Source organism: Cyanobium sp. ATX-6F1, from assembly GCF_047395825.1.
Lineage (GTDB): Bacteria > Cyanobacteriota > Cyanobacteriia > PCC-6307 > Cyanobiaceae > ATX-6F1.
The window spans coordinates 661,354-716,464 of sequence record NZ_JBCEBF010000001.1 but is presented as its reverse complement, the minus strand read 5'-3'; the positions used below and the strand labels follow the sequence as shown (position 1 = coordinate 716,464).

The window sequence follows — 55,111 nt, the reverse complement described above, 5'->3', positions numbered from 1 at the left end:
TGGAGCGCCTCGGCGACGGGCTGCTGCACCTGCTGGGGCTACCGCGCAACTGGGACCAGCTGGTGCCGGTGCTCTCAGCGGGCGAGCTGGAGACGCTGATCGAATCGAACAGCGTCACCGGCTTGATGCCGGATGAGCGCAACATCCTCGAAGGACTTTTCTCCCTGCGGGACACCCCGGTGCGTGAAGTGATGGTGCCCCGCTCCGGCATGGTCACCCTGCCGATCGGGGTGCGCTTTGCCCAGATGATGGAGGTAGTCCATGCCACCCACCACGCCCGCTTTCCGGTGATCGGCCAGTCCCTCGACGATGTGCGTGGCCTGCTGGATCTGCGCCGCCTGGCGGAACCGATGGCCCGGGGCGAACTCCAGGGCGACACCCCCTGGCCCCCTACGTCACACCGGTGCTGCGGGTGCAGGAGATCACCCCCTGGCGGAGCTGCTGCCGGTGATCCGCGGCGGCCAGCCCCTGCTGGTGGTGGTTGATGAGCATGGCGGCACGGAGGGTCTTGTGACCGTGGCCGACCTCACCAGCGAGATCGTGGGGGAGGAGGAAGACCCACAAGCGGACCAGAACGATCTGCAGCAACTCCAGGACGACACCTGGCTGGTGGCGGGTGACCTGGAGATCTTCGAACTCAACCGTCAGCTGGGGCTGCACCTGCCCGAGGCCGATGGCCACCACACCCTGGCGGGCTTCCTGCTCGAGTGCCTGCAGCACATTCCCGCCGCCGGCGAAAGCCTGCGCTGGCAGGGCCACGGTTTTGAGATCATGGCCATGGATGGCCCCCGCATCGACCGGGTGCAGATCGTCCGGCGCCCCAGCAACGACGGCCCCGATGAGCGCCCTCAGGACCGCTCCAGTGAACGATCGGTACGGGAGGGAAGCTGATCGTTGATAATTCCCCCAATGGGTGTCCGGTGGACAGTGACGCAATGACCGATGCCATGACCCCGGTGAAAGTGGGCGTCATCGGTATCGGCAACATGGGCTGGCACCATGCCCGGGTGCTCAGCCTGCTGCGCGACGCCGAGCTGGTGGCGGTGGCCGACCCCGACGCCGAACGGGGTCAGCTGGCGGTGGAGCAGTTCGATTGCCGCTGGGTGGCCGATTACCATGAGCTGCTCGGCCAGGTGGAGGCGGTCTGCATCGCCGTGCCGACCCTCCTGCACCACGGGGTGGGCATGGCTTGCCTCAAGGCTGGAGTGCATGTGCTGATCGAAAAGCCGATCGCCGCCAGCCAGGAGGAGGCCGCCGAGTTGATCCAAGCCGCCGAATCCGCTGGCCGGCTGCTGCAGGTGGGCCACATCGAGCGCTTCAACCCCGCCTTCCGCGAGTTGCTCAAGGTGGTGGCCAATGAGGATGTGGTGGTGCTGGAGGCCCGCCGCCACAGCCCCAACCCCGACCGGGCGAACGATGTGTCGGTGGTGCTCGACCTGATGATCCACGACATCGATCTGGTGTTGGAGCTGGCCGGGGCCCCTGTGGTGCGCCTGGCGGCCGCCGGCGGCTGCAGCGCCGAGGGGCCGATCGATTACGTCAACGCCACCCTGGGTTTCGCCAACGGAGTGGTGGCGAGCCTCACCGCCAGCAAGATGGCCCACCGCAAGATCCGCAGCCTCAGCGCGCACTGCCGCGACAGCCTGGTGGAAACGGATTTCCTCAACCGCAGCCTGCGCATCCACCGCCGGGCCCGCCAGTCGATCTCCGCCGACCACGGCGAGCTCCTCTACCGCAATGATGGCTTCATCGAAGAGGTGATCACCACCTCGATCGAGCCCCTCTACGCCGAACTCGAGCACTTCCTCCAGTGCGTCCGTGGCCGCGAAACCCCGGCGGTGGACGGGCTGCAGGCCTCGAGAGCCCTGCAGCTGGCCGACCTGATCGAGCAGGCGGTGGAGCACCCCGCCCAGTGCATGGCCCTGAAGCACCCGATCTGAGGCCGCCGGGCTGGGGGCGCCTCCAGACCAGCCTTCAGCTGAGCTGGGTGAGTTCCTTCAGGGCCAGGATCTGCCAACGCCGGCAATCCGCCGGTGAGGCTCCATAGAAGTGCTCCCAGGCTTCCGCCTTGTGCAGCGGATAGCTGGAGGCGTTCTGGTAGGTGTGCTTCTGTTGCCAGCCCACGCGAACGGCGTGGCCGATCACCACATCCAGCGCCAGGTAATCGGCGAACTCCACCCGGGGGTTGGCCTCGATGAAGGCGATCAGGGAGAGCAGCGTTTCGGTGCAGAGCTGCCGGTACTCGGGGGCCTCGATCTTGCTGAGCAGGTGCTCCACAAGGGAGGCGAAGTTGCGTTCCCCGGCCGTCATCTCCGCAACCAGATCGCCATCCAGGCGGTTGCGCCGCTCCAGCTTGTCGCCGATCACCACCCCCTGGCAGTGGTGCAGCAGGTTCCAGATGCCGGCGTAGAACTCGCCCGGGACCCGCTGCAACGCCCCCAGCCGCTGCCGGTGCTGCAGCCAGTTGCCGCCGCTGGGGAGATCCTCCAGGGGGTCAGGCACCTCCCAGCGCACGCGCCCGCTGACGTGCAGCTGCTCCTTGCGTTGCAGGGCCGCCTTGGCGTGGTCGGCGTCGGCCAGCACCGCCCGCAGCCGGCGCCGGATCGCGTGGGGGCAGGTCGCAGAGGGCCTCGAAGGCGTCATCGGCGGGCAGGTCGCGCTCGCTGGCCAGTTCGCCGGTGAGCAGCAGCAGCAGCTGACCCAGCTGCAGGGTGAGGCTGCCGCTGAGCAGGGCCGGCTCCAACCGGGCCAGGCCATCGAGGGCCAGCAGCAGTTCCTGCTGGAGCATGCATTCGCGGCCGTCCTCGCCGCTGAAGCGCTCGATCATCGCCGCGATCGCCAGGCTGCCCTGGGGTTGGCTGATCAAAGAGTCGTGGGTGTAGTTGCGCCCCACCACCACCTGCTTCTGGCGCACGAGCAGATCGGTGAGCGCATCCTCCAACTGGGGATGAACCAACCCCATCACGCCGGCGCAGCGCCGCACCACGCTCCACTCGGCCTCGGCCAGGGCCCGGTGGTAGATCGTCTCCACGAGGGCCAGCAGCTTCACCGGCCCCCTGCTGGAAGGGCTCTGCAGGATCGCATGGGGCCCCAGCCGGCGCACCAGTTGCTCGAGCAGCTCCGCCTGCTCAGGCAGTGAGGTGCTCTGCCACAACCGCTGGGCCAGGTCGGCCACAGCGACGGCCTCCAGTTCAAGCTCCAGTTCCTGCCGGGCGGTGAGCGGCTGCCGGCTGGTGCTGGCCCGCAGCAGCGGATCGACGTCTTCGATCGGTGCCGACTTCGGAAGCGCCTCGGGCGGCAAGGCCACACAGCCCAACTGATCGAGCACCGCATCGAGGCTGGTCAGCTGTACGGGAACCGATTCGAGCAGGCCACTGCGGAGGTTCTCCCCAAGACGCAGGAAGGCTTCGGGGTTGCGCTGGAAGGGCCCTTCGGCCACCGGGATCAAGAGCAGTGGCACGCCGCCGCCGCGCCAGTGCCGTTGCAAGTGGCGCAGCTCGCTGCCGACGGTGTCGGCGAGCTGTTCCGGATCATCGGCCAGGTAGAAGGTGCCTTCCTCCAGCACCGCCGGCAGGAAGGCCAGGGTGCGGCCGCCATGGGTGTACAGCCTCCCCGTGGCCATGGCCTCCATGCGTACCGGCGGGTGGCCGCTCAACCCCAGGCGGGGATTGCGGCCCACGTTGGCCATGCGCTCGGAGAGCTCCTTCGAGCTGGCCACCCGCGGGCGGCCAGAGCCTGTTGCGGCCGTGGGCTCCGTGACCGGCAGGCCAGCCTCGCTGAGGCTTGCGGCGATCGACGCGTTGGCGGGCACCAGGCCCACGAGCACCTTTTCAGCGCCGAGGGCCCGGCCATGGCGGCGGCCGCAGGGGTCGAGATCGGCGGGAAGCAGCAGCCCGTTGAGCATCAGATCGCCGAGCCAGGTGAGGCTCTGGGTCCAGAGCAGGGGCACATTGGGGTTGGCCACCCGGTGCTGGCTGCCCGGCATGGCCCGCTCGATCTCGATCGCCGCTTCGGGCACCAGGTAGAGCTCCGGCAGCAGCGGCACCCCTCCACCACCACGCTCACGGCCTCGAGGCGCTGGCGCCACTGCCAGGCCTCCTGCCAGCGCTCCTCGCAGCAGGCCGTCACCAGCTCATAGGCGAAGAACAGGGGCCATTCGCATTCGATCGCGGTGAAGGCCGCCAGCTCCTCCCGTTCGTAGTGGAGCCTGGCGTGGTCTTCCACCACCGTCTGGTGGCCGTCGCGGGGAAGCGCTTGTAGCCGTAGGTGCCGCCGAGAACCTCGCGGATCTTGGTGCGCGTGCGCTGGATCAGGCGCGGATCCTCCACCGCCCAGGCGGGGTAGCCGATCACCGACAGGCAGGCGCTGTCCACCTCCTTGCTGGCCGATTCGCGCGGCAGCAACCCCTGGAGGGCGCGGCGCAAGCGCACGATCGCGTCGTGGGGAATGTGCAGGCGGCTGCGGCCGTCCCCGTGGGGCCCGTAGAGATCGAGCCCGTCGAGCGACTCGAGGGCCGCCTTGACCAGGCCGATCGAGCTGGCGTTGCGCTCGGGCAGGCCGTGGTTGCCCTTGTCGCCCCGCTCCCAGATGCCGTAATCCGCCACCCGGTAGGCCCGGGCCACGTAGTAGACGAGGTTCTGGAGAAAGTCACGCTCATGGCTGGTCTGCACCACCACCAGGCCGGCGCGGGTCAGCTGGGCGATCTGCAGCAGAAACAGTCCGGTGGCGTCCAGCTGCAGATGGCCCCAGCCGTCGTCAGCCACCACCGGATTGCCCGTGGCGGTGTCGAACTTGGCGTGGATGGCATCGAGGGGCGCCAGGCTGTGCTTGAAGCGCTCCAGCTTCGGGGCCTGGCGCAGCATCGCGTTCAGCAGCCCGCGCATCAGCTGCAGCACCCGCTGCTCCAGCTCGAACACCCGGGTGGGATCCTGCCCCAGGCGGCGGTGCGCCAGGGCCAGCCCCCAGACGCACTGGATCGAGTAGACGCAGTCACGCACCCAGGCATCGCCGTAGTTGCCGTGAACCGTGTGGGCCGTGCTGGCGGGCAGCAGGCCGGTGATCGGGTGCTGACGCCTCAGCACCACAGCCTCGATCTGCTCGTCCAGCTGGCCCAGGATGCGGCGCGCCTCGGCGTCACTGAGCCGCATCGGGGCGTTGGGCGGCTCGGCCGCGGCGCAGGCCTGGGGGAGGGCGCCGGCGCTGTGGTCGCTGGCGAGGTCGGTGCTGGAGAGGGTCATCCGAAGGGGCGGGTGCGGCGTCGGCGGCGGGGACGAACGCTGATCCAGCCATAGATTCTCACCTGCAGCCCTGGCCCTGATGGCATCGATGACGACCGAGCGGTTGCCTGAGCTGGGGGAGCGGGCCCACGTGCTGGGCGTGCCCGTGGATGTCTGCCCGGATGTGCGGGCGGCGGCGATCGCCCTGCACGCCCACGGTGGCGGTCAGCTCGTGACCCTGAACGCGGAGATGACCATGGCCGCCCGGGCGGATCGCCCCCTGGGGCAGGCGATCGCGGCGGCCCAGCTGGTGATTCCCGATGGGGCGGGGGTGGTCTGGGCCCTGGGGCGTCAGGGCCTCAGGGTGCGGCGCAGCCCGGGCATCGAGCTGGCCCACGCCCTGCTCGTCCATGCCGCTGAGGTGGGCTGGTCCGTGGCCCTGGTGGGGGCCAGTCCCGAGGTGATGGCGGCCTTGAAACGGCAGCTGCTGGAGCGCTGGCCGTCGTTGCGACTGACCGCTGCGCTCCATGGCTACCAGCCCGAGGAAGCCTGGCCCGCCCTGGAGCGGGAGCTGTTGGCAGCCCGGCCCGACCTGGTGCTGGCGGCCCTTGGGGTGCCCCGTCAGGAACTCTGGGTCCAGAGGCTGCATCAGGGTCAGCCCGGCCTGTGGATGGGGGTCGGCGGCAGCTTTGATGTCTGGTCTGGTCATAAAAAAGAGCCCCCGCCTGGATGGGAGCTCTGCACATCGAATGGCTCTACCGGTTGCTGAAGGAACCCACCCGCTGGCGACGGATGCTTTCGCTGCCAGCCTTCGCCTGGGCCGTGCTCAGAGGAGGTTGAGGGTCGAGGCTGAAGCCACCGACGCCTCCCAATAGCTGGCTCAGCGGAAGCCCACCGAGGCCTGCCACACGAAGGCGAGCAGCAGGAAGAACAGGGGGATGATCGGCAGGATGTCGACCAGGGGACCGAAGGCCTGATAGGCCTCAGGTAGCTGGGCCAGCAGATGCAGATTGAAAGCGACCATCCCGGAAGGTGAACAAGGTCTGAAATCGGACGCTACCACGTGTGTGCGGCCGTAGAGGCCGGTTCCCAGGGAGCGAAATCCTCCGAAAAGATCCCCTCGGCGATCGCCCGGGCCATGGCGTCGGTGAAGCGGATCAGCTGGGTGAGGTTGTGCAGGCTGAGCAGGGTGCGCCCCAGCATTTCCTCGCTGCGCACCAGGTGGTGCAGGTAGGCACGGCTGTGGCCGCGGCAGGCCACGCACGGGCAGCTCGGATCAAGGGGCGTGTGGTCGTGGCGGAAACGGGCGTTGCGCAGGTTGAAGCGCTCGCCCCCCACCAGGGCCGTGCCGTGGCGCCCGAGGCGGGTGGGCAGTACGCAGTCGAACAGGTCGATGCCCTGGGCGACGGCGATCGCCATCTCCCGCAGGCTGCCCACCCCCATCAGGTAATGGGGCTTGCGCTCCGGCAGCAGGGGCCCCAGTTGGCGCACGATGCGGTGCATCTCCTCCACCGGTTCGCCCACGCTCACCCCACCGACGGCCAGGCCCGGCAGGTCGAAAGACGCCACCTCCCGCAGGGAGCGCTCGCGCAGATGGGGGAAGACGCCCCCCTGCACGATGCCGAACAGGGCCTGGTCGCCGCGGCTGTGGACGGCGCAGCAGCGCTCCAGCCAGCGCTGGGTGCGCGTGCAGGCTTCGGCCACGTCGTTTTCGCTGGCTGGATAGGGGGCACTGGTCGAAGGCCATCGCCACATCGGCGCCCAGGGCCATCTGGATCTCCATCGAGCGCTCTGGTGTGAGCGTGATCCGGGCCCCGTCCCGGGGGAGCGAAACACCACGCCGTGGTCGTCGATGCGATTGATCGCCCCGAGGCTGAACACCTGGAAGCCGCCTGAATCGGTGAGCAAAGGGCCCTCCCAGCCCATGAAGCGGTGCAGCCCGCCGGCCTCTTCCACCACCTGCTCGCCCGGCTGCAGGTGCAGGTGGTAAGTGTTCGCCAGCACCATCTGGGCGCCGGTGGCGCCGAGCTGGGAGGCGGTCACGCCCTTCACCGTGGCGGCGGTGCCGACGGGCATGAACCGAGGGGTTCCCACCACGCCATGGGGGTGTGGAAGCGGCCGGTGCGGGCCCGGGTGCGGGGGCAACGGGCCGTGATCTCGAAGGCGAAGGCGGCCCCGTCAGCCGGGCGGGTCAAGGCAGGCAGGCGGGGGCAGCTTTCGAACCTAGGCCGCGCCGCGGCAGGATCAGAGCCTTCCGTGTGGCAGGCCATGCCCCCGCAGCGGCCATGGCCTGCCCCCCGCTGGCTGGAGGATCTGGCCGGCGCCTGGGTCTTTTACAGCGTTCTGCCCCTGGGCCCCTGGCCGCGGCCGCGCTTCGAGCGCATCGCCCGCTTCGCCCCCTGGATCGGCCTGGCGATCGGCGCCGTTCAAGGGTTGCTGTGGTGGGCGAGTGACGGCCGGATTCCCGTGGCCGCCCAGGTGGCCCTGGTGATCGCCCTGGAGCTCTGGCTCACCGGGGGCTGCACATGGATGGGGCCATGGACACCGCCGATGGCCTCGGGGCGGGGGAGCGCTGCCTGGAGGCGATGGCGGACAGCCGGGTGGGGGCCGCAGGCGTGCAGGCCCTGGTGCAGGCGCTGTTGCTCCGCAGCGCGGCCCTGGTCACCCTGGCGGCCCTGGCGCCACCGGCCGTGCCGGCGGCCCTGGTGGCGGCGTCGGTGTGGGGGCGGATCGCCCCCTGGTGGCGATCGAGTGGTTCCCTTACCTGCGCCCGGAAGCAGAGGGGACGGCGGGGTTCCATCGCCGCCACTGGCGGGGGCTGGGGCGAGAGCTGAGGCCCACCTTGGTGCTGTGGGGCTTCTGGGCCGGGTTGGGGGCCATGGGCGCCTGGCCCTGGGTGCTCTGGAGCGGCGTAATCCCCGCGCTGCTGGTGCCCCTGGGTCTCGGGCGCCGGCTGGGGGGCCACAGCGGCGACAGCTATGGCGCCTGCGTGGAATGGAGTGCCTCCCTGGCCCTGCTCCTCACGGCCCTGCTGGTGGTGCTGGGCTGGGCGTGAGCGCCCCCGTGGCCGCCGGCAGCTCCAGGGTGAAGGCATTGCCCTCAGCCGGCAGGGCCGGATCCAGCGCCGCCGGCGGAACCACCAGTTGCAGGTCGCCGCCGAGGGAACGGGCCAGATCCCGTGCCAGGGCCAGCCCCAGTCCGGTGCCGCTGCTGCCGTTGCCGCGGGCGCCCCGCACGCCTCGGCCGAAGATCGCCTCCCGTTCACCCGCTTCGATCGCCGCGCCGCCATCCCAGACCGTGAGTCGAAGGCCCGCCCCAAGGGGTTGGGCCAGCAGGCCGACCTCCGCCCCCGGGGGCTGTAGCGGAAGGCGTTCTCCAGCAGGTTGGCCAGGATTTCGGCCACGGCCCCGGCATCTCCGCGCCAGGGGGGAGTGGATCGCTGGAACGCCAGCGGCGCCCCTGGAGCGACGCGGTGGCCGCGGCCCGTTGCAGCAGCGGGCTCAGCAGATCCTGCAGGTCGCGCGCGCCCGCGTTGGTGAGCGAGGGGGAGCAGCAGCGGTTGGGGTTCCGCCGGCCCTGGAGCCAGCTGCAGCGGGCCCGCCAGTCGATCGATCGCGTCCACGTAGCGGTTCAGCTGCTGTTCTTCGGCCAAGAGGCCCTCCACCAGCAGGCGGTTGGCCTGATCACCGTCAAGCCGGCGCAGCAGCAACTGACCGAAGGTGCGCAGGGCCGCCAGGGGATTGCGCAGCTGGTGCACCAGCAGGCGGAGCTGCTGGTCCTGGCGCAGGAGTTGATCACGCAGGCGCTGCTGCTCCAGGTCGAGGCAGAGGGCCAGGGTGAGGCCGTTGGCGGTGGCCTGCAGGCGCTGGGTCAGGGGTTCGGACCAGGGCAGCTGGTTGGTCTCCACCCGCAGGGCCCCCAGCAGCACCTGTTCATGGCGCAGGGCCAGCCAGCGGCGCTGGGCATCCGGCAGGCGCAGCTCGGTGTCGTTTTCAACTGGTGGCAGAGGGGTTCCATCGAGGGGCCAGGAGCCCACCGGCACCAGCGCGGGCTTGCCCTCGGGAGTGGGCAGGGCCAGGTAGACCACCAGCGAACGGAGGTCCAGGCGGTCCGTGAACTGGGCCAGCTGCTGCTGGAGCAGGGCAAGAAACCTTTCGGAGACCTGCATTCAGGGACTCGGCCGCGGAAGGGCGAATGAATTTCCCGATCGGATGTTGGAAATCCAGGAAAAAGTCTTAGGGTGGCAGTATCGACCAATACTTCGCAGCCCGGAAGCGGACCGCGGATTCCTGTCGTGACCGCCTTGTTGCGATTCGCTTGCGCCAAGGTTACAGCAGAGGCGGACGCCCCTCTCTGTCGCCACTGACCTCTCCCCAGGTCAGTGGGTCACGGCTCGGATTCTCCGGACCCCCTCGGACTGACTGAATGTATGGGCGTGCCGGACCTCCCCCATCGGGGGGCCTCTGCCGTGGTGGTGCGCCCAGCGTCCACCCACCCTGTCCCTTTTAAGCCTCCCTTGAACGGGAGTGGTTGTATGTCCAAGAAGCGCAAGCGGATCAGTCGTCGTCGTCTCGCCGGCCAACGGGTCCTGGCCCATGTGCCGACCCACAACCTCGAGACCGGCGAGCACAAGCCCGTCACGGCAGCTCGTCGTTACATCGCCGAGTCCACTCTGGCGGCACCCGCCATTCTCAACGTGCGTCGCAACGAGCACACCACCGATCGCTTCTTCTGGGGCGAAAAGGGGCTGTTCAGCGCTCAGTACGCCGAGGAGAACCATTTCCTGTTCCCCTCTCTGCGGGTGATCGTCGATCGCATCGGTGAGGAAACTCTCTTTGCTGGCCTGGAGTCCATGGGCTCCGACGACTGGGAGGAGATGGAGGAGTACGAGTACGCCTTCGTCTGAACGCGCTCGATTCCGCCAGGGATCATTCCTGGGGTTGTGTCGCTGAGCGGCTCTGCCTCAGGAACCTTTTCAGTAGAGGGAACAGCGCTGGATCGATCGTGTGGCCGCCGTCGAAGCCGTGCAGCACCACGTCGCCGTTGGCTTCCTCCAGTCGACGGGCCACTTCCTCACTGGCCCCATAGGGAACCACCGGATCGTCGGTGCCGTGGGTGAGCAGCACCCGCGTCAGGGGCGTCTGTGGTTGCCAGTCCGGATGGGGGTAGCCGCTGCAGGCGATCAGTCCAGCGATGGGAAGGCCACTGGCCACATCCAGACCCATGGCAGCTCCCTGGGAAAACCCAGCACGGTGGTGCGCCCCAGGGGCACGCTCTCCCCCAGGGTGTTGAGTCGCTCCCTCAGGTTCACCCGCGCCGCCGGCAGTTTCGTCCAGTCGATCGGCTGCAGGTCGTACCACTGGCGGCCCACCCCCAGCGGATGGGGCTCCGGCGCCTGCAGGGCCACCACTTCGGTGTCGCCATCGACGAGCAGCTCCCCCAGCTCCAGCAGGTCGTCGGCATCAGCCCCCAGCCATGCAGCAGCACCAGGCGGTGGCTGGCCCCGACGGGGCCGGCTCTGAGTTGGTCGTCGGCCATGGTCGCTTGAGCTTCGCTGCGTAGGTTGGGGCGGCAGCCTCAGCGATTGAGATGGCGCCCACTGCCCTTCTGAGTGTGTCGGAAAAGCAGGGTCTGGTGCCGCTGGCTCAAGCGCTCCATCACACCCACGGCTTCCGGCTGCTCTCCAGCGGTGGCACGGCGGCGGCCCTGGAGGCCGCGGGCCTGCCGGTCACCCGCGTGGCCGAGCACACCGGGGCACCGGAAATCCTCGGTGGGCGGGTCAAGACCCTGCACCCGCGCATCCACGGCGGCATCCTGGCCAAGCGCCAGGACCCCTCCCACCAGGCGGATCTGGTCGCCCAGGGGATCGAGGCCATCGACGTGGTGGTGGTGAATCTGTATCCGTTTCGGGAAACGGTGGCCGATCCAGCCGTGAGTTGGGAGATGGCGATCGAAAACATCGACATCGGTGGGCCGGCGATGGTGAGGGCGGCGGCCAAGAACCACACCGATGTGGCCGTGCTCACCAGCCCAGACCAATACGACAGTTTTTGGCCGCCCTGGCGGCCGGAGCCGTGGATGGGGCCTACCGGGCGCAACTGGCCCTGGAGGCCTTCCGCCACACCGCCAGCTACGACACCGCCATCAGTGCCTGGATGGGGGAGCGGTTGGCCGCCTCCCCATCGGACCGCTCGGAGCTTGAGGACACCACCAGCGGCGCTGTCTTCAAGCTCGCCCTGCCCCTGCGCCAGAGCCTGCGTTACGGCGAAAACCCCCACCAGAGCGCCCAGTGGTTCTCGGCCCCTGGGGCCGGTTGGGGTGGCGCCGAGCAGCTCCAGGGCAAAGAGCTCAGTTACAACAACCTGATCGATCTGGAGGCCGCCCTCGCCACCGTGCGCGAGTTCGGCTACGGCGACGCCCTCTCGGGTGCCCCCGGGGCCGAGCGGCCGGCGGCGGTGGTGGTCAAGCACACCAACCCCTGTGGCGTGGCCACCGGCGCCAGCACCGCCGAGGCCCTGGAGCGGGCCCTGGAGGCTGATCGGGTCTCGGCGTTCGGGGGGATCGTGGCCTTGAACACGCCGGTGGACGGGGCGGCGGCGGCCCATCTGGCCAGCCTGTTCCTGGAGTGCGTGGTGGCGCCCTCCTTCTCCCAGGAGGCCCGGCAGCGGCTGGCGGCCAAGGGCAACCTGCGCCTGCTGGAACTGAGCCCGGCGGCGATCGGCCGGGCCGCCGATCAGCAACTGCGCAGCGTGCTCGGGGGCGTGCTGGTGCAACAACCCGATGACAGGCCTGTCGATGAACGGCTCTGGCAGGTGGTGAGCCGCCGGGCGCCCACGGCCGAGGAGTTCGACGATCTCCGTTTCGCCTGGCGCTTGGTGCGCCATGTGCGCTCCAATGCCATTGCCGTGGCCCGAGCGAACCGCAGCCTGGGCATCGGCGCCGGTCAGATGAACCGCGTGGGCTCGGCCCGCCTCGCCCTGGAGGCGGCCGGCGGCGCGGCCCAAGGGGCGGTGCTCGCCAGCGATGGCTTCTTCCCTTTCGATGACACGGTGCGCCTGGCGGCGGAGCACGGCATCGCGGCGGTGATTCAGCCCGGGGGCAGTGTGCGCGACGGCGATTCGATCGCCGCCTGCGATGAGCTGGGCCTGGCGATGGTCACCACCGGGCGGCGCCACTTTCTCCATTGAGCACGCTTCCGTGGAGGCAGGGGATCGTCGTTCGCGCTTGCCCCGGGACGGGCCTGCCGGTTTAGCTTCGGCTGGATTGCGCCACCACCCATGCCGGACGCCCTCGCCTTTGCCCTGAATTTCGTCCATCCGCTCTTGATGGCCGTGCTGGGGGCCCTCTCGCTCTATGCGTTGTATCTGGGCATCAAGGCCAAGCGCACCCGGCTGGCGGAGCCCGAACAGCGCAAGGAACTGATCAAGGGCAAGTTCGCCCAGCGTCATTTCAAGGTGGGCAGCCTGGTGCTGGTGCTGACGGTGCTGGGCAGCTTCGGGGGCATGGCCGTCACCTACCTCAACAATGGCAAGCTGTTCGTCGCCCCGCACCTGATCGCAGGCCTCGGGATCGCTGCGCTGATCACCGTGGCGGTGGCGCTGGTGCCACAGATCCAGCAGGGCAACCTGATCGCCCGAAAGGTGCATGTGGGGCTGAACATGACAGCCCTGACCCTGTTCCTCTGGCAGACCTTCACCGGGCTTCAGATCGTCGGGAAAATCCTGAGCCCACCGGCCTAGGGCCCCTGCCCTAGAACTGCGCCCGGCGCCTGGGGGGCATTCCAGGTCGTGGGCGGCGTGGAAATCTTCCTGCACCTTCCAGGTGAGCTTGCGGGAGATCTGACGCACGATCTGACGGAGCAGGTGGTCACCGCTGCTCTGCACCAGAGGCTCCGGCAGCAGCCCGATCAGGCTGGGAAGCTTGATCCAGACGCTCAGATCAAGCTCCCAGCGCACCTGGGTGAGGGGGCCCGGCGGAGCATCGCCGAGGGCGTCGATCGAGTCCACCAGCCTCAGGGAGGCGTTGAACTCCACGTCGTAGAGCGAGCTGGGCTCGCTTTCTCCGGCCGCCCCCAGGGGCACCGTGACGATTCGGTACACCCCGGCGCTCTGGGGCAGCAGTTCCAGGCCGATGCTCGGCTCAACCTCGAAGCCGAAGTTGCCGAAGCGCCCCAGGGTGAGGGCATAGCCGTTGGCACCGATCGGCGCCACCTTCATCGGCGCCGCGCAGCGACGAAACCAGCCCTCGTGGCGATCGAGATAGTGGGTGACCAGCTCGGATGGGGCGCACATCTCCATCAGATCGGCGAACGCGCTCCGGTAGCAGCGCACCCGTTCGTCAGAGCTGAGGCGAAGCCCAGGGGCGGAGGCCGTGGGCGGTTCCGTGCGTGTGGGAGACGAGGTCAAAGGGCTCCGGTCTCCCAAGGGTTCTGATGGAGCTGAGAGAGGCAATCTAGGGGCTTGACCCAGGGGAAACCGTGGCGGTTGTGCCAGCGAATCAGGTTTCGCTGAGGGCCATCAGCTGGCGGATCACATCCTCCACCACCCGGTCAGGGGTGGAGGCGCCGGAGGTGATGCCGACCCGCAGGGGGCCAGCGGGAAGGAAGGGCTCGACGGTTTCCAGTTCGCCCCCCAGGGGCTTGTGCTCGATGCGGTTCCCCGGACCGATGCGCTCGGGGGTGTCGATGTGGAAGGAGCGGATGCCGCGGCTGACGGCGATTTCCTGCAGATGGGTGGTGTTGGAAGAGTTGTAGCCACCGATGACCACGATCAGATCCAGCGGTTCGTCCACCAGGGCGAAGATCGCGTCCTGACGTTCCTGGGTGGCATCGCAGATGGTGTTGAAGGCCAGGAAGTGGTCGTTGAGCGCGGTCGGGCCGTAGTGCTCAAGCATCGTGCGCTCGAACATTCGACCGATCTCCTCGGTTTCGCTCTTGAGCATGGTGGTCTGGTTGGCCACCCCCACCCGCGCCAGGTCGCGGTCAGGGTCGAAGCCGGGGGAGCAGGCATTGGCGAAACGGGCCATGAAAGCGGAGCGGTCGCCGTGGCCGCGGATGTAGTCGCAGACCATGCGGGCTTCGGTCAGGTCGAGCACCACCAGGTAGGTGCCGGCGAAGGAGCTGGTGGCGAGCGTTTCCTCGTGCTTGACCTTGCCGTGAATGACCGACGTGAAGGCGTGTTTCTTGTGCTTCTCCACGGTGTTCCACACCTTGGAAACCCAGGGGCAGGTGGTGTCGACGATGTGGCAGCCGCGCTCATTGAGGAGCTGCATCTCCTGCACCGTGGCCCCGAAGGCCGGCAGGATCACCACATCGCCGGTGCCCACCTCGGAGAAATCCTTGACCCCTTCCTCCACGGCGATGAACTGCACGTTCATCTCGCGCAGGTGATCGTTCACCGAGGGGTTGTGGATGATCTCGTTGGTGATCCAGATCCGCTCGCTGGGGTAGTGGCGGCGGGTTTCATAGGCCATCGCCACGGCCCGCTCCACCCCCCAGCAGAAGCCGAAGGCCTCGGCCAGGCGGACGCTCAGGCGACCGTGCTGAAGCTGATAACCGTTGTCCCGGAGGCTGGCGATCAGATCGCTCTGGTAGGCCTGCTCCAGGCTGCCCGCCACCTCCTCGGCCCGACCGAATCCCCGGCGGTTGTAGCGCTCTGAATGGTGAAGCGAGCGCTTGAAAGCACGGGTATCCACGTGGTTCAGGCAAGGCTGCTGACGACTCTATGGGGACCGCCGGCCGGGCGGACGAAAAACCCGCGGCGGAGGCCGCGGGTCCACAGGGAAACAGGCTGGACCGAGTGGCTCAGCTGGAGGAGGAGACGAAGTCGGGGTCAGCCTCCATGCCGTGCTCGCTGATATCGAGACCCTCGCTCGCTTCCTGCTTGGTTACAGGGATGCCGCCGGAGCGGGCTGCGAGCACCAAACTCCCTTGCCGCGGCATCACCTACCACCATCACGCCTGACCATCCAGGCTCGCCAGGCCCAGCCAGTGCACGGCTTCGGCGCTGAAGCGGTAGCGGCAGGGCAACACCTCCACGCCGGCGCTCAGGGCCTGACGGAACAGGGCTCCATAGCGCGGGTCGGCGGTATCGCCAGGGGCGAAGCGCTCCACATCGGCGCGGCTCAGGCAAGGCACCAGCACCCCTCGGGCCTCGGGAAGCAGATCGATGAGCTCCACCAGGTGTTTCTGCCCGCGTTCGGTGACGGTGTCGGGGAACAGGGCCAGGGTGCCCTCGCTCCAGGTGGTGTTCTTGACCTCTAAGTAGATCGGCCGCGGGTCCGGCGCTGCTTCGCTGGGGATGAGCAGCAGGTCGATGCGGCTGCGCTTTCCGGCGCCGTAGGCCACCTCGGGCCGGATCGCGCCGATCGGCCCCAGCCAGGGCTCCAGGAGCCCAGCCTCGATCGTCGCCCGCACCAGGCGGTTGGGCAGGGCCGTGTTCACCCCCACCCAGATCGGGGTCCCATCGGCCCCGGGCACCTCCGCCTGCTCCCAGGTCCAGGCCAGCTTGCGCTCGGGCCGGGGGTCGTGGCGCAGGCGCACGCGGCCGCCGGGGATCAGCACGCCGGTCATTGGGCCGGTGTTCGGGCAGTGGGCCGTCACCAGCTGCCCATCGGCCAGTTCGATGTCCGCCAGGAAGCGCTTGTAGCGCTTGCGCAACACCCCCTCCACCAGGGGCTCGAAACGGAGCACGGGAACGGGGGCCGATGGGTGGGCGGGGACCTGCGCGGACATGGAGGTGGGGTGAGGGGTTGGGTGCGGTGGAGAATCAGCCCACCTGCGCGGCCGGCGGTCAGACCCTGATGGCGAAGTCCCTGCGCCGCATCGCCCTGATCGTTGCGGTGGCCACGGCCCTGAGCAAGGTGGCCGGCCTGGTGCGTCAGCAGGTGATCGCCGCCGCCTTCGGGGTGGGGGCGGCCTATGACGCCTACAACTACGCCTACGTGCTCCCGGGGTTTCTGCTGATCCTGCTGGGGGGCATCAACGGGCCGTTCCACAGCGCCATGGTCAGCGTGCTGGCCCGGCGTCCCCGCGCCGAGGGGGCCCATGTGCTGGCGGCGATCAACACCCTGGTGGGGGTGGGCCTGATCGGGGTGACGATCGTGCTGGTGCTGGCCGCCGATCCGCTGATCCGTCTGGTGGGGCCGGCCCTGGCGCCGGACATCCATGCCAACGCCGTGATCCAGCTGCGCTGGATGGCGCCGATGGCCCTGTTCGCGGGTCTGATCGGCCTGGGCTTCGGGGCCCTCAACGCCGCCGATGAGTTCTGGCTGCCTTCGGTGAGCCCGCTGCTCTCGAGCGTGGCGGTGATCGCAGGCCTGGGGATCCTCTGGTGGCAGGTGGGTCCGGCGATTGCCGCCCCCGACCAGGCAATGCTGGGGGGCGGTGCTGGCGGGCTCGACCCTCCTGGGGGCGGTGCTGCAGTGGCTGATCCAGCTGCCCGCCCTCGCTCGTCAGGGGCTCGGCCAGCTCCGCCTGGTCTGGGACTGGCGCCACGAGGGGGTGCGGGAGGTGCTGCAGGTGATGGGGCCGGCCACCCTCTCCTCGGGGATGCTGCAGATCAATGTGTTCACCGATCTGTTCTTCGCTTCAGGGATCCTGGGGGCGGCGGCCGGCCTCGGCTATGCCGGTCTGCTGGTGCAGACACCCCTGGGGCTGCTCTCCAATGCCCTGCTGGTGCCGCTGCTGCCCGTGTTCGCTCGGCTCACGGCGCCGCAGGACCGGCCTGAGCTGATCGGTCGCATCCGCCAGGGGTTGATGCTCTCCACCGCCAGCATGCTGCCTCTGGGAGCTTTGTTCGTGGCCCTGGCCGGGCCGATCGTGGCACTCGTCTACCAGCGGGGCGCCTTCAACGGCGGCGCCACGGCCCTGGTGACCGGGTTGCTGATGGCCTACGGGGTTGGCATGCCGGCCTACCTGGGTCGGGATGTGATCGTGCGGGTCTTCTATGCCCTGGGCGATGGCACCACCCCCTTCCGCTTTTCGATGGCGGGCATCGGCCTGAACGTGGTCTTCGACTGGACCCTGGTGGGCGGCCCCACCCCTGGGGCCTGCAGCTGCCGGCCCTCAACTTCGGCGCCCCCGGGCTGGTGCTGGCGACGGTGGCCGTCAACCTGATCACCTGCCTGGGGCTGCTCTTGGCGCTGCAGAAGCGGCTGGGGGCCTGCCCCTGCGCGTCTGGGGCCGCGACAGCCTGCAGCTGCTGGCCGCGGCGATCGCCGCTGGTCTGGTGGCCTGGGGCCTTTCGCTGGCCGTGGACTGGCCCGCAACCCTGGTCGGACGACTGTTCGAAACCAGTGTCTGTGGTGCCGTGGGCCTGGTGGTCTACGGGGCCCTGGCCAGCGCCATTGGTGTGCCGGAGGCCCGTCAGCTCACGGCTGATCTGCGCCGAAGGCTGTTGGCGCTGCTACCTGGCGCTCGCTAGGAGTTGCCGTCGGCCAGGCGCACCACGCGTTCCTCGCGCACCTGAACCGGGATCTCCAGGTGACTGCGGCCCATCATCTGGGGGCCATCTACCGAGAAGATGCGGGCTTCGATGCCGAAGTCGCGAAAGGCCGTTTCGAGCTCCTGGATCAGGGCCCGCTCCACCTGGGCCTCCGCGTCCACCACCTTGCCGATCAGGCGGCTGCCCAGGCGGCCAATGCGCTGGCGGACCACGTCGCGGGCGTTGGTCACCTCGATCACCAGCACGGACGCTCTGCAGGTAAGGCCACCCTATCGGTCGCACCGCTCAAGGTCCGAAGTCCTGAAGGACGTCTTCGAGATCCTGCAGTTGCCCAGCTGGAACCAGTCTGGAGAGGGGCAGGCGGCCGCTGCCGCCGCCGATCGACACCTGCACGGCTTCGAGCGCCTGGCGGGCGCAAATCACAGGCCCGAGCTCCAGCCGGGCCGCGCATTCACCCGCCAGTTCATCCGCCAGGCCCGCATCCCCCAGGTAGAGATGCCAGCTGGCCACCTGGACGTAGATCCGATCGGCCAGGGCGTTGCGCAGGTCGCGGAGCTGGTCGGCGTTGAGTGCCATGGGGAAGGAGGACGGCCTTTGCTCACGATGGTGGCTCCTGGGCCGGCTGGGGCCGCAGGCTCAACACAACAACCAGCTGCGTAGCCAGCAGCGCGCCCCAACCCAGGGTCAACAGGTTCAGGTGCCCCCAGGGGTGCCTCAGGCCCTGCACCACCCACAGACCACTGTTCACGGCCGCAAACAGGGCCGCGTGCAGGGTGAGGTTCACGATCCGCTCGAAGTGGCGGTAGGTGGGGTCGGCGGGATCGGCGGGGCCGTACCAGCGGATCGGCATGGGAAGAGGGCCCGCCAGGCGGACCGGGGCGCGTCATCCGATTGTGACGCTCGGTCTGCGGCGCTCGTTCTAAGGAGCTTCGTCGGTGGCCCCCCAGCGGAGTTGACGGATGGCCCCCGTGCGTCAAGAATGGCGAAGCAAGCGCTTGTAGCTCAGCGGATTAGAGCATCTGACTACGGATCAGAGGGTCGGGAGTTCGAATCTCTCCAGGCGCGCTCGCCAACCGCCCCCGGGGCGGTTTTTTTGGACATCCACCGTTCGGCCCGCTCTCGATCTGGTCCTGCGGGGGGCAGCGGGGGGTCCGGTTTCTTACGATCGGTTGACAACGGCGGTGGGACAGCCATGGCGGACCTCTCGGGCATGGCCCTCAACCAGTCGTTGGCCAGCGCCGACCCTGCGATTGCGGCCCTGATCGCCAAGGAGCTGCACCGTCAGCAGAGCCATCTGGAGCTGATCGCCAGCGAGAACTTCACCTCCAAGGCGGTGATGGAGGCCCAGGGCTCGGTGCTCACCAACAAGTACGCCGAGGGGCTCCCCCACAAGCGTTACTACGGCGGATGCGAGCACGTCGACGCGATCGAGGAGTTGGCGATTGAGCGGGCCAAGCAGCTGTTCGGGGCCGCCTGGGCCAATGTGCAGCCCCACAGCGGCGCCCAGGCCAACTTCGCCGTCTTTTTGGCCCTGCTCCAACCCGGCGACACAATCCTGGGGATGGACCTCTCCCACGGCGGCCACCTCACCCACGGCTCGCCGGTGAATGTGTCGGGCAAGTGGTTCAAGGCCTTCCACTACGGCGTGGATCCGACCACCGAGCAGATAAGTTTCGAGTCCGTGCGCCAGCTGGCCCTGGAGCACCGTCCCAAACTGATCATCTGCGGCTACTCCGCCTATCCGCGCACGATCGACTTCGCCGCCTTCCGGGCCATCGCCGATGAGGTGGGGGCCTACCTGCTCGCTGACATGGCCCACATCGCCGGCCTGGTGGCCACGGGCGACCACCCCAGCCCCATCCCCCACTGCCACGTCGTCACCACCACCACCCACAAGACCCTGCGGGGCCCCCGCGGCGGCCTGATCCTCACGGGCGACGCCGAGTTCGGCAAACAGTTCGACAAGGCGGTGTTCCCCGGCAGCCAGGGGGCCCCCTGGAGCACGTGATCGCCGCCAAGGCCGTGGCCTTCGGCGAGGCCCTGCAACCGTCCTTCCGCGCCTACAGCGCCAGGGTGGTCACCAATGCCCAGGCCCTGGCGGGCCGATTGATCGAGCGGGGGATCCGGGTGGTCTCCGGTGGCACCGACAACCACATCGTGCTGCTTGACCTGCGTTCGGTGGGCCTCACCGGCAAGCAGGCCGACGCCCTGGTGAGCGACATCAACATCACCGCCAACAAGAACACGGTGCCGTTCGATCCCGAATCCCCCTTCGTCACCAGTGGCCTGCGGCTGGGCAGCGCCGCCCTCACCACCCGGGGCTTCGATGCTGACGCCTTCATCGAGGTGGCCGATGTGATCGCCGACCGGCTGCAGCAGCCCGAGGATGTGGCGATCGAGTTGCGCTGCCGTGAGCGGGTGGCGGCCCTGGCGGACCGGTTCCCCCTCTATGGCCCGGCCCGTGAATTGCAGCCCGTTTGATGCGGCGCCCAGGGTCCCTAAGCTTGCGGTGAGCTTTCCCGGCCCTACCGGGACTCCCGCCTCTCCCCCGCGTGACGATCACCAGCAACCCGGTTGCCGTCGCGATGATCACCTTCGTGAGCGCGGCCCTGCTCACCGCTGTGATTGTGCCGCTGGTGCGCCGTTTGGGGCTGCGCTGGGGCCTGATCGACCAGCCCGATGCCCGCAAGCAACACACCATTCCGATGGTGCGCCTGGGGGGCGTGGGCATCGTGGCCGGTTTCGCCCTCGCCCTGGCCCTGGTCTGGGGCCTGGGCTGGTTCGGCAGCCTGGAGCCCGCCAAGGACCAATTGATCTGGACCACCCTGGCGGGGTCCCTCTGTTTTTTGTGATCGGCCTGGGCGACGACCTCTTCGCCCTGCCGCCCCTGCCACGGCTGGCGGCCCAGGTGGCGGTGGCGATGGCCGTCTGGAGCCAGGGGGTGCGCATCGGGGCCCTTGATCTGCCCTTCAACCCCGCGGGGCCCGGCAGTGGAGCGATCGGGCTGCCCGATGGCCTGAGCCTGCTGGCCACCGTGATCTGGCTGGTCGGCATCACCAATGCGATCAATTGGCTCGATGGGCTCGATGGTCTGGCGGCGGGGGTGGGCGGCATCGCCGCCATCGGCCTGATCTCGGTGAGCTTCAGCCTCAACCAGAGCGCCGCCGGGGTGCTGGCGGCGGCCCTGGCGGGGGCCTGCCTCGGCTTCCTTCGCTACAACTTCAACCCGGCCCGGATCTTCATGGGCGACGGGGGCTCCTATTTCCTCGGCTTCTGCCCTGGCCTCGATCAGCATCGTCGGGCCGGCCAAAGCGCTCACCACCGTCAGCGTGCTGCTGCCGCTGTTGATTCTCTCGCTGCCCCTGGCCGACATGTCGGCGGTGATCATGGGGCGCCTCAGCGCCGGCCGCTCCCCCTTCTATCCCGACCGGCGGCACCTGCACCACCGCCTGCTGCGGGCGGGCTTCAGCCACCGCCGCACGGTGGTGCTGATCTATGCCTTCACCCAGTGGCTGGCGGCCCTGGCCCTGGTGCTGGCCAACGCTGAGATGCGCTTCCTCTGGCTGGGGTTGGCCACGGCGGTGCTGATCGGGGTGATCATCGTCAGCCGCCACCAGATGGCCGCCCTGGTGAGCAACGAGGAGGTCGAATCCGTCGCCGAGGGCTCCCCCCACCCGGATTCGGCCGGCATCGAACCCCACCGCTGATTCCGCTGCGCCCGTTGCCGTGACCCCCACCTCGAGCCCCTCCGGTGTGGAAATCCTCTGCATCGGCACCGAGCTGCTGATGGGCTCGATCCTCAATGGCAACGCCCGTTGGCTGGCCGAGGAGCTGGCGTCTCTGGGCCTGCCCCACTACCGCCAGACCGTGGTCGGGGACAACCGGGCGCGGCTGATCCAGGCGGTGCGGGAGGCTGCAGTCCGCAGTTCCGTGCTGATCTGCACCGGCGGCCTGGGGCCCACCCCCGATGATCTGACCACCGAAGCGCTCGCGGCCGCCTTCGGCGCCGAACTCCAGGAACGTGCTGGGGTGTGGGCCGACATCCAGGCCAAGCTCTCAGGCCGGGGTCGGCCGATGGCCGCCAGCAACCGCAAGCAGGCGTGGCTGCCGGTGGGGGCCGAGCTCCTGGCCAACCCCACCGGCACGGCGCCGGGGATGATCTGGAGCCCCCAGCCTGGTTTCACGCTGATCAGCTTCCCGGGGGTGCCCAGTGAGCTCCGCGCCATGTGGGAGCAGACCGCCCGGCCCTGGTTGAAGGAGCACGCGCTGGATCTGGGCGGTAGCGGCGGGGTCTACGCCAGCCGCATGCTGCGTTTCGCCGGAATCGGCGAATCCAACCTGGCGGAGCAGGTGGCCGATCTGCTGGAGGGGAGAACCCCACCCTGGCGCCCTATGCCGGCCTGGGGGACGTGAAGCTGCGCCTCACCGCCCGGGCCGAGTCGGAGCAGGCGGCGGCGGCTCTGCTGGCACCGCTGGAGGCCGAGCTGCGCCAGCGCACCGGCCTGCATTGCTACGGCAGCGGCGACGACAGCCTGGCCTCGGTGGTGCTCCAGCTGCTGCGGGCGCGGGGCGAGACCCTGGCGGTGGCCGAATCCTGCACCGGGGGAGGGATCGGGGCGGCCCTGGCGGCGGTGAGCGGGGCCTCCGATGTGTTTCTGGGGGTGTGATCGCCTATGCCAATGCGGTCAAACAGCGGCTGCTCGGGGTGAGCGCCGAGTTGCTGGAGGCCCATGGGGCGGTGAGTGATCCGGTGGCGCTCGCCATGGCCGAGGGGCCCGGCGGCTCACCGGCAGCACCTGGGCGATCGCCGTCACCGGCATCGCCGGCCCGGGGGTGGCAGTGACATCAAGCCCGTGGGGCTGGTGCACCTGGCGGTGGCCGGCCCCGGTGGCAGCACCAGCGAAGGCGTGCGTTTCGGTGACCGCCGCGGCCGCGCCGGCATCCAGACGCTCACGGTGGTGGAGGCACTGAACCGAATGCGGTTGCGCTTACTTACGGAAAAGCCGGAGAAGGCCTGAGGCCTTCGCCCTTGGCTCGCGCGGGGGTTGGGCCTCTCGGCTGCTGCCCCTTCTAGGCTGGCTCATCAGAGCAACAGCAGGAGGACCAGGTGAGCGCCGGCACCCTCTACGACAAGGTCTGGGATCTGCACAGCGTGGCGGAGCTGCCCGGCGGGGCCACCCAGCTGTTCATCGGGCTGCACCTGATCCATGAGGTCACCACCCCCCAGGCCTTCGACGGCCTGAGGGATCTGGGCCTCGGGGTGCGTCACCCCGAGCGCACCGTGGGCACGGTGGATCACATCGTTCCCACCAGCTCCCAGGCCCGCCCCTTCGCCGATCCCCTGGCCGAGGCGATGCTCGTCGCCCTGGAGCGCAACTGCGCCGAGCACGGCATCACCCTGCACGGAATCGGCAGTGGCCGCCAGGGGATCGTGCACGTGATCGCCCCCGAGCTCGGTCTCACCCAGCCCGGCATGACCGTCGCCTGCGGCGACTCCCACACCTCCACCCATGGGGCCTTCGGGGCGATCGCCTTCGGCATCGGCACCAGCCAGGTGCGCGACGTGCTCGCAAGCCAGAGCCTCGCCCTGGGCAAGCTGAAAGTGCGCCGGATCTGGGTGGAGGGGCGTCTGCCGATGGGCGTCTACGCCAAGGATCTGGTGCTGCACATCATTCGCATCCTCGGGGTGAAGGGGGCGTGGGCTACGCCTATGAATTCGCCGGCCCCGCGATCGAGGCCCTTTCGATGGAGGAGCGCATGACCCTCTGCAACATGGCGATCGAGGGCGGCGCCCGTTGCGGTTATGTCAACCCCGACGCCACCACCTTCGCCTACCTCAAGGGGCGCCCCGCCGCCCCCTCCGGAGAAGCCTGGGAGCGGGCTGTCGCCTGGTGGAGCACCCTGGCCAGCGGAGCCGACGCGGTCTTCGACGACGAGGTGCGCTTCGCTGCGAGCGCCCTCTCCCCCACGGTCACCTGGGGGATCACCCCGGGCCAGGGCATCGGTGTGGATGAAACCGTGCCCACCCCTGAGCAGATCGAGCCTGATGAGCGCCCGATCGCTGAGGAGGCCTACCGCTACATGGATCTGGTGCCGGGCGCCCCGATCGCCGGGCTGCCGGTGGACGTGTGCTTCATCGGCAGTTGCACCAACGGTCGCCTGAGCGATCTGCAGGCCGCCGCCGTGGTGGCCAAGGGTCGCCACGTGGCCCCCGGGATCCGCGCCTTCGTGGTGCCGGGTTCCGAGCAGGTGGCCGCCGCCGCCGAAGCGGAGGGCCTCGATCTGGTGTTCAAGGCGGCGGGCTTTGAGTGGCGCGAACCCGGCTGCTCCATGTGTCTGGCGATGAACCCCGATCGCCTCGAGGGCCGCCAGATCAGCGCCAGCTCCAGCAACCGCAACTTCAAAGGGCGCCAGGGTTCGGTGAGCGGCCGCACCCTGCTGATGAGTCCGGCGATGGTGGCCGCCGCCGCCGTCACCGGCCATGTCTCCGATGTGCGCACGCTGCTGGCCCCTTGAACCCATGAGCGTTTCCATGAGCTTTCCCGTTGGCCCGATCGAGCGCATCGAAAGCCGGGCCTTGGTGCTTTCCGGCGATGACATCGACACCGACCGGATCATCCCGGCCCGATTCCTGAAATCCGTCACCTTCGAGGGTCTCGGCGAGCAGGTGTTCGCCGACGACCGGCTCGAGCTCAAGGGGGCCCATCCCTTCGATCGCCCCGAACACGCGGGGGCGCGGATCCTCGTGGCCAACCGCAACTTCGGCTGCGGCTCCAGTCGCGAGCACGCCCCCCAGGCGCTGATGCGCTGGGGGATCCGGGCGATCGTGGCCGAGAGCTACGCCGAGATCTTCTTCGGCAACTGCCTGGCCCTGGGCATTCCCTGTTTCACCTCTCCCCACGGGCAGGTGTTGAGCCTCCAGGCGGCGATCACCGCTGATCCCGCCCAGCGCTTCGCCCTCGACGTGCGTGCCGGACGGATTCAGGCCATTGGCGGCGATGGCGAGACAGCGGCCTCCTGGGATCTTGCGCTGGCGGGCGGGGCCCGGCAGATGCTGCTCAGCGGCCAGTGGGATGCCACCTCACAGCTGCTGGCCCACGACGTCGAGCTGCGTGCCACTGCCGCCCGTCTGCCTTACCTGAACGGCTTCGCCGCCGCCTGAATCCCGCGCCCCCATCGGCCGGAGCGGCGTGGAATCCGTCCGCACTGGCTTTGTGACGGTCGCTTGATTGTCCATCAAAGTGGGATCAGCGAGGCCCAAGGAGACCAACACATGGCTGCCCATCCTTTCCCCGCCTGGATTCGCTGGCTGCAGGGTGCCGCCGCGGGGGCGGTTCTCTTGGCGGGAGCTTCCCTGGCGGCTTCTCCCCTGCCGCCGACTGAGCCCGGCGCCACGCCCATTGCGCTGGCGCCGTTCCGTGCCCTCGCCCCCTGGCCCAGCTGCCGGGGCTGCGATCTGCGCGGCGTCGACCTGCGGGGCCGTCACTTGATCGGCCTGGATCTGCGCGGCGCCGATCTCAGCGGCGCTGACCTGCGCGGGGCCAACCTGGAGGGGGCCGACCTGAGCGGCGCCCGGCTGGTGGGCGCCCGCCTGGAGAACGCCACCCTCAGCAATGCCGATCTGGCCGACGTTGATCTGCGGGGAGCTGATCTGCGCGGGTCGGTGGCGATCCATGCCCTCTCACCCGGTGCCCGCACCGAGGGGATCCGCATCGCCGGTGCCGATCTCTACGGCAGTGATCTGGTGATCGGCGGCCCTGATGGCGGTCCACCGCCGCTGCCGCCCCTTCCCTGAACCGCTCGCCCTCCCTGGGCTCAGCCAGTGGTTTTAGAAGGGCCGCCGGCCCACATCACTGCCGGGGTGGACGGGCACGAACGGCACCCCCGTGCCGCTGAAGCTGAAGTCGTTGAGCTTCACCCGCACGCCACCCAGTTGTTCGTAGGGGCTGTAGTAGATGCTGAACTCATAGGCGCGTCGCTGCCACTTGAGCTCCACGTAGGAGCCCGTGAGGTCGCCGTAGTTGGGCGAACGCCCATCCACGTTGAAGCCGATGCCGCCGCTGAGCACCAGGGGGCCGTAGATCTGCTGGCTGAGGCCCACCCCGATGGTGGCCAGATCTGCGGCCCGATCAAAGCTGAACGGACTTAGTCCGTTGAGCAGGGTGCCGCCGCCGGTGATGGTGAGCTGGGTGTAATCCAGGAAGGGCTTGCTGAAATGGCCCAGGGTGAGGGTGGGGCCGGCCGAGAAGCTGAACTGGTTCTGGTGGTCCCCGGTGCCGTAGTAGGCCGCGATGACGGTGAGGTTGGTGTTGAAGGTGAGCCCAGGCACAATCGCGGTGCCCACGTTGCGGTAGGCCTCGGTGGCCGTGAGCGGCAGGGGCTTTCCGGTCCACACCGGCAGGGAGCTGTTGATGGCGATCACGCCGCTGCCACGCCAGAGATCAGTCAGGTTGGTGCTCTCGAACTGGTTGCCCTGGAAGCTGCCGACCCCCATCCGCCAGATGTAGCTGTTGCTCAGGCGCCCCCAGTTGGGCAACGTCCCGCGTTTTTCCAGGGAAACGCCATAGGCGGAGTAGATGTCCTGTTCTCCCAGGGAGCCGTTCCAGGTGCGGAAGCGGTAGGCCCCGAAGATCCGGGCGGTGCTGGTGCCGACCAGGGGCAAGCGGACATCCCGCTGGAGATCGCCCCAGCTGCGGGTGCCGTTGGCGAAGTTCTTGGGGTTGAAGGTGGAGATGCTCAAGTTGGCGTCGCTGGTGAAACCCAGCAGCGGCCCCGTGTAGTTGGCCACCAGGCCAAACAGATCAGAGAACTCGGCCGGCTGTTCGCTGGGGCTGGCACCGGCCGATTGGCCCGGGAGCACGTAGCTGTCGGTGGTTCCTAGGACAGCCCTGCGCAGGAGGAACTGGGGCTGAAGCGCAAGTTCTCCCGTGGAGCCGATCTTGATCGGCCTCAGCTGCCTGCCGATGAAGTTGCCGTCCCTGTCTTTGCCGTCGTTGCCAAGCACCCAGCGGTTCTCCACCTGCTGTTTCTTCTGGATGCGCTGGTTGCGGCTGACCGGGATCGGAAGCTGATCCTCAAGGATGAGGCGGTTGCGGTCGGAGCTGATCAGGATGTCGCCGTTGGGCTGCGTTCGGGCCACGACGTTTTCAGCATCCAGCCAGGTCTGGGCCGGGGTGAAGGGATCGTTGGTCATGCCGATGCGGTCGGCATGCCAGCCATCGGGTGTGATCGTGAGTTTGGCGGCCTGGAAGCGCCAGCGGCCCACGGTGCCGCTCACCAGTTTCTTGTTGGCGGCCGTGTTCTGGGACTGAATCTGGGCCGGGCGTACGCCACCGAAGGAAACCTCTGTGTCCGTTGAGGTGAAGACGCCGTTGCTGCCGGCGCCAAAGCGGCGACCGGCGGTGAGGCCCTGGCGCTGGGTGATTGAACCGATGCGCTGGTCGATGGTCTGGATCGCTTTGTAGCGAGCCGCTTCTTGCTCCTGGGGGCTGATGGGTTGGGTGGCCAGGCCCGAGCCGGGTGCGCTCGGAGTTGCGCTGGGGCCCTGGGCGTTTCCAGCCGCTGACGGCGGGCTGCTGGTGGGAGGCCCCATGGCCACCTGCTCAAGCGCATCGGCGAGGGTGAGCACCCGCCGGCGCTTGCCGCGTTCGGGATCCGGGCAGCCCAGGGGAGGGGCCAGGGCCACCTGCACCGGCCCTTTAGGGTTCGCATCACTGCCGAAGCGGTAACGCAGACCCAGCAGGTAGGCGTTGCTGCCCTCGCTCACACCGCCGTAGACCCCGAAGGCGCCCGAGCGGTGGTGAATCCGTCCCACCAGCGACCACTGGGGCGAAACCAGCGCCTCGATCTCGAAGCCCAGGTAATTGAGGAACTGGCTGTAGTTCTCTCGGTAGGTTTTTTCATAGAGGCTGTTCTGGCTCAGCAGGCTGACTCCCTGGACGAAGGCGACGCTGAGCCTGGGCAAGAGCCAGGCCCGGAAGCCGACGCCCAACGTGATTTCGCCGAACGCCTGGCCGGGGTTCTGGGAGAAAGGCACCGCCTGGTTGAAGCCACCGCCCCGGTCGGGTTCGGCCCGGTGGCCCATCAAGGTGGAGTCGAATTCCAGGGCGATCGGACCGGCTTTGTAGAGGCGGCGGTTGAGACCGACCCCCAGCAGGTATTCCGGCCGCATCCTTCCTTGGAACAGGAAGGTCTGGCCGAAGTTGGTGTCGATGGCCTGGCCGCCCCAGAGGGTGGCGGCCCAGGGGTAGGGATGCCAATTGGGCACCGGCGGCACCTTGGGGGGCAGGCCATCGGCTGCTCCGGTCCCAGGGGCAGGCTGGGGATCGCCTCGAGATCGAAATCCTGCTTCGATTGCTCCAGATCGAGGTAGCCGTAGACCTCCTCGACCTCACCCCGCTGCTCGTTGAGGTTGTAACGCAGGCGGCTGGCCTGCAGGTATTGGTTGCCCCGCTGGAAACGCACCGTTCCGCTGGCATAGAGGCTGCCGCTGATCGAGTCGTATTCGACCCGATCAGCAAGGATGCGACCCCCCGCCAGCAGGGCCCGCACCTTGCCCGTGGCCACGGCCCGGTTGAGCAGGGTGTCGAGGGCCTGGGAATCGGCCGTGAGCTGGATTTCGGCGGGGAAGCTGTTGGAGGCGGTGCGCTCGTTTGCTTTCGTGGCGCCCCCGCTGGGGGCTGGGGTGTTGGGCTGCTCAGCGCTGGGGAGAGGCGGCAGCGGTGGCGGCCCCAGGGGCAGGGATGGCCCCGCATTCAAGGCTGGGGCGGGTTCCGCGCTCTCGGCGCCACCATCGCCGAGGTTTTCAGCGCGAACGCTGGGGGTGAATCCGACGCAGGCAAGCGTCCCAAGCAGGCCCAGGGCCAACCCAGCTGGAAGACGTTCGCTCACCAAGCCTGCCGAAACGGGGCTGATCCTCCCATGGCAACGACGGGAATCAAGCGTGCCCGGGGCGGGTGATCAGACCGGCCACGGGTAAGGAGCCGGCAGGGTTCAACGGACGCCGAGATTGTCTCAGTCTTCGAGGTCCTTACGGCTTGGGGTGCGGGTGGGATCGCTGGCCAGGAAGCCGAACACGAAGATCCCGATGAAGAAAAAGACTACGGAGTAAACCGAAACCTTGAGGGCGAGCATGGTCCGTCCGGCGGGTGACAGGGGGTGACAGGCGCCCGGTGGGGCCGGAACGACCCTGAGGCAGCGCCATCATCCTATGGCTCACCGATGACGGCATTGGATGGCTGAGGGCCCAGAGACGGTGCTTCACCCCTGGATTGAAACGTTTCGGTCACGGTCCAGCCGCGATCTCCATCCCCACTGGCGGGTGCAGCGCCCTGGCGGCCTGGAGTCGCTCGCCATCGACGACCCCTGGGGCCGGCGGCACCGGCCCGACTGGTTCGCCCGGGGCCTGATCATCTGGCCCCGCGGCGGCCAGGAGCTGCGGCTGAGCCAGCGCCTCCTCTGCCCGGAGCCCTGGCGGGCCTGGGGCCAGCTGCGGGCCCGCCTGGTGTTGCGTTGGTGGGCCGAGGCGGCCGAGCTGCGGGTCGACGGGGAGAGCGTGCACCGCGGCGATCTGTTCGACACCGCCTGCCGCTGGACCCTGCCCGAGCGCTGGTGGGCAGGTGAGCCCCTGGAGCTGGCGCTCACCCTGCGCAGCCCACTCCATGACGATGGCGCCTTGATCCAAAGCCGCCTCGAGCTCGAGCCCACGGGCTCAGGCGATCCCCACGGGGTGCTGCTGGCCCAGTCCCTGGAGCTCGTGGTCCTGCGGGCGGAGAGCGAGGGCACCCCAGGCCCACTGGCCGAGCGGCTGGCGGCCCTCGATCCAGCCTCCCCGTCCGAGCGGGCCGCTGGTCTGGAGCTCCTGCGTGAACAGCTCAGGGGGATGGCGCCCTCGCCTGCTGAGCCCGGGTTTCATGTGCTCGGCCATGCCCATCTGGATCTGGCCTGGCTGTGGCCGGTGGCCGACACCTGGCAGGCGGCGGAGCGCACCTTCCGCTCCGCCCTGGATCTGATGGAGCGCCATCCCCAGCTCCATTTCGGCCACTCCACCCCGGCGCTCTACGCCTGGTTGGAGCGCCACCGCCCGGCGCTGTTTGCGGCGATTCGCGCGGCGATGGTCGCCGGCCGCTGGGAGCCGATCAACGGTCCCTGGGTGGAAAGCGACTGCGTGCTGATCGCGACGGCCTCCCTCTGGCGCCAGTTCGAGGAGGGGCAGGCCTACAGCCGCTCCCGTTTCCCTGAGTGGGAGCCCTCCGTGGCCTGGCTGCCCGACAGCTTCGGCTTCGGGGCCGGTCTGCCGGCCGTGGCCGCCGCCAGTGGGGTGCGCTGGTTCTGCACCCACAAGCTGGCTTGGAACGCCACCAATCCCTTCCCCCATCGGCTGTTCCGCTGGCGCAGCCGTTGCGGCGCCGAGGTGCTCTCCCTGATGACGGCCCCGATCGGCACGGACGGCGATCCGGTGGCGATGGAGCGCTACCGCCAGAGCTGGCGGCGCTCCACCGGCCTGGAGACCGCCCTCTGGCTGCCAGGGGTGGGGGACCACGGCGGCGGCCCCACCGCCGAGATGCTGGAGCAACTGGAGCTTTGGCAGGGGCAACCGCTGGCGGCGCCCCAGCGCCACGGCAGCCTGCGCGCCTACCTGGCGGAGCTGGAGCCCCACCAGGCTCAGCTGCCGATCTGGCGGGATGAGCTCTACCTGGAACTGCACAGGGGCATCGCCACCAGCCGCCCTGATCAGAAGCGCCACAACCGCAGCCTGGAACGGCTGCTGCGGGAGGCGGAGTTGGCGGAGGCGCTCCGAAGCGCTGCGTCCCACGGCCCTGAGGGCCGTTCCGCAACGGAGGCCGCCGGGCGGGCCGAGCTCACGGAGGCCTGGCGCACGCTGCTGTTTCAGCAGTTCCACGACATCCTTCCAGGCACGGCGGTGCCGGAGGTGTTCGAGCAGGCCGAGCCCCAATGGCGTCAGGCCCGGCGCCTGGCGCGGCGCCAGCGGGATGGGGCCCTAGGGCGCTGGTTGGCGCCCCGACCCCGGCCGGTGGCGAACGCCTGGTGGCTGGTGCAGCTGCAGGCCCTGGGGGCCACGCCGCTCACCGTGCGCTTGCCCCGGGGCGACTGGCGCCTGGCCGATGGCTCGTCCCTGCCGCGGCAGCCGGCGCCATCCGGCGGCGACTGGGTGCAGCTGAGCGGGCCCCAGGGGGTGGCGGCACTGTCCCTGGAGCGCCGTTCCCTTGGGGGCCACCCAGAGCTTGCTGGTGGAAGCCCCGGCGGCGATCGATGGTCCCGTGATCAGCCGCCCCGGCGGCATGGAGGGCCGCCACTGGCTCGGCAACGGCCTGGTGTCCGTTCAGGTGGGGCCCCAGGGGCTGGAGCAGCTCTGGAGCCAGCACGGAGTCGCCCAACTGGAGTCGCCCCTGGAGTGGCGCCGCTGGCGCGATCGCGGCGCCTTCTGGGATGCCTGGGATCTGGCCGATGACTACCGCGACCATCCCTTGCTGCTGGAGTGGGACGGTCCCCCCGAGCCCGTGGATCAGGGGCCCCTCTGCGCCGGGTTCCGTTGGCGGGGACGCTGCGGCGCCAGTGCCCTGCGGCTGGAGCTGCGCCTGCGGGCCGCCTGCCCCTGGGTGGAGCTGATCCTGGCGGTGGACTGGCGGCAGACCCATGAACTGCTGCGGCTTGAGCTGCCCCTGGCCCAGGGGGCCGAGCGCTGGGCGGCGGACACCAGCGGCGGCGTGATCGAGCGGCCCGCCGAGGCGCTGATGGCGCGCGAACGCAGTCGCTGGGAGCTGCCGGCGATCAGCTGGCTGGCGAGCCAGTCGGGCAACGCGGGTGGACTGGCGGTGCTGCTCGATGGCCCCCAGGGGGTCTCGGCCTCGGCGGAGCGGCTGGGGGTGTCGTTGCTGCGGGGGCCCACCTGGCCCGACCCGGGCGCCGATCGGGGCCATCAACGGCTGCGGCTGGCGCTGTTGCCGCTGCTCGGGAACTGGCGCGCCGGAGCGGTTCCCCAGCAGGCGGTGCGTTTCCGCGAACCCCTCTGGCTGCGGCCGGCCGGGCCCGGCTCAGGCCCAGGGAGCACAACGGACGATGGCCTGCATCTGGGCCACCCTGATCTGCAGTTGTTGGGGCTCAAGGTCGAGGGGCCATCGCCCCAGGGGCCCGTGCTGCTGCTCAGCGCCCAGAACCTGGGGCCCTGTCGTCGCTGGCTCGACCTGCCGGAGGGCTGGACGGTGCTGGAGCGGATCGCTGGCTTCCCTGGGCAGCACGGCGATTCGGCCGGCGATGGGCAGCTGCTGCGCCCCTGGCAGTTGGCCCGCTGGCGGATCCGCCGCTCGACTACCGCTTGAGTTCAGTCGTCGTGGTCGTCGAACGGGTCGGTCAGACCCTTGGAGGGGGCCCGAAAGCCTGGTAGACCCCAAAACCCGTGAGACCCAGCAGCACCGCCAGCACAGCGAGGGCGATCGGAATGGCAGGGGAGCTATCCATGGACAATCTCAGGGGAAGGGAAGGGGCCGTGGGGTGCTGCCGTCCCGTCACAAGACCCGACAGCCACCGCCCTCCGGCGGCGTCTCGCCTACAGTACCGAGAACGATCCCCCGCCAGAGAGGACTGCGACGCCATGGCCCAACGCACCCGCCTGGGAGATCTGCTCCGCCCCCTGAATTCCGAGTACGGCAAGGTCGTGCCTGGTTGGGGAACCACCCCGGTGATGGGTGTGTTCATGCTGCTGTTCTTTGTCTTCCTGCTGGTGATCCTGCAGGTGTACAACAAGTCGCTGCTGCTCGACGGCATCACCGTCAACTGGAACCCGCTGGGCTGACGCCCGGCCCCCACCCATGAACATCTTCGGGATCGGCTTGCCTGAGATGGCGGTCATCGCCGCCATCGGTTTGTTGGTGTTCGGTCCGAAGCGCTTGCCTGAACTGGGCAAGACCCTGGGGCGCACCTTGAAGGGCTTTCAGTCGGCTTCGCGGGAATTCGAGCAGGAGTTCCGCCGCGCCATCGACACCGAGACGGTCGTTGCCGAGACTCTGGCGGCTGAATCCCTGGCCAGCGCCGAATCAGCCAGCGCCGAGGCAAGCACCGCTGACGCAAGCACCTCTAACGCAAGCACCTCTAACGCAAGCACGGGCGAGCTGGCGGCCATGGCCGGTGATCCCGATCTGAGTTCTGACGGCACCCCCGTCTCCAGCGCAGGCCCTTAAACACCGCCACTGGCTGGGTAACTCAGGCCCATCGCTCCTTTTGAGGGCTCTCCTGAAAGGTCCTGGTCTTTCCTCTTCGTCCATGGCATCTCCTGCGGCCGCGCCGCTCCAGCTGCTCGTCGGCCTCGGAAATCCCGGCTCCGACTACGAGGCCACCCGCCACAACGTCGGGTTCATGGCCCTTGAGCGGCTGGCCGCGGCGGATGGCGTGCGCTTTCGCTCCCAGGCCAAGCTCCATGGCCTGCTCGCCGACCTGCACCAGGGTTCCGGGCGCCTGCGGCTGCTGATGCCCCAGACCTTCATGAACGAGAGCGGCCGCTCGATCCGCGCCGCCCTCGACTGGTTCGATCTCGATCCCAGCCAGATGCTGGTGGTCGTCGATGACATGGATCTGCCCCTGGGGCGCCTGCGCCTGCGGGCCTCCGGCGGTGCTGGTGGCCACAACGGCCTGCGCAGTGCCATCGCCCATCTCGGCACCCAGGACTTTCCGCGTCTGCGCATCGGCATCGGTGCCCCGGCCCTGAACCCCGAAGAGCGCAAGGCGCGCACGCTGTCCCATGTGCTCGGCCGCTTCCAGGCCGCCGAACAACCGTTGCTGCGTGCGGTGCTCGATGAGGTGATCGCCGGCGTGGAGATCGTCCAGCGACTGGGGCTGGAGCGGGCGGCCACCCGCCTGAACAGTTTTCAGGTGACGGCCGGTGGCAATCTGGCTTCGGATTCGCTTCCACCGCGCTGAGTCGCCTTCCCGCCACCACCGCGCAGCTGCGCGTGCTGCACCAAAGCTTCAGCAGACGACTGCTGGAGGGCGAGGTCACGGCCGGTGGCTTCCATTGGACCTTCAGCTGGGCCTTCGATCGGGGCGAACTCAGCGTTGAGCCCTCCCTGGGGCGGGCTCTGATTCAGGACGCCCTGCTGCGCTTTCTGCTGCAGGCCGACTACCAGCTCGAGCCGGGAGGCGATTACGCCTTCACCGTGCGGGCACGCCTGTAACAGCTCGCCCGTCCGGGATCTGCCGCTCCAGGGGCCACCCCAGGTGACGCTCCAGCAGCAGCTGGGCCACCACGTCATCCCAATCCCGCGGTGGAAGACGCAGGCCTTCCGGCAGCAGGCGCCTCCAGGGGCCGGGAGGTTCCAGTTGCCAGAACCGGTGCCGCGCCGCCAGGGTGCTGCCGCGCTCATCCACCAGGATCACAGGCAGCAGCGGCGACAACCGCGCGCACCAGGCGCCACTGCCGGTGCCGTTGCCGAGCACCAGCGCTGCCAGCGGGTCCTCGGCCTGCCAGTGCTGGATTCGCTGCCAGCACTCCTCTGGTGGCAACACCAGGGCCTCGATCACCCGCCGCCTCGAGCCATCGGTGCGCACCAGACCGCACTTGCTGCGGCCTGGATCCAGGGCCGCCAGGGGGCCGCCATGGGCCCCGTCCGCCGGCGCAGGGGTCATGGGCGGGGAAGGCTGCGCACCGCCGGAGAGGGGCCGTCGATCCAGCGCAGGTCGACGGTGATCGGGTCGGCGATGTCACTGTTGCGGACGGACACGGTTTCCAGGCGAACGGCCAGGCCCGGGGGCCGCTCGCTCAGTTCCTTGCCCAGGCGGTTGAAGCTGGCCACGTCGAACTGCACGCCGTCGGCGAGGGAGCCCTGGCCCTGGGCGCGGGTGAAGGTGGCCGCCATCAGCAGATTCAAGCGACTGCGCACCTGCTCGGGACTGCGCTGGTCAGCCTCGACAACGGTGGTGGCCATCACATCGCCGCGGCGGATCACCTGGCGGTTGGGTCGCACGTCCGGGAAGGCCAGCACTTGCTGTTCGCCGCGCAGCACATTGGCGGCGGAAATGATGCTCACCACCCAGGATCCTGGTTTGGTGATGACACCCTGGAGCCGGGTGATCTCGCTGCGGGGCACCAGCAGGATCTGGCGATTGGCCACCTGGTCCGGCAGCACGCGCTGGTAGGCGACCAGGTTGGCCTGCCGCAGCAGCGCCTTGATCACGAGGGTGGCCTGGGAGGCGTTTTCCAGGTTGATCTTGGCTGTGGCCAACGGCTGGCCGCTGCTGATCACCACGTCCCCCCGGCGCAGATCGATCAACTTCGCTTCAAGCCGTTTCAGTTCCTTGGCGCCCGCCGCGATGCGCTGGTTCACCGTCGCAAGCTCCGCCTCGTTGCGCCGGATGTCCGCGTCCTTGGCCCGGATGTCCTGGCTGAGCAGATTGCGCTGCCGCTCCAGCTGGAGCCGTTGCCGCTGAAGCGGTTGCAGTTCGTTGCGCAGTTTCTGGGCGCGCTGGTCGGCCGTGGCCAGTTGCCCCTGGGCCTGGTGCAGGCCGAGCTCGGCCCGCGCGCTCGCCTGCTGGGCCCGGCGGATCTCCGCCTGGCTGCTGGCCAGATCCCTGCGGCTGTCCCGCAGCTTGCGCTCCAGCTGATCAAGCTGGAACAACCCAGTCCGCAGCCGCTCGCTGACCAGCAGCATCAGCCCCAGGGACACGGCGCTGATCAGGCTGCCGGTGAGCACCGTGATCAGCACCGCCGTGTTGCGGGGACGCAGGTTGAACAAGCTCAGCCGCGCCTTGCCCACGCGGCTGCCGAGGCGGTCACCGAAGGTGGAGAGCACTCCGCCGAGCACCAGCAGAGCCAGGATCAGCAGCCAGCCGGACACGGAACCAAGCGGAGGCTCTCAGTATCCATCCGAATCCAACCCAGCCGAATCGAGCGGGAACGAATCGAGCGGGACAGCGGCGGAGCTGGAGCCGGTGGGCTCAGCTGAACTTCTTGGCCAGGGCCACCGGATCGAACACCGTGATCTTCTTGCGGTCGATCTGCAACAGGCCGGCGTTGCGCAGGTCACCCAGCAGGCGGGTGATCGTGACCCGGGTGGAGCCGATCGCTTCGGCGATCGCCTGGTGGGAGAGGCGCAGGTCAATGGTGATCCCCTCGCTGCCGGGCACGCCGAAATCACGGCAGAGCACCAGCAGGAAGCTCACCAGCCGCGAAGACATGTCCCGGTGGGTGAGGGTTTCGATCATCGTCTCGGTCTGCAGGATCCGCGAGGAGAGGCCCTGGAGCATCAGCAGGCCGACGCTGGCGTCCACCTCGATCGCCCGGCGCACGGAGGTAGCAGGCGCTGTCACCATCTCCACCCGGGTGAAGGCCACAGCGTGATAGAAGCGGTCGGAGCGCTGGCCGGTGAGCAGGGACAGCACCCCGAACAGGCTGTTTTCCCGCAGCAGGGCAACGGTGATCTCCTCGCCCGATTCATAGACCCGTGAGAGGCGAACGGCCCCGCGCCGCAGCAGATAGACGCGCTCGGCGGGGTCACCGGGGAAGAAGATGGTTTTGCTGCGCTCCACCGTTTCCACGCTGCTGCCACTGAGCCCCCGGATCACATCCAGAAGCGTGGGGGTGGGGGCGGATCCAGCCGCGCCTGGGGAGGCCATGCCACTCGTTCCGGAGCTGGGACCGCTGCTATAGCGGCTGAAACCGCGGGTGGCGCCGACCATCAAGGCGGGGAAAGTGGTGAAAAGCTAAAGATCGCCCCTGGCTGCCCCTGTATCAACAGACACCATCGCTCCGCTGGAGGTTTCTGGCTCCTGGGTGCTGGTACGTGCGTTCGCGCTAGGGATGGTGTGCCGTTGCCTTGCCGGTGGGGCCGACACCGCTACATTCAGGGTCCGCCACCCAGGCCCGCCTGCCGCTGCACCCTCAGATTTCAGCTGCCGATCAGGGGCTCAGGCCCTCCAAGTCGCTGGCCACCTCGCTGGCCGCGGCGCCCCAGGCAGAGCGACACCGTGTTCCCCCTTCTGTGCCGATGACCGCCAGCCTGCGCAAACCCGGCCTCGACCACGGTGCCCCCCGTCCCCTGCGCAGCCTGCGGCTCGTGAGCCAGCAGGAAGGTCTGTTGCAGATCCACACGGCTCCGTTCCGCGGCAGCTTCGGCGGAGTGTTCAGCCAGGCGCTGCGCACCGCCGGCCTGGGCAGTCGTGTGCTGATCAGTCAGTTCCTCAAGGGGGTGTGGAGCAGGGTCTGGGGCACAGCCTCTGGCTCTGCGGCCGCCTTCAGTGGTTGCGCCCCGATGTGCCCGGTTGTCTGGAGATCCCCCCGCCAGCGAGCAGGAGCGTCAGGCGGTGCAGGAGGTCTGGGCGTTCAGCCGGGAGCAGTTGCTCGCCGGTTCGGTGGAGTTGATGGTGCTCGATGAGCTGGGGCTGGCGGTCGAACTGGGTTACCTGGAGGCCGCCGATGTGAGCGAGACCCTGGAGCGGCGCCCTTCGCATCTCGATGTGATCCTCACCGGGCCGTCGATGCCGCCGCCGCTGATGGCGATGGCCGACCAGGTCACCCAGTTGCGCCGGGGGAGCTGATGCTTAAGTGCGATCGCTGGATCAACGAACAGGCCGCCGCAGGCTTGCTCGAGCCCTTCCAGCCCACGCTGGTGCGCCATCTCGACCCTGAGAACCGGACGGCTCCGGTGCTCAGCTACGGCTGCTCGTCCTACGGCTACGACCTGCGGCTCTCGCCGAAGGAGTTCCTGATCTTCCGCCATGTGCCGGGCACGGTGATGAACCCCAAGCGGTTCAATCCCGCCAACCTCGAACCCGCCGCCCTGCACCAGGACGAGGACGGGTCCTATTTCATCCTGCCGGCCCACTCCTACGGCCTCGGTGTGGCCTTCGAGAAGATGAAGGTGCCGGCGAACATCACCGTGATCTGCCTTGGGAAGAGCACCTATGCCCGCCTCGGGATCATCGTCAACACCACCCCCGCCGAGGCCAGCTGGGAGGGCCACCTCACCCTGGAATTCAGCAATTCGTCCGGCGCCGATTGCCGCATCTACGCCAACGAGGGGATCTGCCAACTGTTGTTCTTCGAGGGGGATCCCTGCGAGACCACCTACAGCGACCGTTCCGGCAAGTACCAACACCAGCCGGAACGGGTGACCCTCGCCAAGGTCTGAGCGCAGTTCGCGCTTCGGGGGCGGTGTCATGGACGGGGTCTGCGCGCTTCATCCTCGCGGCGTTGCCGCTGCTACTGGCCGCCCAAGGTTCAGCCCAGGCCGCCGTGCCGCTCTCGGTGGATTACTCCGTCAGCCGGGTGGGCGCGAAGGTGTTGTCCGTGGTCGATGGCGACAGCTTGATGGTGGCGGTCCAGGGCAGGCGGCTCAAGCTGCGGCTGGCCTGCATCGATGCGCCTGAGCTCGCTCAGCCCCCATGGGGTGTGGCGTCGCGGGCGGCCCTGAGGGCGCTGTTGCCTCCGGGCAGCCCGGTCCTGCTCACGCCTCTGGGCACGGACCGCTACGGCCGAACGGTGGCCAAGCTGCTCAGCGAGCGGGGCAACGTCAACTGGATCCTGGTGCGGCGTGGTCAGGCCCTCGTCTACCGCCAGAAGCTCAGCCGTTGCGATGCGAAGGCCTTTCTCTCAGAGGAACGGCAGGCCCAGCGCCAGGGGCTGGGGGTGTGGGGCCCGCCGCGGCTGCCGATCGCCGCCTGGGAACGCCGCTGGTGCCGCCGACAGGGGAGGTTGCTGAGCTAGCTCGGCCATGGCCCGTCTTGGCCCGCTCAGGGTGCCAGCCGCGCCTTGTGCAGCCGATTCTTCTCGTACCAGGCGGCAATCTCCGGGGCCCAGGCCACGAAGTGGGGCCAGAGCAGGTCGCAGAGCTGGCGGATCTCCTCCTGGGCGTCGAGCTTGGCCCGCAGGTCCATGAAGTGCAGGAAGGCCCGCAGGCTGAAGCTCACCACGAAGTGCTGGCGGTAGTCGAAGGGCAGGATGCCGCGGGCGTGCTCCTCGGCGAAGCCCGCGTCAAGCAGGTCGCGGTAGCGCTCGGCGGCGGCGCGGCAGAGCGCCAGATCCTTGGCGCGCTCCTCGGCCGTGTAGGCGTACTTCTTGCCCTGGCGGTCGCTGTAGCTGCCCACGGGCCGCAGGTAGAAGACCTCCTCAAGCTCCAGCTCCCCGTTGGCGGCGCGGCGGATGCGATCGCCGGTGTAACGCATCGACTGCACATCGAAGCTCACACCCACCCGGTGGGTGCGGGCCTGCTGCATCACCGAATGGGGAAACCAGCCGACGTTCAGCACGATCTGCCCGTGTTCCAGGGGGCCGTAGTGGCCGCGTTCGCCCCCCAGCAGCCGCTTGACGCAGATTTCCCCAGCCCGGGTCTCATCGGGCCAGTTGGCTCGGTCGGCCGCCACGAAATCCTCGGAGTAGTCCTGGTGCATGGCGGCGTAGACGCACTGCTGGGGGTTGGGGGTGGCGGCGATCAGCTCGACCCGAAAGCGGTTCATGGCGGGGGAACGGGTGGGCTTGAGCGAAGCACGGGGCCTTTTTAGCGGCAGCAATCAGCCGTGGCTGCGGGGACCGGTAACGGCCGCGGTGGCGCCGCCGCCGGCCAGGGGGCTGGTGCTGCCGACGCCGGCCAGGCGGGGCAGGGGGTCTGGGCGATCAGGGCACCGGTGAGGGCGTCGAGTTCCCCTCGGCTGCGGGCACCCAGGGAGCGTCCGATCGGTTGACCGTCTCGATCGAAGAGTTCCAGCTGGGGAATGCCGTTGACCTCATAGCGCTCGACCTCGCCCTGCCAGCGAGGGTTGTCGACGTTGAGCAAGACCACATCCAGTTCGCCGTGGTGATGATCTTCGATCGCCTCCATGGCCGGAGCCATCGACCGGCAGGCCTCACACCAGTCGGCATAGAACTCCACCAGGGTGGGCCGTCCGTCGCTCAGGGCCACGGGCAGATCGAGCGACAGGCGGGCCAGGCGCTCCAGGGGTGCTTCCCGGCGCAGACCCCCTTGGAAGACGAACACCACCACCGCCAGCAGGGCGGCGATCAGCGCCAGCAGGATCTGCTCCCGTCGGCCCAGGGAGGCGGTGGCGCCGGTCGCTGGGGAGGGGAAGGGTCGCCGGACACGGTCAGCGGAAGATGGACAGGACTGCACTCTGGCAGCGCTAGCCTCGTTGCGACGGGTCGAACCGCGTGAAACGCCGCCTCACCCTTCATTTCCCCCGCCAGGCGGTGCACCAGCCGATCACCTATCGGTTGGCGGTCGATTTCGACATCGCCGCGAAGATCCTGCGCGCCCAGGTGGCCCCGAACCAGAGCGGCACCATGGTGGTGGAGCTCTCCGGCGACATCGACGAGCTCGATGCGGCGGAGCTCTGGCTGGAGAGCCTGGGCCTCGGCCTGAACCGGGCCCCCGGGGAGATCCGCGTCGATCCAGCCCGCTGCGTCGACTGCGGCATCTGCTCGAGCGTCTGCCCCAGCGGCGCCCTCAGCAGCCGTGCCCCGAGCTGGCAGCTGCACTTCGACGCCAAAATCTGCCTGGTGTGCGAGCAGTGCATCCCCAGTTGCCCGCTGGAGGCCATTGCTCTGGTGCTGGATCGGCCCGCCGCCGATACGGTGCTGCCTGGAAGCCGAAGGCCCTGAGAGACGACGGCCCTGAGAACGATGCTCCGCTACCTGACCCTGCCGATCCGGGCGCCGATGACGCTGCTGCTGGTGGCGGTCAGCATCTACATGGGGGCCCACTGGATGGCGGCCCATCAGTCCTACCAAGGGAACGGGGCCGAGGAGGCTTGGCTCGCCTACACCGTCTACTGGCCGATTCAGTGCCTGCAGACCCTGGTGGTGGTGATGGTCTGCGCCATGCCGGATCAGCTGTTTCGTCAGCTGTCGCTGTTGATGGCCACCAGCAAGGCGATCACCCTGGTGGTCACTCTGCTGTTGGTGATCACCGGAGGGCTCTACTTGCTCCACCTCAACGTGCTGGCCGATGTGGTGATCCTGGCCTGTTCGGTGCTGCTGGCCCGCCTGGACCTGATCCGGCTCCGCGTGGTGCCACCGCCGTTGCTGGGGGCCCTGGCCCTGAGTCTGCTGGTGCTGCTCGGCATGGGCCTTGGCGCCCATCTGCAGGCCGAGAACCTGATCCGAATCGGCTAGCAGGCGGGTTCGCGGCCGCGTCGCAGGTAGCTCCAGCGGTTGCCCAGCACTTTTTGACGTACAGCCGGGTTTCCGGGTAAGGGATGGCCTCCACCCAGAGTTCGGGATGCCGTTGCAGCAGGGGCCCGAGCCAACCCTGGACGGCGCCGGGGCCAGCGTTGTAGCTGGCTACCGCCCGAATGGGATCGCCCCGCCACAAGGTGAGCAGTTGCCGTAAGTAGCGCGCCCCCAGGGGCACGTTGATGTCGGGCTGCTGGAGGGCCTCCAGGCTAAGTGGCTTGCCGGCCAGCTCGGCGGCGGTCTCCGGCATCAGTTGCATCAGGCCGACGGCACCGGCGGCGGAGCGCACCGCCGGCGTGAACCGGGATTCCTGCAGGGACACCGCCAGCAGCAGCGCCGGATCCACCCGCTCGCGCTTGCCCGCGCCTAGGAACAGGGGCGCGAAGCGCACCGGGTGGAGGTCCTGATCGAACCCCTGCCGGCTCTGGCAGCTGCCGGCGGGGAGCATCAGGTGGGCCTGCTCCAGTTGGGCCAGGCCCGTCCAGTCATCGCCCACCCCCTGCCGCAGCCGCCCCTCCACCACCAGCGCTTCGGGCTGAAGGGTAGGCCGGTTGCGGCGCTGGTTCCGCCAGCGCTCCCAGGTTTCCAGGCGTTGATCCAGCCGCCAGAGCTCATCCAACTCGGCATCGCCGCTGGTCAGCGGGCGCCAGGGGGCGGCGTGAGCGCGCTGAGGGCCGGTGGATTCGCCGCCCCGGCCTGGCCCAGTTGCAGGGCCGCCCGCCAGCCGTAGTAGCCGCTGGGGGCGGAGCTGAGCAGCCGCTCCCAGACCCCCGGGCCGCCGCTTCCTGGCCCAGCTGCCGCTGGGCGTAGCCCAGCCAGAACTGCTGGCGGGCCGCCAGGGGAGCGGCCAGCTGCGCTGGATTCAGAGCGCCCAGCAGCTCGGCGGCCTCGCGCCACTGGCCCTTGAGCAGCCGTCCCCGGGCCAGCTCCCACTGCAGATCCCAGCTGGCGGGATCCCCGGGCCAGCGCTGCAGCACCGCCCGCCAACTGCCTTGATGCTGGAGCACCAGGCGCGCCTGCACCGGGGCTGTGGCCCGCAGCGGCGCGGGCAACTGGGCCAGCAGGGCCAGGGCCTCAGGTCGCGGCTGCTGGCTGAGCAGCCGGCTGGCTTCGAGGGCTTCTGGCGCCTGCGGCCAGCGCTGGGCCAGCTCCAGCAGCCGCTGCTCTGCTTTCTGTTGCTGGGGCCCATCACCCTTGAGCAGGGCCGCTGCGAGGCTGAGGGCAACGGCGGAATCGCCCAGGCTCGCCCCGCCCAGGCAGTCTAGGGCGGCGGCGCCATCCCCCAGCTCCGCGAGGGCCAGGGCCAGCGTTCGCCGCTGCTCGGGTGGTGGCGGCGCAACGCCCTTGACGGCACAGGTGCGCCGCAGGCGGGCTTCTGCGCCAGGCCAGCGGGGACCCCAGCGCGCCAGGTGCAGCGTGCCCAACCTCTCCTGGTCGATCGCCGGACCCAGCTCCAGGGCGCCGGCCAGGGCGGCCGGGTGCGCCGGGAAGCGGCGCAGCAGATCGAGCCGCTGGGCGGGTGTCCGCCGGCCGAGGGCGTAGAGGGCGTCGGCGCTGGCGGGATCCCGGGGGAAGCGCCGCAACAGCTTGCTCCAGAGGTCGTCGGCTTCGACGCCGCGGCCGCGGCGCTCGGCCGCCAGGGCCTGCCCCTTGAGGACCACCGCCGCCAGCATGTCCGGGCCCCAGCCCTGGCCCGCCAAGAGCTGGTACTGCTCGTCGGGGTTCCCCTTGACCCGCTCCACCAGCAGCAGGCTGGCCTCCCGGCGCCGCTGCGGGTCCACCTCCCCATGGCGCACCCAGCTCAGTTGAGCGCTCGAGCTGGCGGGGGTGAGCTCCGGTCGTTGCTGCAGGGCCCAGCGGCCCGTGAGCAGCAGCGCCAGAGCGCCCGCGCAGCTGAGGGCGATCAGCAGGGGACCCTGGCACTGGGCGGCGGGGGCGGGCGGTTCGCTCACGGGGTCTTGGCGGTGTTGGCATTCTGGGGAGCAGCGATCAAGCCTCGATGCGTCTGCCCACGGCCTTGATCGATCGTCTGCCCCCTGGCTGGGCAGCCTGCCCGGCGCCCACCAGCGTCGCCGCGCCCTGATGGTGCTGGTGGCCGCGGGTCTGGTGCTGTTGTTGCGCTCCTGGTGGCCGCTGCTTCTGCTGCCCGGCTGGGTGGTGGGCGGCCTGCTGCTCTGGGCGGTGATCGAGTTGCTGCGCTGGGCCTGGTGGCCCCGGCGCTGGCGTTGAGTCGCCTTGAGGGTCCAGCGCTGGCGTTGAGTCGCTTTGGGGGCTCCGGCGGGTCGGCTTAGCCTCATCGCCAACCGAGCCGCCGCGATGCCCGATCTGCCCCCCGCCGGTGGGTCCCCCCTGGGACCGGCCGTCGCGGGCTTCGGCACCGACGGCATCCGCGGCCGGGTGGGCACCCAGCTCACCCCGCCCTGGCCCTGCAGGTGGGCTACTGGTGCGGCCAGGTGTTGCCGCCCCAGGGTCCGGTGGTGCTGGGCTCCGATTCACGCACCAGCGGCCCGATGGTGGTGGCGGCGCTGAGCGCCGGACTGAGCGCGGCCGGGAGGGAGGTCTGGGATCTGGGGCTCTGCCCCACCCCGGCGTTGCCCGGCACGATCCGGCGCCAGGGGGCGGCCGGTGGCCTGATGGTTTCCGCCAGCCACAACCCCCACGACAACGGCATCAAGGTGTTCGGCGCCTCCGGCGCCAAGCTTGATCGCTCGCAGCAGCAGGCGATCGAGGCCGGCCTGCGGGGGAGTCCAGCGCCGTGGTGGTCCCTCTGGCGGAGCTGAGCTGCGGCGCCTTGCGCGACCGCCGCGACCTGCTGAGCGACTACCGCGAGGCGCTGATCGCCAGCGCCTGTGGCCGGCAGCTGGAGGGGGCGAAGATCGTGCTCGACCTCTGCTGGGGCTCGGCCACGGCCTGCGGCGCCGAGGTGTTCGAGGCCCTGGGGGCCGACCTGACGGTGCTGCACGGTGTTCCCGATGGCCGCCTGATCAATGTGGGCTGCGGCAGCACCCACCTGGAGGCCCTGCGGCGGGCCGTGCTGGAGCGGGGGGCGGCGATGGGCTTTGCCTTCGATGGCGACGCCGACCGCATGCTGGCGGTGGACGGCCGGGGCCGGGTGGTGGATGGCGATCAGATCCTCTACCTCTGGGGCGGCGCCCTGCTGGAGGCGGACCAGTTGCCGGACAACCGGCTGGTGGCCACGGTGATGTCCAATCTGGGCTTCGAGCGGGCCTGGGAGCAGCGGGGTGGGGTGCTCGAGCGCACCGCCGTGGGCGATCAGTACGTCCATGCCGCCATGGAGAGCTCCGGCGCGGCCCTGGGCGGGGAGCAATCGGGTCACATCCTCTCGGCCCGCCACGGCATGAGCGGCGATGGGCTGCTCACGGCCCTGCAGGTGGCCACGCTGATCGCTGGCAGGGGAGGCTCCCTGGCCGACTGGCTGGACACCAGCTTCAGGCCCTACCCCCAGATCCTCTTGAACGTCACCGTTCCCGATCGCCAGCGGCGCCAGCAGTGGCAGAGCTGCGAACCCCTGCGCGCCGCCGTGGAGCAGGCCGAGGCCTCGATGGCGGGATCCGGACGGGTGCTGGTGCGGGCCAGTGGCACCGAGCCCTTGCTGCGGGTGATGGTGGAGGCCGCCCAGCAGCGGGAGGTGGAGCACTGGTCACGCCACCTGGCCGAGTTGGCCGATGCGAGCCTCAACCGCAGCTGAGCAGGGCAGCGGCCACCTGCAAGGCCCCCGCCAGGGCATCGCCCCTGGGTTCCCTGAGCCGTGCGGCGGGCAGGGCGCTCTGAAGTGCGGCCGCGAAACGGTCCCTCAGCTGATCGAGGTGCGTCAACGCCCCCGTGGCGAACACCGCCGGGGCCGTGAGTTCCAGGCGCTCCGCCACCCCGCTGACCAGCTCCACCAGGGCGTTGGCGGAATGCTGCACGATGCGGGCCGCATCGGGATCACCGCCGGCCGCCAGCCGGTTCACGGCCGGGGCGAGGCGGGCAAAGCCGGCGGGCGCAAAGCCGGGCGCCACCACCTGGGCTTTGATCCACTGGCCCGTGATCGCGGCCCCGGTGATCCCCTCGGCGTCCGCCAGGGCCGCCCAGAGACGCGCGCGCAGGGCGCTCTCCGGCAGGCGCCCGTCGGCCATGCGCAGGCTCAGGGCCAGGCCATCGCGGCCCAGATCCATGGCTGATCCGGCCCCATCCAGTTGCCAGCCCCAACCGCCACAGCGGTGCTCGCGGCCCTGGCCGTCCTGCCCCAGGGCGATCGAGCCCGTGCCGCTGATCACCAGGATGCCGGCCCCGCGGCCGCAGGCCCCAGCAGGGCCGTGCGCTCATCACCGCTGGCCCGCACCCGCTCGAGCGGCAGTCCAAGGGCGGTGGCGATCAGGGTCTGGCCTTGTTGCTCCAGGTCGGTGCCCGCTTCGATCCCGCTGGCGCCGGCGGCGGCGGCGCCCAGGGCCAGGGACGGCCTGGAGCCGTTCCCAAGGGCGGCGCGGGCGGCGCCGTAGCTCGTGCGCAGGGCGGCCAGAAAACGCTCCTCGCCGCCGCTGGCCGCAAGATGGCTGACCCCCGGACCCTCACCGCTGGCCACGGGCTGGATCCCGCCGTCTGCGGCCACCAGGGCAAGCCGGCAGCTGGTGTGGGTCTGGCCGGCGTCGAAGCCGGCGATCAGGTTGGCCATGGGCCCAGGTCGGCAAAGGAAGGCGGCGGGCCGCTCAGGTCTCCCGGGGTGAGCGGGCCGTGACCGCCAGGGTGGCCAGGCAGAACCAACCGCTGAGCTGCACCTCCGGGCGGAAGAAGATCGTGTCGGCGATGCCCTGCACCCCCAGGCCCGCGATCGCCGCCAGGGCCGCCAGGGCGGGCAGGGCGAAGGCCGCCTCTCCCTTGAGCTGAGCGAGGGCGAGGCGCACACTGGTCCAGAGCAAGCCCAGCACCGCCACCAGCCCGGGAAGGCCCCCTTCCACCAGCAGTTCCAGGGGCACCGAGTAGGCGCTCAGGGCGTTGAACTTGGGCTGCTGATACAGCGGATAGATCGCGTTGAAGGCCTTGTTGCCCGGGCCGATGCCCAGCCAGGGCCGGTCGTTGATCATTTCGATCACCGCATTCCAGACGTTCACCCGGAAGTTGTTGGAGCTGTCCTCGCGGCCCACCACAAGGCTGAGCAGACGAATCCGCAGCGGTTCCACCAGGGCGACTGCCACCACCAGGGCCGCCACCGCCAGCAGCAGCAGCAGCAGCGGCAGCAGGCGCCGCCAGAGGGGCGGCCAGTGGCGGGTGGCGCGCAGCACCAGCAGCAGGGCGATCACCCCGAGGGCGGCCACCATGCCAAGCCAGCCCCCACGGCTGTAGCTCAGGTAGGTGGCGGCGGTGCCCAGCACCAGGGAGATGAGGGCGAACAGGCGCGGGGCGGGCCTCTTCCAGCGCATCAGGGCCACCACCGCCAGGGGCAGGATCGGCAGCAGGTAGCCCGCCAGCAGGTTGGGGTTCTCCAGGGGTCCGTAGATGCGGATCGTGCCGTCGGCCACGGAGTTCGGGTCGGCCCAGCGGGCCAGTTCACCGGTGTCGCCGTAGAGCTGACGGATCCCGATCACAGCGGATGTCAGCTGGCCCGCCAGCAGGGCCGCCACGATCCGGTCCCACCAGATTGGCGCCTCCGCCAGCAGCTGGCGCATCAGCGCATAGACCCCCAGGTAGCTCACCAGCTTGAACAGCCCCTGCAGGGCTTCCTTGGGCACCGGCGAGAAGCCGGTGGCGAGCACGCTCACCCCGAGCGCCAGCAGCAGCCAGCCACTGATCGCTCCGATCGGTCCGGGCGGGGTGCGCAGGGCCCAGAGCACCCAGATCAACCCTGAGGACAGGATCAGCAGGCTCAGCCCACCGCGGGTGACCAGGGGCATGCCCGCCATCAGGGCGCAGAGCACCAGGCCGGCCACGGTGGGCAGCTGGCGGGCCAGGGGGCCAGGGGCGGATCCGGCCAGCAGCCCCTGCCAGCGCATCAGCCAAGGAACGGGAGCGGGAGCGGGGGACATTCAGGCGCCGGCTGGGACCACGGCGGCCGAAGCTGCCACGGGTAGGGCCGGATTATCGGCGGCCTCGCGCGCCGCCTCCAGGGTGGCCAGGTCGCAAAGGGGCTGGCCGTTGCGGCGGTAGAGCACCCGGTAGACGGGCAGGCCCTGGGCGAGCACGTGCCGTTCCCGTTCGGTGGCCACCGGCAGGGGTTGTCCTGGCGCCAGGGACGGGGGTCGCCGGCGGGGCGATCGAACCAGCCGCTGGTTTCGCACAGGGTCACCATCGGCTCGATCACGGCAAGCACATCGCTTTGCAGGAACAGCTCTCCCGCCGTTTCGCCCCCTCCAGGGCGGCGGCGAAGGCGCGCAGCAGCGCCGGCTGCAGCACCCGTCGTTTGTGGTGCCTTTGTTTGAACCAGGGGTCGGGGAACTGCACACTGATGCCCCGCAGCAGGCCGGCTGGCAAGGCCCCCAGCCAATCCTGGAGGCTGACATTGGCGTTGCAGAACAGGATGCGCAGGTTGGTCAGGCCCAGGGCGCGGCGATCCGCCTCAGCGGCCGTCACCAGAGGGCGGCGGATCTCCACGCCCAGAAAATTCCATTCCGGATGGCGCTGGGCGATCTCCAGCAGGAAGCGCCCGCGGCCGCAGCCCACATCCAGGTGCAGCGGTTGATCCGGAGCCGCGAACAACTCCACCGGGGGCGGCAGGACCAGGGGCTGCTGGTAGAGAAGGCCCAGGGGGTTGACGTGCTGGCGCACCATCGGCTCAGGGCTCCGGAGTGGGCTCGTTGACCAGAAAACCCCAGCTGGCGGTGTAGCCGTGCAGCTGGGTGCTGCCCGCCAGGGGGCCGATCTCGCCATTGCAGAAGGCACCGACGATCGGCAGACCCGCGAACAGCTCCCGGGCCACTCCCACATCCCCGTCGGGATGGCCGTAGAGACCCTGGCCCCGGCCCAGGCAGGCGAACAGCAGGGCCGCCAGCGGCTGCGGCGCCCGTTGCTGCTGGCGCATCAACAGCTGCTGGAGCTCCTGGCGGGAGGCGGCGGCATCCCGGAGCTGGAACTGCACCTGTTGGCCCACGCGCATGCGCTCCGCCACCGCCACGGCGCCATTGCGCGGATCGACGCCGATCAGGTTGCGCACCAGGAAGGCCGCTTCAGCCTCGCGGTCACCGTTCTCAAGGCCACCACCCTCGAGGCTGAAGGCGTTGCGGGCCACCCCCAGGAAGAGGGAATGGCGTGCCAGTTCCCGCTCGCTGGCGGTGAGGGATTCGAGGATCGTCTGCAGGCAGGCCACCGGTGTGTTGCGCTGGTCACCGGCACTGAGCTGCAGCACCACGTTCCGCTCCGCCCGCTCCACCTCGAAGACCGGCCCGATCGGCCGGCAGCCCTGGGCCACCACCGGATCCAGCCGCCAGGCCCCACCGATCAGACAGCCCACCGCGCCGGTGAGCACGCGGTCACCGAGGAACAGGGAGCCATGGTCGGCGCTGTGGTGACCGGCGATGCCACCCACCTTGGCCAGACCAGGAAAGGCGTAGTCGAGGCCATTGATCAGGTCGTTGAGGCCCGAGCTGGTCGGGTCCACGAACAGCAGCATTGAGCGGGCTGCGCCCGGGTCGGCCCCCACCCAGTCGATCCAGGGCTGGGCGGCCCCGTCCAGGTCGGGAAGCTTCTCGGTGTCGAGGGCGAAGGGCTGCAAGGCAACGCCGGGGAGCCGCAGCAGCGTCACCCCGAGGGCGCTCTGCTGCTCCAGCTCGTGGCTCGCTCCAGCGGCGTCGGTGACCACCACACCGGCCCCGGCGCAGCCGATCCAGTGGCGGGCGTGCAGGTGGGCGCGCAGCAGCGGCAGCAGCCGAGGCAGGTCGCTGGCGTAGCTGGTGGAGCAGAACACCAGGGCGAGGTCGGCGGGCCGCTCGGCGCTGAAGGCGCGGCTGTCGAGTTCGCGCACCACGGCCCCCACGGCCGCCTCCAGGGAGGCGTCGCTGGCGGTGGCGGTGCGGCAGAGGGCCGACTCACCATCCGGTCGCCACCAGGAAAGCAAGGGGAACGGAGCCATGGTCGGACCCTACTGCTGCAGGGCACAGCAGATAATGACGCCTTGTTGAACCAGCTCTGTGCCGGATCTGCTCTACCGCTCCCTGGTGTGGCTCGACTACCGCCTGGCGGTGGTGTTCACCCTCGGCCTGCCGTTGGTGCTGCTGATCTGGGCCGCCGTGCGCCGGGAGGGGCGATGCTGCGCCTGCTGACCATCTACTGGAAGGTGGCCAGCCTGCTGGTGGTCACGGTGCTGCTGATGACCGACGGCAAGCCCCTGGGCTATCTGCTCGGGGTGGTGGCCCAGCTGCTGATCATCGCCTCGCTCTGGTTCTGGGTCGACATCAACGAGGAACTGGCTGATCTGCCCCCCTGGCGCCCGTTGCCGTTCACCGTTCGGGCCTGGCGCTGGGGGCTCACCCTGTTCGCCCTGATCGGAGCGGGTTTCAGCTCCACCGCCCTGGGCTGCGCCTGGGGTTCGGTGTCGCGGCCCGCCTGCCAGGTGTGGCTGGAGGCGCCCAAGGGGCTCAATGTGGGCCTGGCGCGGCTGTTCGATTTCGTCTTCGGGGCCGATTGGACCCCGTCCTTCGCGGTCTTCGTGGGTTACATGGGCCTGGTGGCCTACCTGGTGGGCCTGCTGCAGTGGCTGCTGGTGCGGCTGCCCAAGCAGGGGCGCGTGGCCGGGGAGTTCTGATGCTTGGGGCCCTGGAGGCGATCAGCCGCGAGCATCCCCATCGGGTGCTGCGCCTGCGGGGCACCCTGCCCGCGGCGGACGACGGGGCGAGCGAAGCCTTCGAGCTGCTGATCTTCCGGGGCTTCTCCAGCAGCGTCACCCATCCCACGGCCTTCGATCCTGACCAGCCGGCCCTGCCGGGGCCGCAGAGATCACCGCGGCCGAGCTGCTGGAAGGCCCCCTGCGGCCTGGGGCGGAGCGAATTCTGGCGGGTCCCGTCGCAGCGGAGACGTTTCTCGATCCGGCGGCCTGGCGCTAGGGCCGCACGTCAGTCCGCCCCGCCGGCCAGCACCCCGACGCAGCGGCCGCAGAGCAGGGGATGGGCGGTGTGCTGGCCCACGTCGGGTTCGATGTGCCAGCAGCGCTCGCATTTGTGGCCTACCGCGCGGGCGATGCGCACGCTGAGGCCCGCTTCGGTGGCTTCGGCCAGGGGGTCGGCCAGGGGCTCACCGCCCACCTGCAGCTTCGACACCAGCAGCCAGTCGACCAGGTTGTCCACCTCCGGGTGGGCACTGGCCTCCAGCACCGCCAGGGCCACCCGCCAGGGCTCTCCCGCTGCGCCGGCAGCGGGCTCCAGCTGCACCCGTGCTTCCAGCGAGGAGCCGATTGCCCCCTGGGCGCGGGCGTCTTCCAGTTGGCGGTTCACCTGGGCGCGCAGCTCCCGCAGCGGTGTCACCGCCGCGCCGCCCTGATCATCGCTGCTCCGCCAACCGTCGGGCACCAGGGGCCAGCCTCGATCGAACACGGAACGCTCCGCCACCGGGTAGGGCAGGTTCTGCCAGATGTCCTCGGCCATGTGGCAGAGCACCGGTGCGATCAGTCCCGCCAGCCGTTCGACCACCAGGGCCAGCACCGTCTGGCAACTGCGGCGCCTGAACGCCGCCGCCCCGCTGACGTAAAGGCGGTCCTTGGCGATGTCGAGGTAGAAGTTGGAGAGGTCGACGACGCAGAAGTTCTGCAGCGCCTGGAAAAAGCGGTAAAACTCGAAGCTCTCGAAGTGACCGCCCACCTCATCGATCAGCTGGGCGGTGCGTTGCAGCATCCAGCGGTCCAGCAGGGGTAGGTCCTCGATCGCCACGGCATCACCGCCTTCGCTGACCGGTCGCGGGTCGAAGTCGTGCAGGTTGCCGAGCAGATAGCGAGCCGTGTTGCGCACCTTGCGGTAGACATCCGCCAGCTGCTTGACGATTCCCGGCCCCAGGGGCACGTCGGCGGAGTAGTCCACCGAACTCACCCACAGCCGCAGCACATCAGCGCCATAGGCAGGCTCCTGCTTCTCGTTCTTACCCCCTCGACGAGCACCGCCGGATCGACGACGTTGCCCAGGGATTTGCTCATCTTGCGCCCCTTCTCATCGAGGGTGAAGCCGTGGGTGAGCACGCGCCGGTAGGGGGCACAGCCGTTGACGGCCACCGAGGTGAGCAGGCTGGATTGGAACCAGCCCCGGTGCTGGTCGGAGCCCTCCAGGTAGAGGTCGGCGGGGTAGTTGAGGCCCTCGCCCAGGCCACGGCCGTCGTGGAGGCCCCCGAGCACACCCGCCCAGGAGGAGCCGGAGTCGAACCACACATCCATGGTGTCGGTGCCCTTGCGCCACTGCTCCGCTTCGGCGGCCCGATCCGGCGGCAGCAGCTCGGCCTCGCCCCGCTCCCACCAGACATCGGAGCCGTGCTCGGCAATCAGTTGTTGCACGTGGGCGAGGCTGGCCTGATCGAGCAGCACCTCCCCGGTGCTGCGGTGATAGAAGACCGGGATCGGCACCCCCAGGTGCGCTGACGCGAGATGCACCAGTCGCCCCGGTCGCGCACCATTGCCTCGATGCGGTTGCGGCCGCTGGCCGGCAGCCACTCCACCTGCTCGATCGCGGCGAGGGCCTGGGCACGGAAGCCCTCCACCGAGGCGAACCACTGTTCGGTGGCCCGGAAGATGGTCGGTTTCTTCGTGCGCCAGTCGTAGGGGTAGCGGTGGGCGTAGCGCTCCTGCTTGAGCAGGGCGCCGGCGGCCTCGAGGGCCTCGATGATCGTGCCGTTGGCGTCTTTGAGCACGTTGAGCCCCGCGAAGGGGCCGGCCTCTTCGGTGAGGGTGCCGGCCTCGTCCACCGGGCAGAGCACCGCCAGGCCGTACTTCTTGCCGGTGTTGAAGTCGTCGACGCCGTGGCCGGGGGCGGTGTGCACCAGCCCCGTGCCGGTTTCGGTGGTGATGTAGTCGCCTCCGAGCACCACCGGGCTGTGACGTTCCAGCAGCGGATGGCGGTAGTGGATCCCCTCGAGCTCGGCGCCCTTGAGGGAAACGATCGGCTCCAGTTCAAGGCCCAGCACGCCGCGAAGGCTCTGCACCAACTCAGCGGCCACGATCAGCTGGCGGGCTGATCCAGCGCCTGCGGCATCGCCCACCACCCGGCAGACGGCGTAGTCGAGGGCGCCGTTCACCGACACCGCCAGGTTGGCAGGCAGGGTCCAGGGGGTGGTGGTCCAGATGGCGACGGCGAGGGCACCGGCCTCGGTGGCGACGCCGGCAGCCGCCAGCTTTGAGCCCAGTGCCGCCGGCACCGACGTCACCGGAAAGGCCACGTAGACGCTGGGGGAGGTGTGGCCGTCGGGATACTCCAGCTCGGCCTCGGCCAGGGCGGTGCGGGAACTGGGGCTCCAGTGCACGGGTTTGAGGCCGCGGTAGATGTGACCGGCCAGCACCATGCGCCCGAACACCTCGATCTGGGCGGCTTCATAGGCCGGCTCCAGGGTCAGGTAGGGGCGCTCCCAGTCGGCCCAGATGCCCCAGCGCACGAAGCCCGTCCTCTGGATCGCCACCTGCTCACGGGCGTAGGCCTGGGCCTTTTCGCGCAGGGAGGTGGGGGTGAGCGCCTGGCGCTCGTCGCTGTTCAGGCTCTGGAGCACCTTGAGTTCGATCGGCAGCCCGTGGCAGTCCCAGCCGGGCACGAACCGGGCCCGCTTGCCTTGCAGCAGGGCGTGCTTGTTGATGATGTCCTTGAGGATCTTGTTGAGGGCGTGGCCCACGTGCAGGGCCCCGTTGGCGTAGGGGGCCGTCGTGGAGCGTGAAGGTCTCGCCGGGGTTCTCGCGGCTCAGCTGTTCGTACAGGCCCCACTCCGCCCACAGGGCCTGCAGTTCCGGCTCGCGCACCTTGGCGTTGGCCCGCATCCCGAACGGCGTCTGCAGCAGGTTCAGCGTGTCCTTGTAGGAGACCGGGCTGGCGGTCACGGCGCCGGAGGGCATCAACTGGGGATTATCGACCCTGGGGTGGGCAAGCCCCGCGTCCCGCCTCCCCACCGTTGTGGGCCTCGATCAGGGCATCGATGGCGGCAAAGGAACTCACCTCGACGGTGCCGGGCTCATGGCTGGTTTGCTGGTTCTGCTCGATGGCGGCGGCCGTGGGGGCAGCCTCCTCAACCTCCGCGGCCCCTGCACCGCTTTCGGTGTGCTCCGCGACCGGGGGCGCTTGAGCCCCGCCCGGCTCCGGCCGCACCCAGCGCTTGGTGGTGCTTTTCGGCTGGGGCGCGAGGGCCTGGCGCAGGCCGGAGGCCGCCTGGGCCCCCTGGCTCAGCAGCCGGGCCACGGTGGTGGCAAGTTCCGAGACGGCCGTCCGCCAGCGCTCGCTCGAGGCCAGCCGCTGTTGCTCCTCGGGGCTGAGTTGGCGCCAGCGCAGCTGCACCACCTCCGTGCCCAGTCGGCCGATCAGCAATCCGCCGCAGAGCACCGCCAGCATCGGCGCGCCCGTGAGCCGGTCGGCGCTGGTCACCAGCACCAGCCCCAGCAGCAGCACCACGGCGCCCCAGAAGGCATCACGGGGTCGGCTCAGCTCGGCGGTGAGCAGCGGCAGCAGAAGGGCCAGGACCCCCAACAGCAGCGCCAGGGTCCCACCGATGGTGGCAAGCATGGGAAAGCAGGCGGGTCGCAACCATTCTGAGCCGGTCCCTACAGTCGGGCCCTGCCCACCTGGCGGAATTGGTAGACGCGCTGGTTTTAGGTACCAGTGGCTTTGGTCGTGGGGGTTCAAGTCCCCCGGTGGGCATGGATCAGTTTCTCCTTATGGTGGTGCGTCGATTGGTTGGCAGGTGCGGCCCCGGGCAATGACGCAAGCTCTGCACCCCTCGCCTGATCAGCCCTTGGCCCTTGAGCACTCGCCCCACGCGCAGCGCTCGGTGCCGAGGGAGTTTCTGGATGCGCCGTCGACCTGGAATCCCACCGTGGGGCTGTTCCTGGGGGGCTATGCCCTGGCGGGTCTGACGATCTGGGGCTGGTTCGTGGGCGGCTGGCCCCTGCCGGCCTTGCTGGCCACTGGATTTCTGGCCTTGCACCTGGAGGGCACGGTGGTCCATGACGCCTGCCACAACGCCGCCCATCCCAGCCGTTTCGGCAACGCGCTGATGGGTCACGGCTCGGCCTTTCTGCTGGGGTTCAGCTTTCCGGTGTTCACCCGGGTGCATCTGCAGCACCACGCCCACGTGAACGATCCGAAGCACGACCCGGATCACATCGTCTCCACCTTCGGTCCGCTGTGGCTGATCGCTCCGCGCTTTTTCTATCACGAGGTTTTCTTCTTCCGGCGGCGCCTCTGGCGTCACAACGAGCTGCTCGAGTGGGGGATTGCGCGGGGTCTGTTCCTGACGATCGTGCTGGCCTCGATCAAATACGGCTTCATCGATTTCGTCTTCAATTGCTGGTTCGCCCCCGCCCTGATGCTCGGGGTGACCCTGGGGCTGTTCTTCGACTACCTGCCCCACCGGCCCTTCCAGTCGCGCAGCCGCTGGCACAACGCCCGGGTGTATCCCGGCCGGTTGATGAACATCCTGATCCTGGGTCAGAACTACCACCTGGTGCACCACCTCTGGCCCTCGATCCCCTGGTTCGAATACCAGGCGGCCTACCGGGCCACCAAGCCCCTGCTGGATGCGAAGGCTCGCCCCAGCGGCTGGGGATCTTCGAGAGCCGCACCGACAGCCTCAACGTGCTCTACGACATCCTGCTGGGCATCCGCAGTCACCGGCGGCGGCGCAGCAAGCTGCGCCCGCTGGCCGCGCTGATGCCGACCTTCCGCTCCCGTCGCCACGTGCTGGAGCTGCTGCATCGCACGGCCGTCTCGCCCCTGCGCTGAACGGGCCTGGAACGTGCTCCCCCGGGGCCTCAGTCGGCCAGGATCTTCGGTACCCGAAAGAAGTCCCCTTCCCGCTGGGGCGCCTGCTCCAGCAGCTCCTCACGCACCGGAGTTGGCACAACCAGATCCTCGCGGGTGGTGTTGACCACCTCCACGGCCCGGGTGGTGGGGGGCACACCGGTGGTGTCCACCTGCTCCAGCAGAGCCACGTAGTCGAGGATCCGCTCCAGCTGAGTGGTGTAGGTGGCGATCTTCTCCTCAGGGATGTCGAGGCGGGCCAGTTGGGCCACCTTGCGTACGTCGTCGGCGGTGATCTTGCTCATGGAACCTCAGGGCCCGCGCCAGGGGGCCGGCAGCTGCTGGCGAACCTAATCGGCGGCGGCGGGGTCATCGCTCAGA

At 69.4% G+C, this 55,111-nt stretch carries 45 protein-coding genes, 2 tRNA genes and 22 pseudogenes (2 of these 69 running past the window's edge); 34 read left to right on the top strand and 35 right to left on the bottom strand.

The window, feature by feature from the left end:
- The 3 genes in view from AAF143_RS04460 to AAF143_RS04450 are tightly spaced (at most 56 nt apart) and all read left to right on the top strand, a layout consistent with a single transcriptional unit that may run on beyond the window.
- Positions 1-485, top strand: partial view of a CNNM domain-containing protein gene (locus AAF143_RS04460; protein WP_414026550.1) — the 3' portion only. Its footprint begins 424 nt before the window's first position; only the last 485 of its 909 coding nucleotides appear in the window; the start codon falls outside the window, past its left edge; its stop codon occupies positions 483-485.
- Positions 448-891 (top strand): transporter associated domain-containing protein, encoded by a 444-nt coding sequence (locus tag AAF143_RS04455; RefSeq protein ID WP_414026549.1) that lies wholly within the window; start codon positions 448-450, stop codon positions 889-891. Before AAF143_RS04460 ends, AAF143_RS04455 begins: the two co-directional genes overlap by 38 nt.
- Positions 892-947: 56 nt before the next feature.
- Positions 948-1,940 (top strand): Gfo/Idh/MocA family protein, encoded by a 993-nt coding sequence (locus tag AAF143_RS04450; RefSeq protein WP_255008355.1) that lies wholly within the window; start codon positions 948-950, stop codon positions 1,938-1,940.
- A gap of 34 nt (positions 1,941-1,974) precedes the next feature.
- Here AAF143_RS04450 and AAF143_RS04445 read toward each other — a convergent pair.
- Positions 1,975-5,147 (bottom strand): annotated as a pseudogene (locus AAF143_RS04445) (glycoside hydrolase family 15 protein).
- 400 nt (positions 5,148-5,547) lie between these two features.
- On the opposite strand from AAF143_RS04445, the pseudogene AAF143_RS04440 reads away from it, so the two are divergent.
- Positions 5,548-6,056, top strand: a pseudogene (locus AAF143_RS04440) (WecB/TagA/CpsF family glycosyltransferase).
- Positions 6,057-6,096: 40 nt separating this feature from the next.
- Here the strand turns inward: AAF143_RS04440 and AAF143_RS04435 are convergent.
- The 3 genes from AAF143_RS04435 to AAF143_RS04425 are packed head-to-tail and all read right to left on the bottom strand — an operon-like array spanning position 6,097 to position 7,411.
- Complete coding sequence (locus tag AAF143_RS04435) at positions 6,097-6,240, bottom strand: photosystem II reaction center protein K (RefSeq protein ID WP_254939269.1); 144 nt, start codon at positions 6,238-6,240, stop codon at positions 6,097-6,099.
- Positions 6,241-6,272: 32 nt separating this feature from the next.
- Entirely contained in the window at positions 6,273-7,292 is a 1,020-nt protein-coding gene (tgt, locus tag AAF143_RS04430) for a tRNA guanosine(34) transglycosylase Tgt (RefSeq protein ID WP_414026548.1), read from the bottom strand.
- On the bottom strand, positions 7,265-7,411 hold the full coding sequence (locus AAF143_RS04425) for a hypothetical protein (protein WP_414026547.1): 147 nt from the start codon (positions 7,409-7,411) through the stop codon (positions 7,265-7,267). Before AAF143_RS04425 ends, tgt begins: the two co-directional genes overlap by 28 nt.
- 73 nt (positions 7,412-7,484) lie before the next feature.
- Here AAF143_RS04425 and AAF143_RS04420 point away from each other — a divergent pair.
- Positions 7,485-8,271, top strand: a pseudogene (locus AAF143_RS04420) (adenosylcobinamide-GDP ribazoletransferase).
- Here the strand turns inward: AAF143_RS04420 and AAF143_RS04415 are convergent.
- Positions 8,237-8,491, bottom strand: coding sequence for an ATP-binding protein (locus AAF143_RS04415; protein ID WP_414026889.1), 255 nt, complete (start codon positions 8,489-8,491; stop codon positions 8,237-8,239). The pseudogene AAF143_RS04420 and the gene AAF143_RS04415 overlap by 35 nt on opposite strands.
- 392 nt (positions 8,492-8,883) lie before the next feature.
- Positions 8,884-9,384 (bottom strand): annotated as a pseudogene (locus AAF143_RS04410) (sensor histidine kinase); the annotation flags it as partial.
- A 366-nt stretch (positions 9,385-9,750) separates the two neighbouring features.
- On the opposite strand from AAF143_RS04410, the gene AAF143_RS04405 reads away from it, so the two are divergent.
- Positions 9,751-10,122 (top strand): DUF3155 domain-containing protein, encoded by a 372-nt coding sequence (locus AAF143_RS04405; protein ID WP_255008347.1) that lies wholly within the window; start codon positions 9,751-9,753, stop codon positions 10,120-10,122.
- Positions 10,123-10,144: 22 nt separating this feature from the next.
- Here AAF143_RS04405 and AAF143_RS04400 read toward each other — a convergent pair whose 3' ends face one another.
- Both AAF143_RS04400 and AAF143_RS04395 read right to left on the bottom strand, forming a co-directional pair.
- A complete protein-coding gene (locus tag AAF143_RS04400) occupies positions 10,145-10,429 on the bottom strand; it encodes an alpha/beta hydrolase (RefSeq protein ID WP_414026546.1) in 285 nt (94 codons plus the stop codon).
- Positions 10,399-10,623: a hypothetical protein gene (locus AAF143_RS04395; protein WP_414026545.1), complete on the bottom strand. Its 225-nt coding sequence runs from the start codon at positions 10,621-10,623 to the stop codon at positions 10,399-10,401. Before AAF143_RS04395 ends, AAF143_RS04400 begins: the two co-directional genes overlap by 31 nt.
- Before the next feature lie 182 nt (positions 10,624-10,805).
- Here AAF143_RS04395 and purH point away from each other — a divergent pair.
- Positions 10,806-12,403: pseudogene (purH, locus tag AAF143_RS04390) on the top strand (bifunctional phosphoribosylaminoimidazolecarboxamide formyltransferase/IMP cyclohydrolase).
- 90 nt (positions 12,404-12,493) lie between these two features.
- Positions 12,494-12,955 carry a DUF4079 domain-containing protein gene (locus AAF143_RS04385; protein WP_255008344.1) on the top strand — a complete coding sequence of 154 codons (462 nt, stop codon included), beginning with the start codon at positions 12,494-12,496 and terminating at the stop codon, positions 12,953-12,955.
- Between the two features lie 10 nt (positions 12,956-12,965).
- On the opposite strand, the pseudogene AAF143_RS04380 reads toward AAF143_RS04385, so the two are convergent.
- The 4 genes and pseudogenes from AAF143_RS04380 to sfsA form a co-directional block, all read right to left on the bottom strand.
- A pseudogene (locus AAF143_RS04380) lies at positions 12,966-13,621 on the bottom strand (DUF1997 domain-containing protein).
- Positions 13,622-13,712: 91 nt separating this feature from the next.
- The gene (locus AAF143_RS04375; protein ID WP_255008343.1) at positions 13,713-14,909 is read right to left on the bottom strand and encodes a 4-hydroxy-3-methylbut-2-enyl diphosphate reductase; all 1,197 of its coding nucleotides are present in this window, start codon (positions 14,907-14,909) and stop codon (positions 13,713-13,715) included.
- 109 nt (positions 14,910-15,018) lie between these two features.
- The gene (locus AAF143_RS04370; RefSeq protein ID WP_414026544.1) at positions 15,019-15,156 is read right to left on the bottom strand and encodes a hypothetical protein; all 138 of its coding nucleotides are present in this window, start codon (positions 15,154-15,156) and stop codon (positions 15,019-15,021) included.
- Between the two features lie 12 nt (positions 15,157-15,168).
- Positions 15,169-15,948: a DNA/RNA nuclease SfsA gene (gene sfsA / locus AAF143_RS04365; RefSeq protein WP_255008342.1), complete on the bottom strand. Its 780-nt coding sequence runs from the start codon at positions 15,946-15,948 to the stop codon at positions 15,169-15,171.
- A gap of 68 nt (positions 15,949-16,016) precedes the next feature.
- Here sfsA and murJ point away from each other — a divergent pair.
- Positions 16,017-17,638, top strand: a pseudogene (murJ, locus tag AAF143_RS04360) (murein biosynthesis integral membrane protein MurJ).
- Here murJ and AAF143_RS04355 read toward each other — a convergent pair.
- Genes AAF143_RS04355 through AAF143_RS04345 form a run of 3 tightly spaced genes read right to left on the bottom strand, consistent with a single transcriptional unit; the run spans position 17,635 to position 18,509 of the window.
- Positions 17,635-17,904 carry a cytochrome-c oxidase gene (locus tag AAF143_RS04355; RefSeq protein ID WP_255008340.1) on the bottom strand — a complete coding sequence of 90 codons (270 nt, stop codon included), beginning with the start codon at positions 17,902-17,904 and terminating at the stop codon, positions 17,635-17,637. The pseudogene murJ and the gene AAF143_RS04355 overlap by 4 nt on opposite strands.
- A 40-nt stretch (positions 17,905-17,944) precedes the next feature.
- The gene (locus tag AAF143_RS04350) at positions 17,945-18,235 is read right to left on the bottom strand and encodes a DUF3181 family protein (RefSeq protein ID WP_255008338.1); all 291 of its coding nucleotides are present in this window, start codon (positions 18,233-18,235) and stop codon (positions 17,945-17,947) included.
- A gap of 22 nt (positions 18,236-18,257) precedes the next feature.
- Positions 18,258-18,509, bottom strand: a complete 252-nt coding sequence (locus tag AAF143_RS04345; RefSeq protein ID WP_255008336.1) for a hypothetical protein — start codon at positions 18,507-18,509, stop codon at positions 18,258-18,260.
- A gap of 141 nt (positions 18,510-18,650) precedes the next feature.
- Between AAF143_RS04345 and AAF143_RS04340 the strand changes: the two genes are divergently transcribed.
- From AAF143_RS04340 to AAF143_RS04305, 8 genes and pseudogenes are all read left to right on the top strand, one after another.
- Positions 18,651-18,724: transfer RNA gene (locus AAF143_RS04340), tRNA-Arg, on the top strand.
- A gap of 127 nt (positions 18,725-18,851) precedes the next feature.
- Positions 18,852-20,140, top strand: a pseudogene (gene glyA, locus AAF143_RS04335) (serine hydroxymethyltransferase).
- A 71-nt stretch (positions 20,141-20,211) separates the two neighbouring features.
- Positions 20,212-21,366: pseudogene (locus AAF143_RS04330) on the top strand (glycosyltransferase family 4 protein).
- A gap of 19 nt (positions 21,367-21,385) precedes the next feature.
- On the top strand, positions 21,386-22,072 hold the full coding sequence (locus AAF143_RS04325) for a competence/damage-inducible protein A (RefSeq protein WP_414026543.1): 687 nt from the start codon (positions 21,386-21,388) through the stop codon (positions 22,070-22,072).
- Positions 22,069-22,677: pseudogene (locus tag AAF143_RS04320) on the top strand (nicotinamide-nucleotide amidohydrolase family protein). The gene AAF143_RS04325 and the pseudogene AAF143_RS04320 overlap by 4 nt, the downstream one beginning before the upstream one ends.
- Positions 22,678-22,766: 89 nt before the next feature.
- Positions 22,767-24,175: pseudogene (gene leuC / locus AAF143_RS04315) on the top strand (3-isopropylmalate dehydratase large subunit).
- Positions 24,176-24,191: 16 nt separating this feature from the next.
- Positions 24,192-24,821: a 3-isopropylmalate dehydratase small subunit gene (locus AAF143_RS04310; RefSeq protein ID WP_414026542.1), complete on the top strand. Its 630-nt coding sequence runs from the start codon at positions 24,192-24,194 to the stop codon at positions 24,819-24,821.
- Positions 24,822-24,932: 111 nt separating this feature from the next.
- Positions 24,933-25,454, top strand: a complete 522-nt coding sequence (locus AAF143_RS04305; RefSeq protein WP_255008327.1) for a pentapeptide repeat-containing protein — start codon at positions 24,933-24,935, stop codon at positions 25,452-25,454.
- 33 nt (positions 25,455-25,487) lie between these two features.
- Here the strand turns inward: AAF143_RS04305 and AAF143_RS04300 are convergent, their stop codons facing one another.
- The 3 genes from AAF143_RS04300 to AAF143_RS04290 all read right to left on the bottom strand — a co-directional run bounded on the left by AAF143_RS04300 (position 25,488) and on the right by AAF143_RS04290 (position 28,792).
- Entirely contained in the window at positions 25,488-27,251 is a 1,764-nt protein-coding gene (locus AAF143_RS04300) for a DUF3769 domain-containing protein (RefSeq protein ID WP_261358947.1), read from the bottom strand.
- A 491-nt stretch (positions 27,252-27,742) separates the two neighbouring features.
- The gene (locus AAF143_RS04295; RefSeq protein WP_414026541.1) at positions 27,743-28,549 is read right to left on the bottom strand and encodes a hypothetical protein; all 807 of its coding nucleotides are present in this window, start codon (positions 28,547-28,549) and stop codon (positions 27,743-27,745) included.
- Positions 28,550-28,672: 123 nt separating this feature from the next.
- On the bottom strand, positions 28,673-28,792 hold the full coding sequence (locus AAF143_RS04290) for a photosystem II reaction center protein I (RefSeq protein ID WP_255008323.1): 120 nt from the start codon (positions 28,790-28,792) through the stop codon (positions 28,673-28,675).
- A gap of 100 nt (positions 28,793-28,892) precedes the next feature.
- Between AAF143_RS04290 and AAF143_RS04285 the strand changes: the two genes are divergently transcribed.
- Positions 28,893-31,130, top strand: coding sequence for a hypothetical protein (locus AAF143_RS04285; RefSeq protein ID WP_414026540.1), 2,238 nt, complete (start codon positions 28,893-28,895; stop codon positions 31,128-31,130).
- Positions 31,021-31,998 (top strand): glycoside hydrolase family 38 C-terminal domain-containing protein, encoded by a 978-nt coding sequence (locus tag AAF143_RS04280; RefSeq protein ID WP_414026888.1) that lies wholly within the window; start codon positions 31,021-31,023, stop codon positions 31,996-31,998. The genes AAF143_RS04285 and AAF143_RS04280 overlap by 110 nt, the downstream gene beginning before the upstream one ends.
- A 2-nt stretch (positions 31,999-32,000) precedes the next feature.
- Here AAF143_RS04280 and psbN read toward each other — a convergent pair.
- A pseudogene (psbN, locus tag AAF143_RS04275) lies at positions 32,001-32,137 on the bottom strand (photosystem II reaction center protein PsbN).
- Positions 32,138-32,270: 133 nt separating this feature from the next.
- Here psbN and psbH point away from each other — a divergent pair.
- From psbH to AAF143_RS04255, 4 genes and pseudogenes are all read left to right on the top strand, one after another.
- A complete protein-coding gene (psbH, locus tag AAF143_RS04270; RefSeq protein ID WP_254939294.1) occupies positions 32,271-32,471 on the top strand; it encodes a photosystem II reaction center phosphoprotein PsbH in 201 nt (66 codons plus the stop codon).
- A 16-nt stretch (positions 32,472-32,487) separates the two neighbouring features.
- Positions 32,488-32,697: pseudogene (locus AAF143_RS04265) on the top strand (TatA/E family twin arginine-targeting protein translocase); the annotation flags it as partial.
- A gap of 241 nt (positions 32,698-32,938) precedes the next feature.
- Complete coding sequence (pth, locus tag AAF143_RS04260) at positions 32,939-33,592, top strand: aminoacyl-tRNA hydrolase (RefSeq protein ID WP_255008316.1); 654 nt, start codon at positions 32,939-32,941, stop codon at positions 33,590-33,592.
- Positions 33,589-33,846 (top strand): DUF3146 family protein, encoded by a 258-nt coding sequence (locus AAF143_RS04255; RefSeq protein WP_255008722.1) that lies wholly within the window; start codon positions 33,589-33,591, stop codon positions 33,844-33,846. Before pth ends, AAF143_RS04255 begins: the two co-directional genes overlap by 4 nt.
- Here AAF143_RS04255 and AAF143_RS04250 read toward each other — a convergent pair.
- From AAF143_RS04250 to ntcA, 3 genes are all read right to left on the bottom strand, one after another.
- Positions 33,824-34,297: a RuvX/YqgF family protein gene (locus AAF143_RS04250; protein WP_255008314.1), complete on the bottom strand. Its 474-nt coding sequence runs from the start codon at positions 34,295-34,297 to the stop codon at positions 33,824-33,826. The two genes, AAF143_RS04255 and AAF143_RS04250, sit on opposite strands and share 23 nt — an antisense overlap.
- On the bottom strand, positions 34,294-35,505 hold the full coding sequence (locus AAF143_RS04245) for a DUF3084 domain-containing protein (protein WP_255008312.1): 1,212 nt from the start codon (positions 35,503-35,505) through the stop codon (positions 34,294-34,296). Before AAF143_RS04245 ends, AAF143_RS04250 begins: the two co-directional genes overlap by 4 nt.
- A gap of 100 nt (positions 35,506-35,605) precedes the next feature.
- Positions 35,606-36,346, bottom strand: a complete 741-nt coding sequence (gene ntcA / locus AAF143_RS04240; RefSeq protein ID WP_255008310.1) for a global nitrogen regulator NtcA — start codon at positions 36,344-36,346, stop codon at positions 35,606-35,608.
- Positions 36,347-36,654: 308 nt separating this feature from the next.
- On the opposite strand from ntcA, the pseudogene AAF143_RS04235 reads away from it, so the two are divergent.
- From AAF143_RS04235 to AAF143_RS04225, 3 genes and pseudogenes are all read left to right on the top strand, one after another.
- Positions 36,655-37,204 (top strand): annotated as a pseudogene (locus AAF143_RS04235) (cob(I)yrinic acid a,c-diamide adenosyltransferase).
- On the top strand, positions 37,204-37,797 hold the full coding sequence (dcd, locus tag AAF143_RS04230; RefSeq protein ID WP_255008307.1) for a dCTP deaminase: 594 nt from the start codon (positions 37,204-37,206) through the stop codon (positions 37,795-37,797). The pseudogene AAF143_RS04235 and the gene dcd overlap by 1 nt, the downstream one beginning before the upstream one ends.
- A 62-nt stretch (positions 37,798-37,859) precedes the next feature.
- On the top strand, positions 37,860-38,372 hold the full coding sequence (locus tag AAF143_RS04225) for a thermonuclease family protein (protein ID WP_414026539.1): 513 nt from the start codon (positions 37,860-37,862) through the stop codon (positions 38,370-38,372).
- Positions 38,373-38,398: 26 nt separating this feature from the next.
- Here the strand turns inward: AAF143_RS04225 and thyX are convergent, their stop codons facing one another.
- Together thyX and AAF143_RS04215 are read right to left on the bottom strand one after the other, a co-directional pair.
- Positions 38,399-39,121 carry an FAD-dependent thymidylate synthase gene (gene thyX / locus AAF143_RS04220; RefSeq protein WP_255008304.1) on the bottom strand — a complete coding sequence of 241 codons (723 nt, stop codon included), beginning with the start codon at positions 39,119-39,121 and terminating at the stop codon, positions 38,399-38,401.
- A gap of 41 nt (positions 39,122-39,162) precedes the next feature.
- The gene (locus tag AAF143_RS04215) at positions 39,163-39,771 is read right to left on the bottom strand and encodes a thioredoxin domain-containing protein (RefSeq protein ID WP_414026538.1); all 609 of its coding nucleotides are present in this window, start codon (positions 39,769-39,771) and stop codon (positions 39,163-39,165) included.
- 38 nt (positions 39,772-39,809) lie between these two features.
- Between AAF143_RS04215 and AAF143_RS04210 the strand changes: the two genes are divergently transcribed.
- Both AAF143_RS04210 and AAF143_RS04205 read left to right on the top strand, forming a co-directional pair.
- Positions 39,810-40,259 (top strand): NIL domain-containing protein, encoded by a 450-nt coding sequence (locus tag AAF143_RS04210; protein ID WP_255008292.1) that lies wholly within the window; start codon positions 39,810-39,812, stop codon positions 40,257-40,259.
- A gap of 21 nt (positions 40,260-40,280) precedes the next feature.
- Complete coding sequence (locus tag AAF143_RS04205) at positions 40,281-40,772, top strand: hypothetical protein (RefSeq protein WP_255008290.1); 492 nt, start codon at positions 40,281-40,283, stop codon at positions 40,770-40,772.
- Between the two features lie 187 nt (positions 40,773-40,959).
- Here the strand turns inward: AAF143_RS04205 and AAF143_RS04200 are convergent.
- A pseudogene (locus AAF143_RS04200) lies at positions 40,960-41,280 on the bottom strand (transglycosylase SLT domain-containing protein); the annotation flags it as partial.
- A 163-nt stretch (positions 41,281-41,443) separates the two neighbouring features.
- On the bottom strand, positions 41,444-42,784 hold the full coding sequence (locus tag AAF143_RS04195) for a tetratricopeptide repeat protein (protein WP_414026537.1): 1,341 nt from the start codon (positions 42,782-42,784) through the stop codon (positions 41,444-41,446).
- Between the two features lie 139 nt (positions 42,785-42,923).
- Between AAF143_RS04195 and AAF143_RS04190 the strand changes: the two genes are divergently transcribed.
- Positions 42,924-43,061: a hypothetical protein gene (locus AAF143_RS04190; protein WP_414026536.1), complete on the top strand. Its 138-nt coding sequence runs from the start codon at positions 42,924-42,926 to the stop codon at positions 43,059-43,061.
- A gap of 87 nt (positions 43,062-43,148) precedes the next feature.
- Positions 43,149-44,541 (top strand): annotated as a pseudogene (glmM, locus tag AAF143_RS04185) (phosphoglucosamine mutase).
- On the opposite strand, the gene AAF143_RS04180 reads toward glmM, so the two are convergent.
- The 5 genes and pseudogenes from AAF143_RS04180 to AAF143_RS04160 form a co-directional block, all read right to left on the bottom strand.
- Positions 44,528-45,112 (bottom strand): BadF/BadG/BcrA/BcrD ATPase family protein, encoded by a 585-nt coding sequence (locus tag AAF143_RS04180; protein ID WP_414026535.1) that lies wholly within the window; start codon positions 45,110-45,112, stop codon positions 44,528-44,530. The pseudogene glmM and the gene AAF143_RS04180 sit on opposite strands and share 14 nt — an antisense overlap.
- Positions 45,109-45,507 carry a hypothetical protein gene (locus AAF143_RS04175; RefSeq protein ID WP_414026534.1) on the bottom strand — a complete coding sequence of 133 codons (399 nt, stop codon included), beginning with the start codon at positions 45,505-45,507 and terminating at the stop codon, positions 45,109-45,111. The genes AAF143_RS04180 and AAF143_RS04175 overlap by 4 nt, the downstream gene beginning before the upstream one ends.
- A 34-nt stretch (positions 45,508-45,541) precedes the next feature.
- The gene (locus AAF143_RS04170; RefSeq protein ID WP_255008282.1) at positions 45,542-46,855 is read right to left on the bottom strand and encodes an IctB family putative bicarbonate transporter; all 1,314 of its coding nucleotides are present in this window, start codon (positions 46,853-46,855) and stop codon (positions 45,542-45,544) included.
- Positions 46,856-47,594: pseudogene (gene trmB, locus AAF143_RS04165) on the bottom strand (tRNA (guanosine(46)-N7)-methyltransferase TrmB).
- 7 nt (positions 47,595-47,601) lie between these two features.
- Positions 47,602-48,894: an FIST N-terminal domain-containing protein gene (locus tag AAF143_RS04160; RefSeq protein WP_255008278.1), complete on the bottom strand. Its 1,293-nt coding sequence runs from the start codon at positions 48,892-48,894 to the stop codon at positions 47,602-47,604.
- Between the two features lie 58 nt (positions 48,895-48,952).
- On the opposite strand from AAF143_RS04160, the pseudogene AAF143_RS04155 reads away from it, so the two are divergent.
- Positions 48,953-49,566: pseudogene (locus AAF143_RS04155) on the top strand (DUF3177 family protein).
- A pseudogene (locus AAF143_RS04150) lies at positions 49,566-49,864 on the top strand (hypothetical protein). The pseudogenes AAF143_RS04155 and AAF143_RS04150 overlap by 1 nt, the downstream one beginning before the upstream one ends.
- Positions 49,865-49,873: 9 nt before the next feature.
- Here the strand turns inward: AAF143_RS04150 and ileS are convergent.
- Both ileS and AAF143_RS04140 read right to left on the bottom strand, forming a co-directional pair.
- Positions 49,874-52,833 (bottom strand): annotated as a pseudogene (gene ileS, locus AAF143_RS04145) (isoleucine--tRNA ligase).
- Positions 52,834-52,843: 10 nt separating this feature from the next.
- The gene (locus tag AAF143_RS04140; RefSeq protein ID WP_255008271.1) at positions 52,844-53,494 is read right to left on the bottom strand and encodes a Ycf66 family protein; all 651 of its coding nucleotides are present in this window, start codon (positions 53,492-53,494) and stop codon (positions 52,844-52,846) included.
- 53 nt (positions 53,495-53,547) lie between these two features.
- On the opposite strand from AAF143_RS04140, the gene AAF143_RS04135 reads away from it, so the two are divergent.
- Positions 53,548-53,629 (top strand) — tRNA-Leu (locus AAF143_RS04135).
- 58 nt (positions 53,630-53,687) lie between these two features.
- Positions 53,688-54,712 (top strand): annotated as a pseudogene (gene crtR, locus AAF143_RS04130) (beta-carotene hydroxylase).
- A 29-nt stretch (positions 54,713-54,741) separates the two neighbouring features.
- On the opposite strand, the gene gatC reads toward crtR, so the two are convergent.
- A complete protein-coding gene (gene gatC / locus AAF143_RS04125) occupies positions 54,742-55,035 on the bottom strand; it encodes an Asp-tRNA(Asn)/Glu-tRNA(Gln) amidotransferase subunit GatC (protein WP_255008267.1) in 294 nt (97 codons plus the stop codon).
- 45 nt (positions 55,036-55,080) lie between these two features.
- A pseudogene (locus AAF143_RS04120) lies at positions 55,081-55,111 on the bottom strand (creatininase family protein) (it continues 766 nt past the right edge of the window).

Coding starts and splice junctions, on each gene's coding strand:
- sfsA (WP_255008342.1), bottom strand. CDS start 15,948: ATGTCCGCGCAGGTCCCCGCCCACCCATCGGCCCCCGTTCCCGTGCTC.
- AAF143_RS04160 (WP_255008278.1), bottom strand. CDS start 48,894: ATGGCTCCGTTCCCCTTGCTTTCCTGGTGGCGACCGGATGGTGAGTCG.
- AAF143_RS04305 (WP_255008327.1), top strand. CDS start 24,933: ATGGCTGCCCATCCTTTCCCCGCCTGGATTCGCTGGCTGCAGGGTGCC.
- AAF143_RS04310 (WP_414026542.1), top strand. CDS start 24,192: ATGAGCTTTCCCGTTGGCCCGATCGAGCGCATCGAAAGCCGGGCCTTG.
- tgt (WP_414026548.1), bottom strand. CDS start 7,292: ATGCCCGTCGGCACCGCCGCCACGGTGAAGGGCGTGACCGCCTCCCAG.
- ntcA (WP_255008310.1), bottom strand. CDS start 36,346: ATGGTCGGCGCCACCCGCGGTTTCAGCCGCTATAGCAGCGGTCCCAGC.
- AAF143_RS04345 (WP_255008336.1), bottom strand. CDS start 18,509: ATGCCGATCCGCTGGTACGGCCCCGCCGATCCCGCCGACCCCACCTAC.
- AAF143_RS04300 (WP_261358947.1), bottom strand. CDS start 27,251: ATGGGGCCTCCCACCAGCAGCCCGCCGTCAGCGGCTGGAAACGCCCAG.
- pth (WP_255008316.1), top strand. CDS start 32,939: ATGGCATCTCCTGCGGCCGCGCCGCTCCAGCTGCTCGTCGGCCTCGGA.
- AAF143_RS04385 (WP_255008344.1), top strand. CDS start 12,494: ATGCCGGACGCCCTCGCCTTTGCCCTGAATTTCGTCCATCCGCTCTTG.
- AAF143_RS04140 (WP_255008271.1), bottom strand. CDS start 53,494: ATGCTTGCCACCATCGGTGGGACCCTGGCGCTGCTGTTGGGGGTCCTG.
- AAF143_RS04450 (WP_255008355.1), top strand. CDS start 948: ATGACCCCGGTGAAAGTGGGCGTCATCGGTATCGGCAACATGGGCTGG.
- AAF143_RS04370 (WP_414026544.1), bottom strand. CDS start 15,156: ATGCCGCGGCAAGGGAGTTTGGTGCTCGCAGCCCGCTCCGGCGGCATC.
- AAF143_RS04250 (WP_255008314.1), bottom strand. CDS start 34,297: ATGACCCCTGCGCCGGCGGACGGGGCCCATGGCGGCCCCCTGGCGGCC.
- dcd (WP_255008307.1), top strand. CDS start 37,204: ATGCTTAAGTGCGATCGCTGGATCAACGAACAGGCCGCCGCAGGCTTG.
- AAF143_RS04175 (WP_414026534.1), bottom strand. CDS start 45,507: ATGGCCAACCTGATCGCCGGCTTCGACGCCGGCCAGACCCACACCAGC.
- AAF143_RS04405 (WP_255008347.1), top strand. CDS start 9,751: ATGTCCAAGAAGCGCAAGCGGATCAGTCGTCGTCGTCTCGCCGGCCAA.
- AAF143_RS04285 (WP_414026540.1), top strand. CDS start 28,893: ATGGCTGAGGGCCCAGAGACGGTGCTTCACCCCTGGATTGAAACGTTT.
- AAF143_RS04170 (WP_255008282.1), bottom strand. CDS start 46,855: ATGTCCCCCGCTCCCGCTCCCGTTCCTTGGCTGATGCGCTGGCAGGGG.
- thyX (WP_255008304.1), bottom strand. CDS start 39,121: ATGAACCGCTTTCGGGTCGAGCTGATCGCCGCCACCCCCAACCCCCAG.
- AAF143_RS04205 (WP_255008290.1), top strand. CDS start 40,281: ATGCTCCGCTACCTGACCCTGCCGATCCGGGCGCCGATGACGCTGCTG.
- AAF143_RS04290 (WP_255008323.1), bottom strand. CDS start 28,792: ATGCTCGCCCTCAAGGTTTCGGTTTACTCCGTAGTCTTTTTCTTCATC.
- psbH (WP_254939294.1), top strand. CDS start 32,271: ATGGCCCAACGCACCCGCCTGGGAGATCTGCTCCGCCCCCTGAATTCC.
- gatC (WP_255008267.1), bottom strand. CDS start 55,035: ATGAGCAAGATCACCGCCGACGACGTACGCAAGGTGGCCCAACTGGCC.
- AAF143_RS04435 (WP_254939269.1), bottom strand. CDS start 6,240: ATGGTCGCTTTCAATCTGCATCTGCTGGCCCAGCTACCTGAGGCCTAT.
- AAF143_RS04350 (WP_255008338.1), bottom strand. CDS start 18,235: ATGGCACTCAACGCCGACCAGCTCCGCGACCTGCGCAACGCCCTGGCC.